Origin of the sequence: Mycobacterium sp. IEC1808, from assembly GCF_002101935.1 — a bacterium.
Taxonomy (GTDB): Bacteria; Actinomycetota; Actinomycetes; order Mycobacteriales; family Mycobacteriaceae; genus Mycobacterium.
Genome location: NZ_LQPV01000011.1, coordinates 55,404 through 111,947, shown reverse-complemented (window position 1 = coordinate 111,947; position 56,544 = coordinate 55,404). Strand labels below are relative to the sequence as shown.

At 67.7% G+C, this 56,544-nt stretch carries 54 protein-coding genes, 1 pseudogene and 1 riboswitch (2 of these 56 running past the window's edge); of the genes and pseudogenes, 28 read left to right on the top strand and 27 right to left on the bottom strand.

Going from position 1 to position 56,544, the window contains the following annotated elements:
* The 9 genes in view from AWB92_RS07210 to AWB92_RS07170 are tightly spaced (at most 41 nt apart) and all read right to left on the bottom strand, a layout consistent with a single transcriptional unit that may run on beyond the window.
* Positions 1-181 carry the beginning of a MaoC family dehydratase N-terminal domain-containing protein gene (locus AWB92_RS07210; protein WP_085184698.1) on the bottom strand. Its footprint begins 1,016 nt before the window's first position, so 181 of the gene's 1,197 nt are visible here — the first part of the coding sequence; the start codon lies at positions 179-181; its stop codon lies off the left edge, out of view.
* An 11-nt stretch (positions 182-192) separates the two neighbouring features.
* Entirely contained in the window at positions 193-1,176 is a 984-nt protein-coding gene (locus AWB92_RS07205) for an MDR family oxidoreductase (protein WP_085184697.1), read from the bottom strand.
* A 7-nt stretch (positions 1,177-1,183) separates the two neighbouring features.
* Positions 1,184-2,614 carry an aldehyde dehydrogenase family protein gene (locus AWB92_RS07200; RefSeq protein ID WP_085184696.1) on the bottom strand — a complete coding sequence of 477 codons (1,431 nt, stop codon included), beginning with the start codon at positions 2,612-2,614 and terminating at the stop codon, positions 1,184-1,186.
* 15 nt (positions 2,615-2,629) lie between these two features.
* Positions 2,630-4,348 (bottom strand): thiamine pyrophosphate-binding protein, encoded by a 1,719-nt coding sequence (locus AWB92_RS07195; RefSeq protein ID WP_085184695.1) that lies wholly within the window; start codon positions 4,346-4,348, stop codon positions 2,630-2,632.
* Between the two features lie 2 nt (positions 4,349-4,350).
* A complete protein-coding gene (locus AWB92_RS07190; protein ID WP_085184694.1) occupies positions 4,351-5,523 on the bottom strand; it encodes a CoA transferase in 1,173 nt (390 codons plus the stop codon).
* Positions 5,516-6,451: an SDR family NAD(P)-dependent oxidoreductase gene (locus AWB92_RS07185; protein ID WP_085184693.1), complete on the bottom strand. Its 936-nt coding sequence runs from the start codon at positions 6,449-6,451 to the stop codon at positions 5,516-5,518. Before AWB92_RS07185 ends, AWB92_RS07190 begins: the two co-directional genes overlap by 8 nt.
* Entirely contained in the window at positions 6,452-8,308 is a 1,857-nt protein-coding gene (locus AWB92_RS07180) for an NAD(P)/FAD-dependent oxidoreductase (RefSeq protein ID WP_085184692.1), read from the bottom strand.
* A complete protein-coding gene (locus AWB92_RS07175; RefSeq protein ID WP_085184691.1) occupies positions 8,305-9,627 on the bottom strand; it encodes an aromatic ring-hydroxylating dioxygenase subunit alpha in 1,323 nt (440 codons plus the stop codon). The genes AWB92_RS07180 and AWB92_RS07175 overlap by 4 nt, the downstream gene beginning before the upstream one ends.
* Before the next feature lie 41 nt (positions 9,628-9,668).
* Positions 9,669-10,517: an SDR family oxidoreductase gene (locus tag AWB92_RS07170; RefSeq protein WP_085184690.1), complete on the bottom strand. Its 849-nt coding sequence runs from the start codon at positions 10,515-10,517 to the stop codon at positions 9,669-9,671.
* 185 nt (positions 10,518-10,702) lie between these two features.
* Between AWB92_RS07170 and AWB92_RS07165 the strand changes: the two genes are divergently transcribed.
* The 9 genes from AWB92_RS07165 to AWB92_RS07125 all read left to right on the top strand — a co-directional run bounded on the left by AWB92_RS07165 (position 10,703) and on the right by AWB92_RS07125 (position 21,918).
* Positions 10,703-12,313: an SMP-30/gluconolactonase/LRE family protein gene (locus AWB92_RS07165; protein WP_085184689.1), complete on the top strand. Its 1,611-nt coding sequence runs from the start codon at positions 10,703-10,705 to the stop codon at positions 12,311-12,313.
* Positions 12,313-13,053 (top strand): GntR family transcriptional regulator, encoded by a 741-nt coding sequence (locus AWB92_RS07160; protein ID WP_085184688.1) that lies wholly within the window; start codon positions 12,313-12,315, stop codon positions 13,051-13,053. Before AWB92_RS07165 ends, AWB92_RS07160 begins: the two co-directional genes overlap by 1 nt.
* 7 nt (positions 13,054-13,060) lie before the next feature.
* Positions 13,061-14,668, top strand: coding sequence for an AMP-binding protein (locus AWB92_RS07155; protein WP_085184687.1), 1,608 nt, complete (start codon positions 13,061-13,063; stop codon positions 14,666-14,668).
* Positions 14,661-15,443: an SDR family oxidoreductase gene (locus AWB92_RS07150; RefSeq protein WP_085184686.1), complete on the top strand. Its 783-nt coding sequence runs from the start codon at positions 14,661-14,663 to the stop codon at positions 15,441-15,443. Before AWB92_RS07155 ends, AWB92_RS07150 begins: the two co-directional genes overlap by 8 nt.
* Complete coding sequence (locus AWB92_RS07145) at positions 15,440-16,567, top strand: LLM class flavin-dependent oxidoreductase (RefSeq protein ID WP_085184685.1); 1,128 nt, start codon at positions 15,440-15,442, stop codon at positions 16,565-16,567. The genes AWB92_RS07150 and AWB92_RS07145 overlap by 4 nt, the downstream gene beginning before the upstream one ends.
* On the top strand, positions 16,564-17,733 hold the full coding sequence (locus AWB92_RS07140) for a sulfotransferase (protein ID WP_085184828.1): 1,170 nt from the start codon (positions 16,564-16,566) through the stop codon (positions 17,731-17,733). Before AWB92_RS07145 ends, AWB92_RS07140 begins: the two co-directional genes overlap by 4 nt.
* 7 nt (positions 17,734-17,740) lie before the next feature.
* Positions 17,741-18,502, top strand: a complete 762-nt coding sequence (locus AWB92_RS07135) for a TIM barrel protein (RefSeq protein WP_085184684.1) — start codon at positions 17,741-17,743, stop codon at positions 18,500-18,502.
* Positions 18,503-18,526: 24 nt separating this feature from the next.
* Positions 18,527-19,735 (top strand): DUF1214 domain-containing protein, encoded by a 1,209-nt coding sequence (locus tag AWB92_RS07130; RefSeq protein WP_085184683.1) that lies wholly within the window; start codon positions 18,527-18,529, stop codon positions 19,733-19,735.
* Between the two features lie 92 nt (positions 19,736-19,827).
* Entirely contained in the window at positions 19,828-21,918 is a 2,091-nt protein-coding gene (locus AWB92_RS07125; RefSeq protein ID WP_142281977.1) for an acyltransferase family protein, read from the top strand.
* Between the two features lie 4 nt (positions 21,919-21,922).
* Here the strand turns inward: AWB92_RS07125 and AWB92_RS07120 are convergent, their stop codons facing one another.
* Positions 21,923-22,582: a class I SAM-dependent methyltransferase gene (locus AWB92_RS07120; protein ID WP_085184681.1), complete on the bottom strand. Its 660-nt coding sequence runs from the start codon at positions 22,580-22,582 to the stop codon at positions 21,923-21,925.
* A 112-nt stretch (positions 22,583-22,694) separates the two neighbouring features.
* Positions 22,695-22,866: riboswitch (M-box (ykoK) riboswitch) on the top strand.
* Between the two features lie 261 nt (positions 22,867-23,127).
* Between AWB92_RS07120 and AWB92_RS29305 the strand changes: the two genes are divergently transcribed.
* Together AWB92_RS29305 and AWB92_RS07115 are read left to right on the top strand one after the other, a co-directional pair.
* The gene (locus AWB92_RS29305; RefSeq protein WP_142281976.1) at positions 23,128-23,337 is read left to right on the top strand and encodes a hypothetical protein; all 210 of its coding nucleotides are present in this window, start codon (positions 23,128-23,130) and stop codon (positions 23,335-23,337) included.
* A 44-nt stretch (positions 23,338-23,381) separates the two neighbouring features.
* Positions 23,382-25,148 carry an NRAMP family divalent metal transporter gene (locus AWB92_RS07115; RefSeq protein ID WP_085184680.1) on the top strand — a complete coding sequence of 589 codons (1,767 nt, stop codon included), beginning with the start codon at positions 23,382-23,384 and terminating at the stop codon, positions 25,146-25,148.
* Between the two features lies 1 nt (position 25,149).
* Here AWB92_RS07115 and AWB92_RS07110 read toward each other — a convergent pair whose 3' ends face one another.
* Positions 25,150-26,088 (bottom strand): NADP-dependent oxidoreductase, encoded by a 939-nt coding sequence (locus AWB92_RS07110; protein WP_085184679.1) that lies wholly within the window; start codon positions 26,086-26,088, stop codon positions 25,150-25,152.
* 120 nt (positions 26,089-26,208) lie between these two features.
* Here AWB92_RS07110 and AWB92_RS07105 point away from each other — a divergent pair, with 120 nt between their 5' ends.
* Positions 26,209-26,817, top strand: coding sequence for a hypothetical protein (locus tag AWB92_RS07105; protein ID WP_085184678.1), 609 nt, complete (start codon positions 26,209-26,211; stop codon positions 26,815-26,817).
* A 193-nt stretch (positions 26,818-27,010) separates the two neighbouring features.
* Here the strand turns inward: AWB92_RS07105 and AWB92_RS07100 are convergent, their stop codons facing one another.
* Positions 27,011-27,766 (bottom strand): L,D-transpeptidase, encoded by a 756-nt coding sequence (locus AWB92_RS07100; RefSeq protein WP_085184677.1) that lies wholly within the window; start codon positions 27,764-27,766, stop codon positions 27,011-27,013.
* A 164-nt stretch (positions 27,767-27,930) separates the two neighbouring features.
* Between AWB92_RS07100 and AWB92_RS07095 the strand changes: the two genes are divergently transcribed.
* On the top strand, positions 27,931-28,590 hold the full coding sequence (locus AWB92_RS07095) for an isochorismatase family cysteine hydrolase (RefSeq protein ID WP_085184676.1): 660 nt from the start codon (positions 27,931-27,933) through the stop codon (positions 28,588-28,590).
* 61 nt (positions 28,591-28,651) lie between these two features.
* Complete coding sequence (locus AWB92_RS07090) at positions 28,652-29,593, top strand: LysR family transcriptional regulator (RefSeq protein ID WP_085184827.1); 942 nt, start codon at positions 28,652-28,654, stop codon at positions 29,591-29,593.
* On the opposite strand, the pseudogene oxc reads toward AWB92_RS07090, so the two are convergent.
* Positions 29,577-31,301 (bottom strand): annotated as a pseudogene (gene oxc / locus AWB92_RS07085) (oxalyl-CoA decarboxylase); the annotation flags it as partial. The gene AWB92_RS07090 and the pseudogene oxc sit on opposite strands and share 17 nt — an antisense overlap.
* Before the next feature lie 209 nt (positions 31,302-31,510).
* Here oxc and AWB92_RS07080 point away from each other — a divergent pair.
* Positions 31,511-33,064 carry a FadD7 family fatty acid--CoA ligase gene (locus AWB92_RS07080; protein WP_142281975.1) on the top strand — a complete coding sequence of 518 codons (1,554 nt, stop codon included), beginning with the start codon at positions 31,511-31,513 and terminating at the stop codon, positions 33,062-33,064.
* A gap of 92 nt (positions 33,065-33,156) precedes the next feature.
* Here AWB92_RS07080 and AWB92_RS07075 read toward each other — a convergent pair whose 3' ends face one another.
* Both AWB92_RS07075 and AWB92_RS07070 read right to left on the bottom strand, forming a co-directional pair.
* Entirely contained in the window at positions 33,157-35,316 is a 2,160-nt protein-coding gene (locus AWB92_RS07075) for an elongation factor G-like protein EF-G2 (protein ID WP_085184673.1), read from the bottom strand.
* Between the two features lie 168 nt (positions 35,317-35,484).
* Positions 35,485-35,910: a TIGR03668 family PPOX class F420-dependent oxidoreductase gene (locus AWB92_RS07070; RefSeq protein WP_085184672.1), complete on the bottom strand. Its 426-nt coding sequence runs from the start codon at positions 35,908-35,910 to the stop codon at positions 35,485-35,487.
* A 105-nt stretch (positions 35,911-36,015) separates the two neighbouring features.
* Here AWB92_RS07070 and AWB92_RS07065 point away from each other — a divergent pair, with 105 nt between their 5' ends.
* The 5 genes from AWB92_RS07065 to AWB92_RS07045 all read left to right on the top strand — a co-directional run bounded on the left by AWB92_RS07065 (position 36,016) and on the right by AWB92_RS07045 (position 41,652).
* Entirely contained in the window at positions 36,016-36,480 is a 465-nt protein-coding gene (locus tag AWB92_RS07065) for a nuclear transport factor 2 family protein (protein ID WP_085184671.1), read from the top strand.
* A gap of 111 nt (positions 36,481-36,591) precedes the next feature.
* Positions 36,592-37,641 carry a S1C family serine protease gene (locus AWB92_RS07060; RefSeq protein WP_085184670.1) on the top strand — a complete coding sequence of 350 codons (1,050 nt, stop codon included), beginning with the start codon at positions 36,592-36,594 and terminating at the stop codon, positions 37,639-37,641.
* A 120-nt stretch (positions 37,642-37,761) separates the two neighbouring features.
* Complete coding sequence (treS, locus tag AWB92_RS07055) at positions 37,762-39,534, top strand: maltose alpha-D-glucosyltransferase (protein WP_085184826.1); 1,773 nt, start codon at positions 37,762-37,764, stop codon at positions 39,532-39,534.
* The gene (locus tag AWB92_RS07050) at positions 39,531-40,874 is read left to right on the top strand and encodes a phosphotransferase (RefSeq protein ID WP_085184669.1); all 1,344 of its coding nucleotides are present in this window, start codon (positions 39,531-39,533) and stop codon (positions 40,872-40,874) included. The genes treS and AWB92_RS07050 overlap by 4 nt, the downstream gene beginning before the upstream one ends.
* A gap of 64 nt (positions 40,875-40,938) precedes the next feature.
* Positions 40,939-41,652, top strand: a complete 714-nt coding sequence (locus tag AWB92_RS07045; protein ID WP_085184668.1) for a YoaK family protein — start codon at positions 40,939-40,941, stop codon at positions 41,650-41,652.
* Between the two features lie 35 nt (positions 41,653-41,687).
* On the opposite strand, the gene ag85C is transcribed toward AWB92_RS07045, so the two are convergent.
* The 6 genes from ag85C to AWB92_RS30005 form a co-directional block, all read right to left on the bottom strand.
* A complete protein-coding gene (ag85C, locus tag AWB92_RS07040) occupies positions 41,688-42,719 on the bottom strand; it encodes a diacylglycerol acyltransferase/mycolyltransferase Ag85C (protein ID WP_085184667.1) in 1,032 nt (343 codons plus the stop codon).
* Positions 42,720-42,929: 210 nt separating this feature from the next.
* Entirely contained in the window at positions 42,930-43,757 is an 828-nt protein-coding gene (locus tag AWB92_RS07035) for an ABC transporter permease (RefSeq protein WP_241523392.1), read from the bottom strand.
* The gene (locus tag AWB92_RS07030; RefSeq protein WP_085184666.1) at positions 43,747-44,568 is read right to left on the bottom strand and encodes an ATP-binding cassette domain-containing protein; all 822 of its coding nucleotides are present in this window, start codon (positions 44,566-44,568) and stop codon (positions 43,747-43,749) included. The genes AWB92_RS07035 and AWB92_RS07030 overlap by 11 nt, the downstream gene beginning before the upstream one ends.
* Positions 44,565-45,020, bottom strand: a complete 456-nt coding sequence (locus tag AWB92_RS07025) for a MarR family transcriptional regulator (RefSeq protein ID WP_085184665.1) — start codon at positions 45,018-45,020, stop codon at positions 44,565-44,567. The genes AWB92_RS07030 and AWB92_RS07025 overlap by 4 nt, the downstream gene beginning before the upstream one ends.
* A gap of 56 nt (positions 45,021-45,076) precedes the next feature.
* Positions 45,077-45,574 (bottom strand): metallophosphoesterase, encoded by a 498-nt coding sequence (locus tag AWB92_RS07020; RefSeq protein WP_085184664.1) that lies wholly within the window; start codon positions 45,572-45,574, stop codon positions 45,077-45,079.
* Positions 45,575-45,594: 20 nt separating this feature from the next.
* Positions 45,595-45,765, bottom strand: a complete 171-nt coding sequence (locus tag AWB92_RS30005) for a hypothetical protein (RefSeq protein WP_173817371.1) — start codon at positions 45,763-45,765, stop codon at positions 45,595-45,597.
* Positions 45,766-45,859: 94 nt separating this feature from the next.
* Between AWB92_RS30005 and AWB92_RS07010 the strand changes: the two genes are divergently transcribed.
* Complete coding sequence (locus AWB92_RS07010) at positions 45,860-46,315, top strand: MaoC family dehydratase (RefSeq protein WP_068127921.1); 456 nt, start codon at positions 45,860-45,862, stop codon at positions 46,313-46,315.
* A gap of 66 nt (positions 46,316-46,381) precedes the next feature.
* Here AWB92_RS07010 and AWB92_RS07005 read toward each other — a convergent pair whose 3' ends face one another.
* Together AWB92_RS07005 and AWB92_RS07000 are read right to left on the bottom strand one after the other, a co-directional pair.
* Entirely contained in the window at positions 46,382-47,677 is a 1,296-nt protein-coding gene (locus tag AWB92_RS07005; protein ID WP_085184824.1) for an acyl-CoA dehydrogenase family protein, read from the bottom strand.
* A gap of 81 nt (positions 47,678-47,758) precedes the next feature.
* Positions 47,759-48,457, bottom strand: a complete 699-nt coding sequence (locus tag AWB92_RS07000; RefSeq protein ID WP_085184662.1) for a GAF and ANTAR domain-containing protein — start codon at positions 48,455-48,457, stop codon at positions 47,759-47,761.
* A gap of 132 nt (positions 48,458-48,589) precedes the next feature.
* Here AWB92_RS07000 and AWB92_RS06995 point away from each other — a divergent pair, with 132 nt between their 5' ends.
* Positions 48,590-49,486: a manganese catalase family protein gene (locus AWB92_RS06995; protein WP_068113126.1), complete on the top strand. Its 897-nt coding sequence runs from the start codon at positions 48,590-48,592 to the stop codon at positions 49,484-49,486.
* A 59-nt stretch (positions 49,487-49,545) separates the two neighbouring features.
* On the opposite strand, the gene AWB92_RS06990 is transcribed toward AWB92_RS06995, so the two are convergent.
* Together AWB92_RS06990 and AWB92_RS06985 are read right to left on the bottom strand one after the other, a co-directional pair.
* The gene (locus AWB92_RS06990) at positions 49,546-50,124 is read right to left on the bottom strand and encodes a hemerythrin domain-containing protein (protein WP_085184661.1); all 579 of its coding nucleotides are present in this window, start codon (positions 50,122-50,124) and stop codon (positions 49,546-49,548) included.
* 47 nt (positions 50,125-50,171) lie between these two features.
* The gene (locus AWB92_RS06985; protein ID WP_085184660.1) at positions 50,172-51,266 is read right to left on the bottom strand and encodes a F420-dependent hydroxymycolic acid dehydrogenase; all 1,095 of its coding nucleotides are present in this window, start codon (positions 51,264-51,266) and stop codon (positions 50,172-50,174) included.
* Positions 51,267-51,317: 51 nt separating this feature from the next.
* Between AWB92_RS06985 and AWB92_RS06980 the strand changes: the two genes are divergently transcribed.
* Positions 51,318-51,923 (top strand): GNAT family N-acetyltransferase, encoded by a 606-nt coding sequence (locus AWB92_RS06980; protein WP_085184823.1) that lies wholly within the window; start codon positions 51,318-51,320, stop codon positions 51,921-51,923.
* A gap of 8 nt (positions 51,924-51,931) precedes the next feature.
* Here AWB92_RS06980 and AWB92_RS06975 read toward each other — a convergent pair whose 3' ends face one another.
* The gene (locus tag AWB92_RS06975) at positions 51,932-52,294 is read right to left on the bottom strand and encodes a DUF732 domain-containing protein (RefSeq protein ID WP_085184659.1); all 363 of its coding nucleotides are present in this window, start codon (positions 52,292-52,294) and stop codon (positions 51,932-51,934) included.
* 120 nt (positions 52,295-52,414) lie between these two features.
* Between AWB92_RS06975 and AWB92_RS06970 the strand changes: the two genes are divergently transcribed.
* Complete coding sequence (locus AWB92_RS06970; protein WP_085184658.1) at positions 52,415-52,771, top strand: hypothetical protein; 357 nt, start codon at positions 52,415-52,417, stop codon at positions 52,769-52,771.
* 37 nt (positions 52,772-52,808) lie between these two features.
* Here the strand turns inward: AWB92_RS06970 and AWB92_RS06965 are convergent, their stop codons facing one another.
* Positions 52,809-53,483, bottom strand: a complete 675-nt coding sequence (locus AWB92_RS06965; protein WP_085184657.1) for a TetR family transcriptional regulator — start codon at positions 53,481-53,483, stop codon at positions 52,809-52,811.
* Positions 53,484-53,553: 70 nt separating this feature from the next.
* Between AWB92_RS06965 and AWB92_RS06960 the strand changes: the two genes are divergently transcribed.
* The 4 genes in view from AWB92_RS06960 to AWB92_RS06945 are tightly spaced (at most 54 nt apart) and all read left to right on the top strand, a layout consistent with a single transcriptional unit that may run on beyond the window.
* The gene (locus tag AWB92_RS06960) at positions 53,554-54,648 is read left to right on the top strand and encodes a ferredoxin reductase (RefSeq protein WP_085184656.1); all 1,095 of its coding nucleotides are present in this window, start codon (positions 53,554-53,556) and stop codon (positions 54,646-54,648) included.
* 25 nt (positions 54,649-54,673) lie between these two features.
* A complete protein-coding gene (locus AWB92_RS06955; protein WP_085184655.1) occupies positions 54,674-55,780 on the top strand; it encodes an acyl-CoA desaturase in 1,107 nt (368 codons plus the stop codon).
* 54 nt (positions 55,781-55,834) lie between these two features.
* Positions 55,835-56,359 carry an SRPBCC family protein gene (locus tag AWB92_RS06950; protein WP_173817370.1) on the top strand — a complete coding sequence of 175 codons (525 nt, stop codon included), beginning with the start codon at positions 55,835-55,837 and terminating at the stop codon, positions 56,357-56,359.
* Positions 56,359-56,544 carry the beginning of an LLM class flavin-dependent oxidoreductase gene (locus AWB92_RS06945; protein WP_085184653.1) on the top strand. It continues 858 nt past the right edge of the window, so only the first 186 of its 1,044 coding nucleotides appear in the window; its start codon is at positions 56,359-56,361; the stop codon falls past the right edge of the window. Before AWB92_RS06950 ends, AWB92_RS06945 begins: the two co-directional genes overlap by 1 nt.

Below are 56,544 nucleotides of genomic sequence, written 5' to 3'. Positions count from 1 at the left end.
GCGCGAACTGCTCGTCCCAGTGCAGCGGATTGGGGTAGTCCATCGCCATCACCCAGCGCCGAATGTCCGAGGAGCTGCACGGATCCCACAACTGACCGCCGCCGATCGGCTTGCCGACCCGGTGATCGACGTCGGACAGGTCGAGGTGGGCGCCCGCGGGCTTGGTCGTCTTCTTCGTCATCGGCGCTCCCGTCAGCGGTTGACGTCGACGACGATCCGGCCGCGCACCTTGCCGTCCATGAGTTCGCCGGCCGAGGCGATGGCTTCGCCCAGCCCGATCTCCCGGGCGATCGCGTCGAGCGCGCCGGCGTCCAGGTCGCGTGCCAGGCGTTCCCAGGCGGTCAGCCGCCGCTGCTTGGGCGCCATCACGCTGTCGATGCCGAGCAGCGACACACCGCGCAGGATGAACGGCGCGACGGTCGCCGGAAAGTCCATGCCGCCGGCCAGGCCGCACGCGGTGACCGCGCCGCCGTACCGGGTCTGCGCGCAGGCGTTGGCCAGGGTGTGGCTGCCGACGGTGTCGACGACGCCCGCCCAACGCTCCTTCTGCAGCGGCTTGCCGGCCTCACTCAACTCGGCGCGGTCCAACACCGTCACGGCGCCGAGTTGCTGGAGGAACGGCTCTTCCGACGACTTGCCTGTCGCCGCGGCCACTTTGAACCCGGCCGCGGTCAACAGCGCGATCGCGACGGTGCCCACGCCGCCGGTCGCGCCGGTCACCAGGACCTCGCCCTGATCGGGGGAGACTCCACGTTGCAGGAGTGCTTCGACGCAAAGGCTGGCGGTGTAGCCGGCGGTGCCGATCGCCATCGCCTGGCGGGTGGTGAAGGCGGCGGGCAGGGGCACCAGCCAATCACTGTTGAGGCGGGCTCGCTGAGCCAGCCCGCCCCAATGCGTCTCGCCGACGCCCCAACCGTTGAGCACCACGCGGTCGCCCTTGGTCCAGTCGGCGTGGCTGCTCTCGGTCACCACGCCGGCGAGGTCGATACCGGGCACCATCGGAAACTTGCGCACCACGGGCGATTTGCCCGTGATGGCCAGGCCGTCCTTGTAGTTCAGCGTGGAGTACTCGACGTCGACGCTGACGTCACCGTCGGGCAGCTGGGCCTCGTCCAGCTCGGTGACCCCGACGGTCTGTCCCGCGTCACCCTTGTCGATCAAGACTGCTGAAAACATCTGTGCTTTATCCCTTCTGGGGCGCGTAGCCCAGGGTGCTCTTGACCTCCAGATACTCGTGGAACCCGAACTCGCTCCACTCGCGACCGTTGCCGCTGTGCTTGTAGCCGCCGAACGCCGAGTTCATGTCGAAGGCGTGGTTGATCGTCACCCAGCCGGCACGGATCTTGCGGGCCACCTCCCGGGCCTTGTCGAGGTCGGCCCCGGAAACGTAGCCAGCCAGGCCGTAGTCGGTGTCGTTGGCGATCTGCACGGCCTGGTCGAGGTCGTCGTAGCCGAGGATGCACAGCACCGGGCCGAAGATCTCCTCGCGCGCGATCGTCATGTCGTTGGTGACGTTGGCGAAGACGGTCGGCCTGACGTAGTAACCCTTGTCCAGCCCCGCCGGCCGGCCCGGGCCGCCGGCCACGACGGTCGCGCCCTCGTCGATGCCCTTCTGGATCAGGCCCTGGACCTTTTCGAATTGCGCCTGTGAGGCCACCGGTCCGATCGCCCTCTTGTCCTCGGGATTACCGACTTTCACCTGCTCGGCGACCTCGCGTGCGATGTCGATGGCCTCGGCCATCCGCGAATTCGGGACCAGCATGCGCGACGGGGCGTTACAGCTCTGCCCGGTATTCGGCATCATGTTGGCCACGCCGGCGCGGACGCTGTCGGCGAATCCCGCGTCGTCGAGGACGATGTTGGGGCTCTTGCCGCCGAGTTCCTGGGTCACCCGCTTCACCGTCGTCGCGGCGTTCCTGGCCACCTCGACACCGGCACGCGTGGAGCCGGTGAACGACACCATGTCGATATCGGGATGGCTGGCGAGCGCGACGCCGACGCCCGGGCCGTCGCCGTTGACCAGGTTGTAGACCCCGGCCGGGACGCCCGCCGCATCGAGGATCTCGGTGAAGATGTAGGCGGAGAAGGGCGCCACCTCGGACGGCTTCAGGATCATCGTGCACCCGGTCGCCAACGACGGGTAGACCTTGACCGCGATCTGGTTGAGCGGCCAGTTCCACGGCGTGATCAGCCCGCACACGCCGATCGGCTCCTTGGCGATCAGCGTTGCCCCGTGCTGTTCGGAGAACTGGAAGTTCTTCAGCACGTCGATCGCCGTCACCAGGTGACCGAGCCCGAGCTGCACCTGCGGGCCGGCGGCCAGCGACGGCGGCGCGCCCATTTCCTCGGTGACGGCGTCGGCCAGATCGCCCGCCCGTTTGCCGTATTCGGCGAGGATCGCCTCCAGCAGTTCGAGGCGCTGTTCCCGGGTGCTCTGCGACCAGCCGTCGAAAGCGCGCCGGGCGGCGTTGACCGCCACGTCGACGTCGGCGGCCGAGCCGAGCGAGATCTTTCCCGCGACCTGTTCGGTGGCCGGGTTCTCGACGTCGAAGGTGTTGGGCCGCACCGGGTCGACCCAGCGGCCGTCGATGTAGAACTTCAAGTACTCGCGCATGACTCTCCTTACTACCTACTGGGTGCCTTCTGCGTACCAGGTGCGGAATTCGTCGTACTTGGGCATCTCCTCGGAATTGGCCTTCGGATCGATGCAGACGTGGACCACGGCCGCCTTGCCGCTAGCGTAGGCCCGCTCGATCGCCGGGCCGATCTCGTCCTCCTTTTCGACGTACTCGCCGTGGCAGCCGAAGCCCTCGGCGACCTTGTCCAGACGGACGTCTTTGCTCCAGTGCACGCCGGGCTGGGGTGACGGCTGGGGAAAGGTGCGCTTGTAGACGCCAACCTCGAGGCCCCATTGGTGGTCGACGCCCACCACGCACACCAGCGGAAGCTGTTGCCGCGCGGCGGTTTCCAACTCGGCGATGTGGAACAGGAACGCCGAATCGCTGGTCAGCAGCATCACCGGGCGCTTGCCGCCCTCCGCGACAGACGCCCCGATCGCGTACGGCAGGCCGGTGCCCAGGTGGCCGAAGTTCTGGTTCCAGATGACGTCGCGCGGCTTGGCCTGCGAGTAGGTCCACTGAAAGATGACGGTCGCGCCGCCGTCGCGGACCAGGATGCCGTCCTTCGGGAACGCTCGGGTGGCCTCCACGACGAACCGCGCCGGGTGGATCGGCGTGCGGCCGGTGGGCGCGTTCTCCGCAAGCTGCGCCAGCTCCGCCGCGTCCTCGGAGATCCAGCGGTCGAGATCGGCCTTGGAAGCGGCCGACGCGTTTCTCGGCTCGTCGCGGAGCGCGTTCACCAGCTGGGGCACCACACCGCGAAGGTCGCCGACCAGGGGGATGTCGATGGGCCGGTTGACGCCTATGGCCACCGGATCCTGTTCGACCAGAATCCATTTGCGTTTCGCGTCGTTGGGTGCCCAGTGGCGGGTCCGGCCGTAGTGGCTCGGTTCGCCGAGCTCCGTGCCGAGCGCGACGCACAGATCGGACTTCACCACCGCCTCGACGGCCGCCGGCGAGAACCCGTAGGCGAAGGTGCGGTCCTGTAGGCCGTCGATGAACGACGTGCCGCCCGAGGTCTGGATCACAGGGCAGGCCATTAGGTCGGCCAGGTCCCGGACCGCAGCACCGGTCCGCGAGGTGTGGACCCCGTGTCCGACCAGCAGGATCGGGCTTTCGGCCGCCCGGATCAGCTTCGCCGCCTCGGCGACCTCGCGCTCGCCCGCGGTCTGGTTGACGAGCCGATACCTGTTGGGTGGCAGCGGATCCGGCACGTCGAGCTCTTCGAGGATGACGTGCGACGGGTACTCGATGTAGGCGGGCCCGGGTGTTCCCGACATGGCCCGGCGGATCGCCTCGTGAACGATCTCGTCGGTCTGATCGGCGTACTCGATCGACGCGCTGTACTTGACCGACGGCGCAAAGAGCGGTTCCTGCCGGACGAACTGGATGCGGCCGCGCCGGACCCGGCGCTCGGTGATGCGGGCGCGCTGGCCGCCGATGAAGATCACCGGCGAGTTCTCGACCTTCGCGCACTGGATCGCCCCGGCGATGTTGGCCATGCCGGGTCCGAGCGTGCCGATGCACAGGCCGGGCTTGCCCGTCATCCGCGACGCCGCCTCGGCCATGAAGCCCGCGCTCAGCTCGTGATGCGGTGCGACGACGGACCATCCGCGGGCGTCGGCCTCCGTGAACATGTGCACGAAGTTCGGATCCGGGATGCCGAACAGCGTGTTCACGCCCTCGACCTCGAACAGGTCGAGGATGCGCTTGTAGACGGGCACAGCCATGGTCAGAATTCCTTTCCATCGCGGACTGCGGCGCCGATTTCGGCGAGCACTTCGGCGGTGTCGGCCCCGAGTTCGGGCGCCGGCCCGGCGACCCGACCCGGTGTCCGGGAGAACCAGGTGGGCACGCCGGGAAACCGCACCGGCCCGTGCGGGGTGTCGACGGTCTGGAACATGCCGACGGCGTTGAGGTGCGGATCGTCGAACAACGCGCTCGGCGTGTTCAGCGGCGCGGCCGGTATCTCGAGCTCGCCGAACAGCGTGAGCCAGTCCCCGGTCGAGCGCTGTTTCATCGTCTCGGCCACCAGCCCGTACACGGTGTCGATGTGGCGCGCGCGCTCTTCCAACGTCGAATACAGCTCGCTGGCCCACGGCGGGCGCACGGCGTCGACGAACGCGTTCCAGTGCTTGTCGTTGTAAATGAGCGCGGCGATGTAGCCGTCGCTGGTGCGGTAGGGACGCCGGTTGGGCGCCACCGTGCGCGGATAGACGGCCGGGCCCAGGGGCGGGTCGAACAGGGCGCCGTTGGCGTGTTCGACGAGCATGAACGAGGCCATGGTTTCGAACATGGCGACCTCGACCTCCTGCCCCTCGCCGGTGCGCTCGCGGTGGAACAGCGCCATGGTCGTCGCGTACAGCGCGGTCAGCCCGGCGACCTTGTCGGCCATGATGGTGCCGACGTAATCGGCCTCGCCGGTGAGCTGCTGTTGCACCGCGGGCAGGCCGCATTCGGCCTGGATGGTGTCGTCGTAGGCGGGCCGGTCCCGTTCGGGTCCGCGCCGCCCGTACCCGTAGCAGTTGGTGTAGACGATCGCGGGGTTGATCGCGGCGACGTCGTCGTAGGCGAAGCCGAGCTTGGCGATCGCCTTGGCGCGCATCGAGTGGATGAACACGTCCGCGGTCTCGACCAGCGCGCGCAGCGCCCGCGTGCCCTCGTCGGTGCGCAGGTCCAGCACGATGCTGCGCTTGCCGCGGTTCACGTTGACGAACACCCCGCTCATGCCCGGCGCCGGACCGACCGAGATGTAGCGGGTGTTATCGCCCTGGGGCGGTTCGACTTTGATCACGTCGGCGCCCATGTCGGCCATGATCTGGGTGCAGTACGGTCCCATCACCATCGCGGTGAGGTCGATCACCCGAACGCCGGCCAGCGGTCCCGCGCCCGCCCGGCTAGCCATGCAGCACGCCTCGATCGCTGGAACGGCGCGCGAGGTCGAAGGTGTACCGGATGTGCTGGCCGTGACCGTCGGGCACTACCGGAAAGATCAGCGGCGCCTCGACGTTTCGGATCGCGTCGAGGTGCGCGCCGACGTCCTCGACCGTCCACGCCGGCCGGTGCACGCCGGGACTCTCGGCGATCACCGCCCGCGCGACCCGACCCGCGAGCGCGATGAACATCTCCCCGGTCACCGAACAGGTTTCGTGGGCGAGCCAGGCCACCGCGGGCGCGACGAGCTCCGGGCCCATCGGCGGGTAGGCCGAGGTGTCGATGCCATCGGCCATCCTCGTCACCGCGGCCGGGACGATCACGTTGCACCGCACGCCCTCGGCCGCGCCCTCGAGGGCGGCGACGTTCGCCAGCCCGAGCACGCCGGCCTTCGCGGCCGCGTAGTTGGCCACGCCGTGGTTTCCGTACAGGCCACCGATCGAGGACGTCAGCACGATGCGCCCGTAGCCGGCCTCGCACATCACCGGAAATGCCGGCCGCACAACGTGGAACGCGCCCCGCAGGTGCACGTCGAGCACGGCGTCGAAATCCTCGTAGCTCATCTCCTTCAGCGAGCCGCGCCGGACGTTGCCGGCGTTGTGGATCAGGATGTCGAGGCGGCCGTAGCGTTCCAGCGCCGCGTCGATGATCGCCTTGCCGCCTTCCGCGGTGGCCACCGAATCGGTGCTCGCGACGGCTTGCCCTCCGGCGGCGAGGATCTCACGCACAACGTCGTCGGCCGGACCGGCGTCGGTCCCATCCCCGGCGAGGCCGCCCCCGGGGTCGTTGACGACGACCTTCGCGCCGCGGGACGCCAGCAGCACGGCGTAGGAGCGGCCCAGCCCGCGGCCACCCCCGGTGACCACCGCCACCCTGCCGTCAAATCTCAAATCGGCCATCTACGTTCCGAGCACCAGACCGTCGAGGTCGCCTTTGGCACGCCATTGTTTGAGCAGGTCGTCGAACGCGTAGAAGCCGGGCGAGTAGGGCTCCCCGAGAAACGAGCGGATGCCCTCGCCGCCCCCGCCGCCCTCATTGTTGTAATAGCCGGGCGTGCAGGTCATTTCGAACGCCGAGTTGTCGATCGCGAGTTCCCGGATCGTGGCGACCCACTTGTCCTGACCCTCCTGACTCGGTTCGACGGTGGTCACGCCGCGTCTGATGGCTTCGGAGATGATGTAGGCGATGTGTTCGGCCTGCTGCTCGAACATCGCCGTGGTGTTGGCCGAAACGCCCCCCTGGAGGAAGCCGGTGTGGAACTGGTTCGGGAAGCCGCGAGTGGTCATGCCGTGCAAGGTCTTGTAGCCGTCGCGCCAGTGATCGAAGAGCGACGCCCCGTCGCGGCCTTCGATCGCATCCATCGCGTAGCGGCGGCTGATCTCGGTGGAGATCTCGAAGCCGCTGGCGAAGATCACGCAATCGATCTCGTACTCAACGCCGTTGGCGACGATGCCGTTCTCCGTGAGCCGTTCCACGCCCTTGGACTCCGACACGTCGATCAACGTGACGTTGGGATTGTTGAAGGTCGGCAGGTACTCGTCGCTCGAGCACGGTCGCTTGCACAGGAACCGGTAGTAGGGCTTGAGCGCTTCGGCGGTATCGGGGTCATCGACGATGTCGGCAATCCGGCGGCGCAGCCGCTCCATGATCTTGTAGTCCTCTTCCTCGCGGATCGCCATGATCTGTTCGATTCCCAGCGACGCGGGGTCGTCACTGGCGGCGATGCGCGCAGTCATGTTGCGTCCCAGCTCGGTCCAGAAGTCGCACACCAGATCGGCCGCATCGAACACCACGCCCTCGAACGGCGACCAGCGATGGAAATTGCGCTTGCGCTCCGCCTGCCATCCGGGCTGCAGCGATTCCACCCAGTGCGGACTCGTGGGCTCGTTTCCGCGCTCGTCCACCGATGAGGGTGTCCGCTGGAATACGTACAAATGCTTGGCATCCCGACCCAGGTGGGGAACCAACTGAACACCCGTCGCCCCGGTGCCGACGAGGGCGACCCGCTTGTCGGCAAGCTTGTGCAGTCCGCCGTTGGCGTCGCCGCCGGTGTAGTCGTAGTCCCAGCGCGCCGAGTGGAAGGCGTGGCCTCCGGCGTCCAAGTAGTCCTTGAGGCCGGGGATCCCGGGCAACTTGGGCCGGTTGTAGGAGCCCTGTGTCATCACCACGAATCGGGCGCGGATGTCGTCGCCACGATTCGTCCGCAGCCGCCAGCGTTTGATCGCGTCATCCCAGCGCAGCGTGCGCACCTGGGTAGAGAAGATCGCCCCGTCGTACAGTCCGAAATGCTTGGCGATGCGGCGACAGTGTTCATAGATCTCCGCACCGTCGGCGAACTTCTTGCTCGGCATGAAGTCGAGTTCTTCGAGCATCGGGATGTAGCAATACGCGTCGTTGTCACACTGGATTCCGGGGAAACGGTTCCAATACCAGACGCCGCCGAAGTCGCCGCCCATCTCGATGACGTGAACATCGTCGACGCCGGACTTCTTCAGGTAGGCGCCCGCCAGCAGCCCGGCGATGCCCCCTCCGAGAACCGCTACCTCGACGTCTTCGGTGATCGGCGTGCGCGGAGTCACCGGCGTGTGCGGATCGACCTCCGAGAACTCGGCGAAATCGCCCTTGAGTTCCAGATATTGCTTAGATCCTTCGGGGCGCAACCGCTTGTCGCGCTCGTGCAGATACTTCTCGCGCAGCGCGTCGATGTCGATGTCTTGTGGGGTGTCGGTCGGCCCACAGGTGTCGAAATTCGTCATTGAATCTCTTTCGGCTCACCGGTGCCCATGTACTTCGACAGTTGGTAGTGCAGGTTGACGGTGCTGCGCTCACGGTAGGGATTGGGCTTGGTGCCCGGGAAGCCCAGCGATTTCATGCCCTGCTGCACGGCGGCCATGTTGGAGAAGTCCTGGGGCAACACCGAGCGCCACCGCGGGTCACCGACCGGGGTGTACTCCCACTCCGTTTGCGGCTCTTCGCCTTTCGGAAACAGTTCGAACACCGACACCTCGAAGATGCACTTGTCGGGGTTGTAGCTCGGGTCCGGCCGGGCGCCGTAGCACAGCGCAACCGTCAGGCCCTGACCGATCTGGAAGTTCGGGAAGATCTGCCACGCGGTGCCGGCCTGCCCGAGGATGTCGGGTGGGATCGTCGGCCAGATCACGCCGCGGGCCGCGTCGTCGCGGCGCGCCGACGCCAGCCAGTGCTCGAGGACCTTGTCCGCCGGGGTGCCCTCGGGCAGCTCGGCGACGAGTCGTTTGGCGGCGTTCACCAGCGTCTCGGTGGTGGAGGTGTTGGTTTCCTCCATCGTGTAGATCTGCATCTCCGCGGTCGACACGCGGGGATCGGCGCCGGTGCCGAGGCGGATCTTGGACTTGGTCGCGGCGAGGTCGTCCGGCGCGTCGTAGCCGATGTTGCTGTGCTTGCCCTGCGCCTTGGCCCACCCCTTGAATTCGCCGAACTTGTTGAACTCCGGATGGGTCGTGTAGACGTGGTAGGTCTCGTTGAACGCCTCCAGCGCGACCTTCCAGTTGCAGTCGAAGTAAAGCCATTTGCGCCATTTGCAGCGCATGTTCTCCAAACCGAACGGGTCGAGGATCTTGGCGGCGGGGAACAGGTAGTCGGCCAGCGGCTCGCAGTCGGGGTCCATGTTGATCCACAACCAGCCGCCCCACGTGTCGACATTGACCGGCCGAAGGTGGGTGTTCTCCGGGGTCAGCGCCTCCTGCCAGTCCTGTTGCTCGCGGATGTGAGTGCACGCCCCGTCCAAACCGTATGTCCAGCCGTGGAATCCGCACACGAACGACTTGCGGGCGCGGCCGCAGGCGTTCTTCGCGCCCTGCGGCGTGTCGATCAGCCTTCGGCCGCGGTGCATGCACACGTTGTGGTGCGCGCGAAATTCGTTGCGGCCGGTGCGCACCACGATGATCGAGTCGTCGAGAATGTCGTAGGTCAGGTAGCTGCCCACCTCGGGCAGCTCTTCGACGCGGCCGACCTGCTGCCACACCTTGCGCCACAGCTTGTCGCGCTCGGCGCGGGCGTAGTCCGCGCTGATGTAGGCCTCGACGCCGATCGTCATGGGTTTCGAAAGTTCTTCGGTCGCTTGGACTTCCGTGTCAGTCACGACATCCTCCTAATGGCCGCGCGGAAGGATTCGTCCTTGAGGAACAGCGAGGTGTTGTCGGCGCCCAGGTGGCTCCACTTGAGGTCGAGGCCGCCGTCGACGAGCAGCGTCTGGCCGGTGATGTAGCTCGACAGGTCCGAGAGCAGGAACAGGATGGCGCCGGCCTGCTCCTCCGGCCGGCCGCGGCGGCCCATCGCGATCGCCTGCCGATCCCGGTCCGGGTCCTCGTCGACGTAGGTGCGCGAGGCCGCCGTCTCGGTGACGCCGGGCGCCACGGCATTCACCCGGATCCCGGACATCGCCAGCTCGAGCGCCATCGTCCGGGTCATCGCCGCGATCGCGGCCTTGGCGGTCCCGTAGGCGATGTGGAACGGCGCTGTGTTCATGCCGCTGATCGACGAGATCGACACGATCGACCCGGGCCGCTGTTGCGCGACGAGTTCGGCCGCCACGGCCTGGCTCATGAAGAACGCCGTTTCGAGGTTGTCAGTGAAGATCTTGCGCCAGTCTTCACGCGTCACCCGCGTCGACGGCATCCACGTCGACGGCTCGGCGCCGCCGGCGACGTTAACCAGTCCGTAGAGGCTGCCGTCGGCGCGCCGCGTCTGGTCGATCACCGTGGCGATGCCCTCGTCCGTCGACGCGTCGGCCGCGACGGGCACCACCGCCAAGCCCTGTTGCGCCAGCGGGGCGACGTGCTCGTCCAGGTTTTCCTTCGACCGGCTCACCGCGATAACCGTTGCCCCGGCGCGGGCGGTCATGGCCGTGACGGTGGTGCCGATGCCACCGCCGCCGGCGCCGGAAACCACGACGACGCGCCCGTCTAGCCCGAGAAGATCGTCCATGACCTGCTATCTACTGCGCCGCTTTGTCCGGACAAGATACCGCGTTCTGTCCCTCGGAGAACACTATTCCCATCGATGAAGCGTGCTGTCAAGGCCAAGACGGGATGCTTTGACGGCTATTGTCTGGACTAGAACAACTTGATAGCGTCCAGCTCAAACGGCTGACGGAAGGACCTCGGCAGGATATGGCCATCGCGACGCAGCCATCCCGTTACGCGGTACCGCAGTCGATCGGCGTCGCGGAGGGCTGGCGACTCGAGCGGGTCACCGCTCCCAGCCGCCTGTTCGGCGCCAACGGCCTGCGCACCGGCCCGGACGGGCGGGTGTACATCGCTCAGGTGACCGGCAGCCAGATCAGCGCGCTGGATCCACGCACCGGGGAACTGGGGGTCATCAGCGCCAAGGGCGGCGAGATCGTGGCCCCCGACGACGTCGCGTTCGACTCGCGCGGCAACCTGTACGCGACCGAGGTAATGGACGGGCGGGTCAGCGTGCGCGACACCGCCGGCCGGACCCGGGTGCTGCGCGACGACGTTCCGTCGGCCAACGGGATCACCTTTCACGGCGACCGGTTGTTCATCGGCGAATGCCGCGAGGGTGGGCGGCTGCTGGAGCTGGACCTGAACGGCGGGCCGCCGCGGGTGCTGCTGGACGGCGTGCCCTCACCCAACGCGATGGAGGTCGGCCCGGACGGAATGCTGTATTTCCCGGTGATGGGCGCCAACGAGATCTGGCGCGTGCATCCCGACGGCGGCGAACCACAGTGCGTCGCGGGCGATCTCGGCGTGCCCGACTCGGTCAAGTTCGACCCGCAGGGCTACATCGTCTCGACCCAGGTGGCCAGCGGCCAGGTGCTGCGCATCGACCCGCGCAGCGGCGAGCAACGGCTGCTGGCCCAGCTGAGTCCGGGGCTGGACAACTGCACCCTGGTCGGCGATCGGGTGCTGGCGTCCAACTTCACCGGCGAGATCACCGAGATATCGTCGGACGGTTCGACGCGAACCGTGCTGCCCGGCGGGCTGAACTGGCCGCTGGATCTGACCGTGGGCCACGACGGGCGGCTCTACGTCGCCGACGGCACGTACTTCTATGTCGCACTGCCCGACGGGTCGTTGCGAACCGTCGGGATGTTGTTCAGCCCCGGCTATCCCGGCTTCCTGCGGGGCGTCGCGTCGAGCGGATCGGGCGAGTTCGCCGTCACCACCTCGGGCGGCCAGGTCGGCCGTTACCGTCCGGCGGCGAGCGAAACCGAGGTGCTGGCAGACGGTTTCGACCAGCTCTACGGCGTCGCGCTCGGGCCGGGCGGGCCGGTCGTCGCCGAATTGGGCACCGGGCGGGTGCTGTCGGTTCGCTCGGCTGGCGTCGACGCACTGGCCACCGGCCTGCGCGACCCGGTCGGCGTCGCGATGGGCGGCGACGGGGCATGCCTTGTCGCGGAGGCCGGCGCGGGACGGGTGATCCGACTGAACGGCTCGGCCATCGACACGGTCGTCGCCGATCTGCAACGCCCGCAGGGCATTTGCGTGCGTGACGACGTGCTCTACATCGTCGACGCCGGCGCCAAGGAGTTGGTCGCGTTCGACATGAAAACCAAGGATCGGTGGACCATCGCGTCGGGATTGCCGGTCGGACCCCCGGCGGGGGTGGTGCCCAAGCCGCTGAAAGGCATGCCGCCGTTTTCCGGCCCGCAGGGCCCCTTCGCCGGCATCGCCGCCGCGGCCGACGGGACGCTCTACGTCTCGGCCGACGGGGACGGCAGCGTGCTGGCGGTGCGCCGATCGCCGGACGGCCGCTGATGTCCCAGGCGATCTCGAGCGAGCACCGTTATCTGCAGATCGCGCGAACGCTGCGCAAAGAGATCGTCGATGGCGTGTACCCGGTGGGTTCGCAGCTGCCGACGGAGCACCAGCTGTGCGAGCGATTCGCGGTCAGCCGCTACACCGTGCGGGAAGCGCTGCGCCGACTCCGCGAGGACAACCTGGTCGCATCGCGGCCCCGCGCGGGTACCCGGGTGGTCCCCCGGCCGGCGACCAGTTCCTATGCGCAGGACACGATGTCGATCGACGACCTGCTCGCGTTCGCGTCCGGCGCGCAGCTGACCATCGAGTCCAACGAGATGGTGGAGATCGACGACGAACTCGCCGCGCGGACCGGGCTGCCGGCCGGCACGCAGTGGCTGTCCGTGCGCGGCTACCGGCGGGCCGACGGCGCGTCGGTGCCCCTGTGCCGAACGGAGTACTACATCAACCGCGATTTCGCCGCGGTCGGCCGGCTGCTGCAACGCCACACCGGCCCGATCTTTCCGCTGATCGAGGACCTGTTCGGGGTGAGCATCGCCGAGCTGCGCCAGGAGATCGCCGCGGTGCTGCTGCCGCCCGAGCTGGCCGACGGCCTCGGGGCCGCGGCGGGCACGGCGGCGCTGCAGATGCGGCGCACCTACAAGACCTCCGACGGCGAGGTCGCCCAGGTAACGGTCAACACTCACCTGTCGTCGAGCTTCCGGTACGCGATGACCATGCGCCGCGTGAATGATTAGGACGGACGTGACAGCCCAGGCCCACCGAGACGCGCCATTCGCGGCGGAGGCATACCGGCGTGGGCTGTGGGTCAGCACCACGCTGGCGGACTCGCTGCGCGCGGCCGCGGAGACCACGCCACGGCGAACGGCGTTGGTGGACGGGGACACTCGGCTGGATTGCGCCGCGCTCGACAGCCAGGCGACCCGGTTGGCCAACGCCCTGCTGGCGCGCGTGCCGACCGGCAGCGTGGTGTCGTTCATGTTGCCGAACTGGCACGAGGCCGCCGTCGTCTACCTGGCCGCGACGCTGGCCGGGATGGTGGTGAACCCGATCCTGCCGTCGCTGCGCGACCACGATTTGCGCTTCATCCTCGAAGACGTCGAATCCGCGATGATCTTCGTCCCGCACCGCTTCGGCGGCCACGACTACGCCGCGATGCTCGAACGCGTCACCGCCGCGATGCGCCCCGCCCCCGAGGTCGTGGTGCTGCGTGGCGAACCCGGTGCGCACACGCCATATCCGGCGCTGCTGGAGGGCCCGCCGGATCCCGCGCGGCTGCCGCGGCTGGATCCCGACGCCGCGCGGATGGTCCTGTACACGTCGGGCACCACTGGGCGCCCGAAAGGCGTGCTGCACAGCCACAATTCGCTACACGCGCTGATCAGTCAGATCCGTGACCAGTGGAACGTCGAGCCGGGCGATGCGTTCCTGGTCCCGTCGCCCATCGCGCACATCGGCGGGTCGATCTACGCGTTCGAATGCCCGCTGCTGCTGGGCACGACCGCGGTGCTGATGGACCGGTGGGATCCGGCGGCGGCCGTGGCGCTGATGGACCGCGAACGGTGCACCCACATGGCCGGTGCGACACCGTTTCTGCAGCAGCTGTTGTCCGCCGCCGAGCGCGCCGGCACCCGCCTGCCCGACTTGAAGGTGTTCATCTGCGGCGGCGCGTCGGTGTCGCCGTCGCTGATCCGGCGCGCCGCCGACTATTTCGACAGAGCGGTCGTCACTCGGGTGTACGGCTGCACCGAGGTGCCCGTCGCCACCGTCGGCGCACCCCGGCCGGACGAAGCCGACCGAGCCGCCGACACCGACGGGCGGCCCGGCATCACCGAGATCAAGCTCGCCGCCCACGACTGGGCATCCGACGGTGACGGTGAGATCTGTGTCCGCGGCCCGCAGATGCTGATCGGGTACCGGCATTCGCACGACGATGCCGAGTCATTCGATGCCGCAGGGTTTTTCCACACCGGGGACCTCGGGCGCTGGGTCGATGACGAATACCTCCTCGTGACCGGGCGGGCAAAGGACGTCATCATTCGCAACGGCGAGAACATCTCGGCCAAGGAAGTCGAGGACCTGCTCGCCGAGCACCCCGGCATCGCCGAAATCGCGGTCATCGGGCTGCCCGACGAGCGAACCGGAGAACGGGCGTGCGCGGTGATCGTGCCCTCGGCGGAGCGGGGCGACTCGGAGCCGGGCGTCGCCGACCTGCTCGCCCTGCTGCAAAGCAAGGGTGTCGCGAAGTTCAAGGCGCCTGAGCAGGTGGTCATTTGGGATGCGCTGCCCAAGAACGACGCGGGCAAGATCCTCAAACATCGGATCAGGGCCGCTTTAACACAGGATGGGTGAGATGCAGGTCGCTATCGTCACGGGCGCAACCAGCGGCATCGGTTTGGGATGCGCAAAGAGACTCGCCGAGATGGGAATGGCGGTTCTCGGCACGGGCCGCGACGAGGACCGACTGGCCGAGCTGCAGAACTCCATCGCCGACCCGGCTCGGGTCGCGACCGTGGCCGTCGACCTGACCCAGGACGACGCGCCGCGGCGCATCGTCGACGCCGCCGTCGACCGTTGGAGCCATATCGACTTCCTGATCAACAACGCCGGGGTCGGCAACCCCAAACCGGTACACGAAACCGACGACGAAACACTGGACTACTTCCTGGGTTTGATGTTGCGGGCGCCGTTTCGGCTCGCGCGCGAGGTGCTGCCGCACATGGCACCCGGGTCGGCGATCATCAACATCACGTCGACCTTCGCCGTCGTCGGCGGGCTGCGCGGCGGCGCCTACTCCGCCGCAAAGGGCGGCCTGACCGCCCTGACCACCCACATCGCCTGCCAGTACGGCCCCGCCGGCATCCGCTGCAACGCCGTCGCGCCCGGCGTCACGGTGACACCGATGGTCGAGAAGCGCTTGCAGGACGAGCGATTCCGCAAGATCAACACCGAGCTGACACCGCATCAGCGGCTGGGCACCGTCGACGACATCGCCAGCACCGTTGCGTTCCTGTGCTCGCCCGGTGGGAGTTTCATCAACGGGCAGACGATCGTCGTCGACGGCGGCTGGAGCTCGACCAGGTACATGTCGGACTTCGCCCTGAACTCGGAGTGGGTAGCGAGGTGAAGGTTTCGCCCGCCGCGTTCGTGCGCACCACCCTCCCGCTGAACCTGTCAGGCCTGGCGGAGCTGGATACCGGTCGGTACCACTCGATCTGGCTGCCGGATCACATGGTGAGCTTTTGGCCCGACGCGCTGTGGAAGCCCGAGTTCACCGACCTCGCAACGTCGTCGCCGTCGCCGCATCGCCACCTCGACGGCATGGCGGTCGCCGCGGCGGCGGCCGTGCTGACCGAACGGGTGCCGCTGGCCACCAGCGTCGTGGACACCGTGCGCCGGCACCCCGCGATGCTGGCCCAAAGCGCGCTGACGATCGACCATCTCTCCCGGGGGCGATTCATTCTGGGCCTGGGCAGCGGCGAGAGCGAAAACATCGTGCCCTACGGGTTCGACTTCGCCCGGCCCGTCGGCCGCTTCGAGGAAGCGTTGCGGGTCATCCGGCTGCTGTGGGACAGCGACGGTCCGGTGGACTTCGAGGGGCGGTTCTACCGACTGCATCGCGCCCGCCTGGACACCGAGCCCTACGACGGGCGCTTCCCGCCGATCTGGGTCGGCGCCAGCGGGCCACGAATGCTCGACATCGTCGGGCGCTACGCCGACGGCTGGTGGCCGGCCGGGGCCTGGACCCCCGAGCACTACGCCGAAATGCTCGGCGCGGTAAGGCAATCGGCGGAACGGGCCGGCCGCGACCCGATGGCGATCACGCCGTGCTACGTGCAGGTTTGCCTGATCGGCGAGGACGACGACGCGATCGAAAGGATCTTGCGCGCTCCGCTGGTGGCCGCGTTCCTGCTGCAGGTCTCTGCGGAAGTGCTGCGCCGCTTCGGCTTCGACCATCCGATGGGCGACGACTGGGGCGGGTTTCATGACATCGACCCGACGACGCTGACGCGGGAACGGATCCTCGACTTCCTCGGCCACGTCAAGCCGGAGGCGATCCGGGCGATCGTGCCGCATGGCACACCCCGGCAGGTCGCTCGAATCATCAAGTCGTATGTGGACGCCGGCCTCCGGGTTCCCAAGATCCTGGATTACGGCGCGATGGCCGGACTGGAGTTCAGCGCCGCGTCGGCGGCCAACGTGCGCAAGACGGAGGACGAATTGTTGACTCTGTGTGGCGGGCAACCGTGACGGCGGGACTCGACGCGGACGCGATGCTTGCCCGCGCGCAGGCCGAGGCGGGGCGGGACGACTACGGCGATCCGACACTGCCGCAGCGGTTCCGCCTGGCCGTCGACCACTTGAACGATATCGGCATGGACGCCAACGGCATTGAACAGGCCGAAGGGGTGTGCCATTGGCTGCTGACGTCGCGCCTGGAATTCATCGAGGACCGCAACCGCTATCCGATCGGTGCCGAGGTGATCGATCACCCGATGTTCGTCACGGGGGAGCCGCGCTCGGGAACCACGCTCGTGCACGCCCTGATGGCGGTGGACCCGCACGCGCGCGCGCTGCGGTTCTGGGAGGTGATGTACCCGTCGCCGCCGCCCGGCACCACCCGCCCCGACGACCCCCGCCGCGCCCGGGCCGACGCCGATTGGCGCGAGATCAACGCGAAGATGCCCAAGTGGCTGCTCAGCCACCCCTACAACGACATGCTCGGCGACGGTCTGCCCGAAGACGAGCGCACGTGGGCCTTCGACTTCCGGGTGATGACCCCGACGGCGTGGTGGCGGGTGCCGATGCAGACCCTCGTCGGCGGCCTGCCGACGGACCCGGCCGCGCAGTACCGCCTGCACAAGGCGATGCTGCAGCAGTTTCAATACAACCGGCCCCGGAAGTACTGGGTGCTGAAGGGATTTCACGGCTTTCGGCTCAAGGAGCTCTTCGATACCTATCCCGACGCGAACCTGCTGTGGCTGCATCGCGACCCGGTCCAGGTGGCGGCGTCGCGCACCATGATGATGGCCGACATCCTCGACGGTATCGTCGGCCCGATCGATCTCGCGGTCGAGGCGAAAAAGCACCTCGAAATGACGCGGGCCAGCATCGCCAACACCATGACCAACCCGCTGGTCGACGACCCGCGAATCCTGCACATCCCCTACGCCGATTTCATCGCCGACCCGATCGCGACCGTCGGGCGCTACTACGCCTTCTGCGGGCGAGCCCTAACCGGCGAGGCCGAGGCGTCGATGCGCGATTACCTGGCCTACAACCGCGGCGACCGCTACGGGAAGTTCCGCTACTCCACCCGGTTGCTGACCGACATCGGCGAGAACCTCGACGACCTGCACGCCGAGTTCGCGCCCTTCCGGGAGCGGTTCGGGGTCAGCATCGAAAAGCGGGACTGAGGCACCCGTGCGCGCGCTATCGGTCCACAACGTGACGTTCCTCGGGGCGGATACCGATGAGCTGCACCAGAATTGGACGGTCCTTGGCCTGCGACACCTCAGCATCCTCGACACCCAACTCCTCGACCCCGCCTTCGTCCGCCTGATCCGCGCCGAAGAGTACGCGGTCGAAGCGGTCTACCACCTGTTCCGCGCCGGGCCGGACCTGTCCCGGCTGATCGATGCCGCCGCAACGACGGGTGCGCGGTGCATCTACCTGCTCACCGGCGGCCGAGACGGGCTCACCTGGGAGCAGGCGGCCGAGCGGTTTTGCGGCGCGATCGAGCCGTGCGTGCAACAGGCCGGGCAGGCCGGCGTCGGCCTGGCCATCGAAAACGCGTCGAGCCTCTACGCCGACATCCATCTCGCGCACAGCCTGCGTGACACGATCACCCTCGCCGAGCTGGCGGGGCTCGGCATCTGCATCGACCTGTTTCACTGCTGGGCCGAAGCCGATCTCGCGGGCCTGCTGCGGCGGGCGCTGCCCCGCACGCAACTGATCCAGCTGAGCGATTACGTGCTGGGCGATCGGGCCCTACCGGCCCGCGCGGTACCCGGCGACGGCGCGATTCCGGTCGAATCGTTCGTGGCCCAGGCGCTGGCCGGGGGCTATCGGTTCGGTTTCGACCTGGAGTTGCTCGGACCCCGCATCGACGCGGAGGGCAGGTTGGCGGCGGCCGTGCGGGCGTGCGCGACGGTGCACGCGATGCTCGACAGGCTCGACGGCTGAGCAGCCGAGAAAGGAAGGGGTGCGGTGGCTTTCGGCGACGGGGCGGACGACGCGGCGCTCGACCGCGCGTGGGACGAATTCTGCGAGCGATTGAAGGTTGCCGGCAAGCAGGCGTTCAAAGACTTCAACGCGACCTCCGGCGTCCAGCGCGCCGACGCGTTTCGCTTCCTCACCCAGAACCTGGGGCAGGCGTTCGATCTGGCCCTGGAAACCCGCGACACCCGCTATCCGGTGCTGCACGCCTTCTGCAACCCGACCCGGAAACTGGGCGGGGACTGCGCCGATTTCACCTACCAGCAGGCCTGGATCGACGGCGAATCGACCTACCGGATCACCGGAACCCGCGGCACCGCACCCTTTTTCAACATCACCGTGCAGGGGGCGCGCCCCGACGGCCCGCACGTCCTGCACGAGCCGTTCGGGGACGTGCCGGAGGTCAACCTGCTCGGCCACCAGCTCCGAGTCGAGCCGGACGGCACCTTCGTGCTGTATATCGGCGGCCCCGAGCGCGGCCCGAATTGGCTGCCGACCACCGCGCAGTCGCGCAAGCTGTTCATCCGCCAGGGCTTCGACCGCTGGGACGAGCGACCCGCGCGGATGCGGATCGAGCGCGTCGACATGACCTCGCCGAAGCCGCTGCCCAGCCCTGACACCATGGTCGCGGCCATGCGCTGGGCGGGTGATTTCGTCACCGGGCTGATGAGCGACTGGCCCGAGTTCCCGTTCACCCACGGCGGCGTCGACGGTGAACATCCGAACCGGTTCCCTCGCCCGGACGCGTCCGACGCTGACGCCAAGCGCGGCCGGGCCGCCGTCAACATGTATTGGGAACTGGGCCCCGACGACGCCCTCATCGTCGAGTTCGACGCCCACGAGGGATTGTGGATGATCACGAACATGGGGGCCTACTTCACCAGCATGGACTTCCTCTACCGACCGGTCAGCTACACCCCGAGCCGCGCATCGGTCGACGACGACGGCAAAGTCAGACTGATTCTGGCCCACCGGGACCCGGGCCTGCACAACTGGATCGACACCCAGGGATTCGAGCGTGGGAACCTCACCTACCGGCACATGCTCGCGGGTCAGCCCGTGACGCTGACGACCCGGCTCGTCAAACACGCCGACCTCACGCGGGCGTTACCGCCGGAAACCGCGCGTGTCACCAGCGCCGAACGCACCGCGTTGATGTGGGAGCGCTTCAACGGGATCCGTAATCGATTTCCCCTCTGATGCGCCCACGCACGCGCGTGTCTTTCCGGCTATCCGGGCTCCCGCGCAACTAGGCTGGCTGCGATCACGAGGAGGGGCAGCGACGTATCGGCATGGGCCAGGGCGCGTTAACGGCGGACACTGAACCGGGCGGGAGGAACCCCGCACCGGCGCGTTCTGCTGGTCGGCCGCGATGGGTCGCCCCGGTGCGCCGCGCCGGCCGGATCGCGATCTGGGATCAACCCGAACGGCGCAGCGGCATTCCGGCGCTGGACGGGCTTCGCGCAATCGCGGTCACGCTGGTACTCGTCGGGCACGGCGGCATCCCCGGTGTCACGGGCGGGTTCATCGGCGTCGACATATTCTTCGTCCTCAGCGGATTCCTGATCACCTCGCTGCTGCTCGACGAGCTCCAGCGCACCGGCCGAATTGAGCTGACCGGCTTCTGGATTCGGCGGGCACGACGGCTGCTGCCTGCCCTGGTGCTGATGGTGCTCACCGTGGGCGCGGCCCGCGAGCTCCTGCCGAGCCAGTCGCTCACCGGATTACGCGACGATGCGATCGCCGCGTTCCTCTGGGTCGCGAACTGGCGGTTCGTGGCCCAAAACACCGACTACTTCACCCAGGGCGCCCCGCCGTCGCCGCTGCAGCACACCTGGTCGCTCGGGGTGGAGGAGCAGTACTACTTCATCTGGCCGGTCCTGCTCATCGCGGTGACCCTGCTGCTGGCCGCGCGGGCCCGGCGCTACTTCCGGCGGGCCACCGTCGGCGGGGTGCGGTTCGCCACCTTCCTGATCGCCACCACCGGCGCGCTGGCCTCCGCGGCCGTCGCCATCGTCCTGGCCTCCGATTCGACGAGGGACCGAATCTATTTCGGCACCGACACCCGTGCGGAGGCGTTGCTCACCGGCGCCGCCGCGGCGGCACTGCTGGTGCGCGATTGGCCGTCGATGAACCGCGGCTGGTGCCTGATCCGCAGCCGGTGGGGCCGGCGGGTCGCCCGCTTCCTGCCGCTGCTCGGCGTGGCCGGGCTGGCGGCGGCGACCCACTTCGCGTCGGGCCGTGCCGGTGATTTTCGCCACGGTCTGCTGATCGGGGTCGCGGTCGCGTCCGTCCTCGTGGTCGCCCCGGTGGCGATGGAGCAGCGCGGCGCCATCGCCCGCATCCTGGCCCTGCGTCCCCTGGTGTGGCTGGGCACCATCTCCTACGGCGTGTACCTGTGGCATTGGCCAATCTTTTTGGCCCTCAACGGTGAACGCACCGGATGGTCCGGCCTGCCGCTGTTCGGCGCCCGGTGCGCCGCCACGGTGGTGGTTGCCGCGGCGTCCTGGTGGCTGATCGAACAACCGATCCGCCGGTGGCGGCCGGCGCGGGTGCCGCTGCTACCGCTCGCGGCGGCGACCGTGGCCAGCGCCGCCGCGGTGACGCTGTTGGTGGTCCCGGTGGGCACCGGGCCCGGCCTGCGCGAGGGCCTGCCCCCGGGGGTCTCGGCGGTGGCAGCGGTCTCGCCGTCCCCGCCGGGCGGTGGCCGCCCCGCGCCCCGCGATCCCCACCGGCCCTTCACCGTTTCGGTGTTCGGCGACTCGATCGGGTGGACCTGGATGCACTACCTGCCGCCGACGCCCGGCTTCGCGTTCCTCGACCACACCGTCATCGGCTGCAGCCTGGTGCGCGGCACGCCCTATCGGTACATCGGCCAAACCCTTGAGCAGCGGCCCGAATGTGACGGCTGGCCCATCAGGTGGTCGGCGCAGCTCGGCCAGGATCAGCCCGACGTCGCGCTCTTGATCATCGGCCGCTGGGAGACGGTGGATCGGGTCAACGAGGGGCAATGGACGCATATCGGCGATCCGACCTTCGACGCCTACCTCAACGGCGAGTTACAGCGAGCGCTGAACATCTTGAGCGCCAACGGTGTTCGTGTGGTGGTGGCGACCGTGCCGTATAGCCGGGGCGGTGAGAAGCCGGACGGGCGGCTGTATCCGGAGGACCAGCCCGACCGGGTCAACCTCTGGAATGCCATGCTGCGCAAGACGGTCGCCCAGCACACCGGCGTCCAAATCCTCGACCTCAACAAAAAGCTGTGCCCGGACGGCGTTTACACGACCAAGGTCGACGGCATCAAGGTGCGCAGCGACGGCGTCCACCTCACCCCCGAAGGGGTGAAATGGCTGACGCCCTGGCTCGAGGAATCCCTGCGCTAGGCGCCTAATCGCCGGTGCGGCAGCTGATTTCCATGCTGTCGCTTTCCCGGACGAGGAAGTTGAAGCTGACGTAGCCGTTGTCCGGGTCCCGCACCCGGTCGAGGTAGGGCTGGGTGTCCGCGGCGCTGGCGTTGTCGGCGACGATCAGCGCGCCGGTCGTCAGGCGCGGTTCGAGTAGCTCGATCACCGGGAGGTAGAGGTCCTTCCACCCGTCGAGCAGGACGAAATCGACCGAACCGTCGAGCTTGTCCAGCGTGGTCAGCGCGTCTCCCTCCAGAATGGTGATCACGTCGTCCAGGCCGGTCTCGGCGAACGTCTGCTTGGCGGCGGCGATCTTGCTGGCGCTGAGCTCGGTGGTCACCACCCGGCCGGTGCCGTTGTCGCGTACCGCCGCGGCCAGGTGAACCGCGGAAATTCCGAAGGACATGCCGAACTCGACGACCGTGGCCGGCCGGGTCGCCCGCACCAGCGCGTAGAGCAGGCGACCGGATTCCGGTGTCACCGGGATGTAAAACTCGCTCATCGCGTCGGCGCGCTCCTGCGCGCTCATCGGCCGGTCGAAATCGCCGACCCTTTCCCGCAACCGCGACATTTGATTTTTCGTTTCGGTGTACATCCGGTCGAGCACCGTCGCGACCTTGGGCGCCTGCAAAGTATTAGCCATGGTTTCGAGCGTAGTCGCGACCGTCGATGGGCCCGTTGGGTTAACAGAAACCAACGTGATGGTTGCGTAAAGTAATTTGACGCCCCTTGGGTCGCGGTGCAATATGGACAGGCAAGCACCTCGGTAGGTGAGGCGTCTGCACGGATACAGGCCACTGACCCCGAACGTCGAGAGACGCCCCGGGTCAGGACAGCTCTTCCCGGACCCAAGGGTTGAGCCCAAGTGGCTTCCGGAACCTCCGGATACGCCGTGCAGTGCCGAAGCTCCGACGAGAGGGGTGCGACCGGTGGTTTTCCGCCGGTCATTTCGCCTCTCCCGTTCAGGTGAATGTGACGACACCCGCGTGTGTCCCGGCCGTGAGGAGGTGAGGGCGAGATGAGTCCCGGCGACAGTCCGTATCCCAATTCCGTCTTGTCCCGATCCTGTTCCGGCATTCTTTTCGCCGCCTGATTTGTTCGGGCGCCCTATACCGCTGCGCAGCAAGCGCATTGCGGGCGCCCACGGCCATGCCAGGAGCCGATCGGACCTCCCGACAGGAGACGATCATGGCTTTTGTTGTTGCACACCGACTTGCCGGTCCGCAGCGGGGACGTGGCCGGTCGATGCTGCGAATCGGCCGACTCTTGGTCGGCAAGCTGCACGCGCGCAGCACGCTGACTCCGCAGGAGCGGGCCAACCTCTATGTCTCGCGGATGCCGATCGCGGTCATCTCGGCCTCGCTGGGCGGGCATCCGCCGGACAGCAACCGGCGGTGATTCGCTAGCCCGAGCCCGAACCTATTCCAGATAGCGAGGATTCGATGACGTCGATCTCGACCGAGCCCCGCGGCGACCTGAGTGCGTCCGAGGCGCCAGGCCAAGCCGTGCTGGATTCGGCGCACGCCGGCGACATCGTCGGCGCGTTCGGCCGCATCCACCGGGACGCCGCACACCCGGGTACCGGTGGCCGCTGGCGGCGGCTGCGGACGCTGATGGTCATCACCGGTCCCGGACTGATCGTGATGGTCGGGGACAACGATGCCGGCGGCGTCGCGACGTACGCGCAGGCGGGGCAGAACTACGGGATGGGGCTGCTGTGGACGCTGGCAATGCTGATCCCCGTGCTGTACGTGAACCAGGAGATGGTGCTGCGGCTGGGCGCGGTCACCCGGGTCGGCCACGCGCGGCTGATCTTCGAGCGGTTCGGCAAGTTCTGGGGCGCCTTCAGCGTCGGTGATCTGCTGATCCTGAACGCGTTGACGATCGTCACCGAATTCATCGGAGTATCACTGGCACTCGGGTTCTTGGGCTGCCCCAAGGCGATCGCGATCCCGGCCGCCGCGGTGTTGCTGTTCGCCGTGGTGGCCGGGGGGTCGTTCCGCCGCTGGGAGGGCCTGATGTTCCTGCTGATCGCGGTGAACGTGCTCATCATTCCGATGGTGTTGATGGCGCATCCCACGCTGAAAGGAACGGCGGGCGGGCTGGTGCCGCAGTTCCCGGGCGGGCTTAACTCCACCGTGCTGCTGCTCGTCGTCGCGATCGTGGGCACCACGGTCGCGCCGTGGCAGCTGTTCTTTCAGCAGTCCAATGTGGTGGACAAGCGCATCACGACCCGCTGGATCGCTTATGCCCGAGCCGATCTGATCATCGGGATCGTCGTCGTCATGGTCGGCGCGACGGCGTTGATGGCGGTGACCGCGTTCGGGTTGGCCGGCACCGCCGATGTCGGCGGCTTCACCGACGCGGGTGCGGTGGCCGCCGGCCTGGCCCGGCACCTCGGCGGGACGGTGGGCGCGCTGTTCGCGATCATCCTGCTGGACGCGTCCTTGATCGGCGCCAATGCGATCGGGCTGGCCACCACGTATGCCGTGGGTGACGCGTTGGGCAAGCGGCACTCGCTGCATTGGAAGGTCCGCGAGGCTCCGCTGTTTTACGGCGGGTACGCCGTGTTGCTGGCGGTGTCCGCCGCGGTCGCGTTCAGCCCGGACCACGTCCTGGGCCTGGTGACCCAGGGCGTGCAGGCCCTCGCGGGCGTTCTGCTGCCGTCGGCGACGGTGTTCCTGGTCCTGCTCTGCAACGACCGGGCGGTGCTCGGGCCGTGGGTAAACACGGTGCGGCAGAACATCATCGCGTGGGCCGTCGTGTGGTGTCTGGTGGTCTTGTCGCTTGCGCTGACGGCGACGACCTTCTTCCCGGGCCTGTCCACGGGCACCATCGAGGCCGGTCTCGCGGTCGGTGCGACGCTCGGGATCGTGGGCGGGGGCGTCGCGATCGTCACCGGCCGGCGGCACTCCGACCGGCGGGACGCGGAAGCCGTCGCGGGGACGCTCGGCGGTGGCCTGGATCCCGAAGAGGTGGACGAGCTCGACGACGCGCCGCTCCTTACGCGCGCCGAGCGGCGGGCCGTGCGCCGGCAGGACCGGGCGCACTGGCAGACCCCGGACCTCGCCATGCTGGACCGGCCGGTCATGCCGCCGATTCGGCGGGCCGGGCTGTTGACCCTGCGGGGCTATCTGGTCGTGGCCGTCGTGTTCGTGATCATCAAGATCGTGCAGGCCGGCATAATCGGGCCGGCCACGTCGCTGTGAACTAACCGTTCGGCAGCAGTACGATTTTGCCGCGGGTGTGCCGCTTTTCGAGTTCCTCGAAGGCGTCGGCGACGCGGTCCAGCGGGTAGCTGCCGGCGACCTCGAAATCGATGGTGCCGGTAGCGATCAGGTTGGCCATCTCGGCGAGCACTTCCGGCGTCGACGCGTCCACACTGCCCTCGGTCTTGGCGCCGACCTCGCCGGCCTTCTGGAACGAAATGATGGTCTCGATCCGATCGGGCGCGACGCCGAGATCCACGGCGAGCTGGACGTAGTCGGGGCCGAACAGATCGATGAACGCGTCGATCCCGCCGGGCGCCGCCGCTCGCAGCCGGTCGGCCAGGCCGTCGCCGTACTCGATCGGGGTGACGCCATGGGCGCGCAGCCAGTCGGCGTTGCCCGGCCCGGCGATACCGAGCACCACCGCCTTGCGCAGGACCAACAGCTGCACGACCAGGCTGCCGACCCCTCCCGCCGCCGCCGAAACGGCGACCGTCTCGCCCGGTTTGGGGTCGACGGCGCGAACGGCGGCGTAGGCCGTCACACCGGCCACGTACAGCGAACCCGCGACCTCCCAACTCAATTCGGGAGGCTTGCGAATCAGCTGATCAACCGGAACGGCGGTATGCGTGGCGTGGCTGGAGCGGCGGAAGCTGAACCCCAGGACTTCGTCGCCGACGGAAAACGCCGTCACTCCGGGTCCCACGGCGGTCACCACCCCAGCAAGGTCGCTGCCCTCGCCGGACGGAAAGGTGGCGGGGAACATGTCATGCATCGCACCGCTTCGGATGGCGGCCTCACCGGGATTGATCCCGGCGGCGCGAACCTCGACCACCACCTCGTCCGGGCCGGGCGACGGCATGTCCACGTCCGCCACGTAGAGGACGTCGCGGTCCCCATAACGGTCGAACCGTACGGCTCGCGCCGTTCCTGCCGTCATCTTTCCCCCTCACGCCGCGAACAGGCCTCGCCCCCGCCAGCATAGGCCTGGCCTGCTCTTGTTCCGGCCCCCATTTCGCAGTAGCGTCAGGCGCCGCGGACTGGACAGGGAGGGAACCCGATGGAGCTAGCTCGGATCACCGCCGCCGGCTGGGCGGTCGCCGGGGTAGTCGGCGCCGCAACCACCGGCTGCGGTGACTACCACCACAGTTCGCCCTCCACATCGATACCGGGCACTGGCGCGACCAGTTCGAGCGCGGTGACGAGCCCGTCGCCCGGACAGCAGACCGATTACAGCAACTTGCTGATCAAGGCCAGCGACATCGGCGGCGACTTCACCACTCCCCAGCCGCCGGTGCTCAACCCGAACAACGCCGCGGGCGTCGCGCAACTCTTCGCCAATGCCGACAACAGCCGCCGGATCGGTGACACGATCCTGATCGTCGCCGATCCGAAGGTGGCGGCGGCGGGAGTCGAGAACACGAAGGCCAACTACGCGGGCAAGGTCAGCGGAACGTGGCAGCCGATCGATATCGGCTCCAACGGCGCGATGATCTCCGGCACCGCTCCGGGCAATTCCCAGGCCATCACGGTGCTGCTCTTCAACGAGGGCAAGGCACTCGTCAACCTCGAATTCGACAGCGCGCCCAACGATCCCATCGACCCGGGCGTCGCGACCGATGTCGGCCGCAAGCAGGACGCGGCGGTCAAGAGCGGGTTGCCCAGCTAGCCTACGCCAGCAAGCGCAGGTCCGACACGGAGTTGTCGATCAGGGCCGCCCAGAGGTGCGAAATGTCTTTGTCCCCACCGATCTTGGCCCCCTGCGCAGCCGTTTCTCCGGCTTCCGGTAGGCGTCGAGCAAGGGAAGCACGAAATGCTGGCGCTGCCTGTCCGGCGAGGCCCTTGCCAGGGTCCGCGACGGGTCAGGCCACGACCTGGACGGGATCGCCGACGCTCACCTGGTTGAAATACCACGCCGCATTGTCCGGGCTCAGATTGATGCATCCGTGACTGACGTTGGCGTGGCCCTGCGAGTCAACCGACCACGGGGCCGAGTGCACGTACACGCCGCTGTTGGTGATCCGCACCGCGTACGAAGCGATGATGTCGTATCCCTCGGGCGAACTCAGCGGGATGCCGATGGTCCGCGAGTCCATCCGCACGGTGCGATCCTTCTCCAGGGCGGTGAAGCTGCCGATCGGCGTCGGACGGGAGGGCTTGCCCATCGACGCCGGCATCGTGCGAAGCACCTCTCCGTTTCGGCTGACGGTGAATGTGTGCTCGGAGATGCTGGCGACACCGAGGAGCGCATCACCGGTTTCAAAGCCCGTCGTCAGGGCCTGCACACCCACCGAGACGCGGGTGTGGGCGGGCCAGTAGTGATTCGGAACCCACTGCACGACGTTATTTTCGACCCACTCGAAATGCCCCGGCATGCCGCTGGGCGATGTGACACGAATCGACCGTTCGGCCGCGGCGCGATCGGCGACGGGCGCGGTGAACTTCACCACGACCGGGTGCGCCACGCCCACCACCGCGCCGTCGGCCGGCGCAACCGACGCGACTACGGGCACGGGATCGGGCACCGGGACAGCGGCCACGCTGCGAGCGCCGTTCCCCAACACGCCAATGGCCGTGCACGCCACCATAACGAATAGATAACGAACCGCTCGACGCATGGCGCCCACCCTTTGCGATTGTGCAGTCAACACCACGATATTCTACTGGCTGTCTACCCATTACGGTTTTCAGCAAACAATTCCAGCTTCGCCCACTCGTCACAACAGCGATCGGATCACCGGTTGGGTTCGATCCCGTCACGGGGGGCCGGTGAGGAGCGGGCATGGCAGCAAAGGATCGCTATACGCGTCCGTTGGCGCCTTCGGCGGCGCTGGTACTGATCGATGTACAGCGCGATTTTCTGGACATGCCGGACGGAGATGCGCCGATGCCGGTCGCGGGTACCTATGCGGCGATCCCGGCAATGGCAAAGCTGGCGACCGCCTTCCGCGAAAGCGGGCTGCCAATCGTGCATGCGATCCGCCTCTACCGGCCGGATGGGTCGAACGTCGACCTGGTGCGGCGGCAATCGATCGAGGAGGGCGCGAGAATCGCGGCACCGGGCAGCTACGGCTCGCAGATCGCCGCCGAACTGTTGCCCAATGTCGTTGAGCTGGACCACGAATTGCTGCTGTCCGGCGGTTTCCAACAGATCGGAGCCGCCGAGCACGCGATGTACAAGCCGAGGTGGGGCGCGTTCTACGGCACCGCCCTCGAGCGTCATCTGCGCGAAAGTAACAGCGACACATTGGTTTTCGCGGGATGCAACTTCCCAAACTGTCCTCGCACGTCGATCTACGAGGCGTCCGAACGCGACTTCCGGATCGTCCTGGTGTCCGATGCGATCTCGGGCCTCTACGAAAGGGGTGCAGACGAATGCCGCGCCATCGGGGTGGATGTCGTGGGGTTGTCAGAGACACTCGCTTGGCTGGCGCGCGGGTGACGCGTTAGCCTCAGCGGAGGTCGGCGCCCGAACACCGAGCGCGTCATACCGAGGAGTGCGGGTGCTTTTCCGTCAACTGGAGTACTTCGTTGCGGTCGCCCAGGAGCGCCACTTCGCCAGGGCGGCCGAGAAGTGCTACGTGTCGCAGCCCGCGCTGTCCGCCGCGATCGGCAAGCTCGAACGCGAGCTCAATGTCACGCTGATCAACCGTGGCCACAGCTTCGAGGGCCTCACGCCCGAGGGTGAGCGATTGGTCGTGTGGGCCAAACGGATTCTCGCCGAACACGACGCGTTCAAGGCCGAGGTGCACGCCGTCCGGTCCGGCATCTCGGGAACGCTTCGGCTGGGCACGGTGCCCACCGCCTCGACGACGGCGTCCCTGGTTCTCTCGGCGTTCTGTTCGGCGCATCCGCTGGCGAAGGTGCAGATCCTGTCCCGGCTGGCCGCCACCGAGCTGTACCGGCGCCTGCGCGCGTTCGACTTGGACGCCGCAATAGTGCACTCCGCCACCGACGACGCCCACGACGTGAACCTGGTGCCGCTCTACGAGGAGCACTACGTGCTGCTCTCCACGGCCAGCATGCTGCCCGCCGCGGCGTCGACGCTGACGTGGCCCGAGGCGGCGCAGCTGCCGCTGGCGCTGCTCACCGCCGACATGCGGGATCGCCAGATCATCGACGAAGCTTTCGCCGGCCAGGGGATCACCGTTACCCCGCAGGTCGAAACCGATTCCGTCGCTTCGCTATTGGCGCAGGTGGCCACCGGGAACTGGGCCTGCATCGTGCCGCATACCTGGCTCTGGACGTCCCAGCTGGGTACGGAAGCCCGAGACATCCGCGCGGTCGAGATGGTCGAGCCGGCGCTCAAGGCCGAGATCGCGCTGGCCACCAATGCTTCCGGGCCGGGCTCACCGGTCGCGCGTGCGCTCACCGCGTCCGCGCAACAGTTGCAGCTGGGCGAGTTCTTCGACGCGCAACTGTTGGGCATCACGCGCCGGCGCTGACCACCGCCGGCGATGTGGCCGCGCTGCTCGGGTTCAGGCTTGCCAGATGCCCGCTTTCCACGCCGGCCGTCGGGTCGAGTTCGCAGTCGATGACCGACGGCCCCTTGCCGGCGATCGCCTCGGCCAGCGCCGCGCGAAGCTCGGCGGGGGTGGTGACGTGATATCCCTTGCCGCCGAACGCCTCTGCGATCAGCTCGTGACGCGCCCGCCCGTTCAGCACGGTCGGCGCGGGATCCGGCCCCGTTGCGGCCGAGCCGGCCGGCGCCTCGTCGCCGCGGTAGACGCCGCCATTGTTGAGGATGACGACGGTCACCGGCAGCCGGTAGCGGCAGATCGTCTCGACCTCCATCCCGGAAAACCCGAACGCGCTGTCGCCCTCGATCGCGACGACGGGGTCGCCGGTCTCCACCGCCGCGGCGATGGCGTATCCCATGCCGATGCCCATCACCCCCCACGTGCCGGTGTCGAGCCGGTGCCGCGGCGCCTCCATGTCGATGACGTTGCGGGCCAGGTCCAGCGCGTTGGCGCCCTCGTTGACCACATAGACCCCCGGGTTTTCCTGCAGCACAGAGCGAATGGCGCCCAGCGCGTTGTAAAACCGCATGGGATGCGGGTCTTCGGCGAGTCGTTGAACCATCTTGGCCTCGTTGCGGGCTTTGCGCTCGGCCAGCTCGTCGACCCACTCGGTGGGCGCGACGACGGGGTCCGCGGCCACCGCGTCGCAGAGGGCCGACATCACCGAGCCGATGTCACCGGTCAGCGGCGCCTCGATCGGCCGGTTGCTGTCGAATTCCGAAGCCGCGATGTCGATCTGGACGAACTTGGCGTCGCGGGACCATTGCGGCGACTCCCCGTGGCCGAGCAGCCAGTTCAGCCGGGCGCCGACCAGCAAGACGGCGTCGGCGCGCGCGATCGCCAGCGAACGCGCGGCCGCCGCCGACTGCGGGTGCGAGTCGGGCAGCAGCCCTTTGGCCATCGACATCGGCAGGAACGGAATCCCGGTGTCCTCCACGAAGTTCCGGATCGTGTCGTCGGCCCGTGCGTATGCTGCGCCCTTGCCGAGGACGATCAGCGGTCGGCGCGCCCGCCGCAACACCTGCAGCGCGCGATCGACCGACTCCGGTGCCGGCAGCTGCCGCGGAGCCGGGTCGACAACCCGCCACACGGTCGCCGCCGCCGCGGACGCCTCCAGGGTCTGACCCAGGACGTCGGCGGGGATGTCGAGGTAGACGCCGCCCGGCCGACCGGAGACCGCCGTGCGAATCGCGCGCGCCACGCCGCGGCCGATGTCCTCGATCCGGCCGATCCGATAGGCGGCCTTGGCGAAAGGCCTTGCGGCCTCGAGCTGGTCGAGGTCCTGGTAGTCACCGCGCTGCAGGTCCACCATCGCGCGATTGCTGGAACCCGAGATCTGGATCATCGGGAAACAGTTCGTGGTGGCGTTGGCCAGCGCGGGTAGGGCGTTGAGAAATCCCGGACCCGACGTCGTCAAGCACACGCCCGGGCGGCGGGTGAGGAACCCCGCGGCGGCGGCGGCGTTGCCGGCCGAGGCCTCCTGTCGGAAGCCGATGTAGCGGATGCCCGATGCCTGGGCGGTGCGGGCGAGGTCGGTGATCGGGATGCCGACGATCCCATAGATGGTGTCGACGTCGTTCGCCTTGAGAGCGTCGACGACGAGGTGAAAGCCGTCGGTCAAACGTGTCATGGTGGCGACCTCCTCGTGAGCTACCTACGGTCAGTCATCACTGTCGTCCCGGTGCGCGCAAGTGTCCAAGACTAAGCCGCTATGCAGCGATTCACGCCGTCTATCGATAGTCGGCGGTTATCGATAGTGAGCGGATCGGTATTGGACGGACACACCGGTCGCGCGGCATGGTTCGAGCAGGAGCTTTCCCATCTACCGAAAGGGGCATGGCGATGAAGACAGGCACTCACAGCGTCGCCGATCTGGTCGAGGTGGCGGCGAGCCGGCGACCCGACGCGCCGGCGCTCGTCGTCACCGCCGGGCGCACCCCGGTCAGCTACCGCGACCTGGTTCGCCTGGTCGACGACCTGGCCGGACAACTGAATCGGGGCGGGCTGTCCGCGGAGGATCGGGTCGCGCTCCGTGCCGGCAGCAACGCCGAGTTCGTCGTCGGGTTGTTGGCGGCGTCGCGCGCCGGGCTGGTCGTGGTTCCGCTGGACCCGGCCCTGCCCGCCGGGGAGCAGCGCACCCGAAGCGAGGCGGTCGGGGCGCGGGCGGTGCTGGTCGACGGCGTCGGCCCCGGCGACGAGGGGGAGCCGGGGCTGCGGCGGTGGCCGATCGCGGTGACCGTCGAGGCCGGCGCGGCGGCGGTGCATCTCGACGCCGCGACGCCGCCGGGGCAAGACGTTTCGACGCCGCAGGGGCTCTCCGAGGACGACGCGATGATCATGTTCACCGGCGGAACCACGGGCGTGCCGAAGATGGTGCCCTGGACGCAGGAGAACATCGCCGCATCGGTGCAGGCGATCATCGCCGGCTACGAGCTGGGCCCGCAGGATGCGACGGTCGCGGTGATGCCGCTCTACCACGGTCACGGGCTGATCGCCGCGTTGCTGTCGACGCTGGCGTCCGGGGGCACGGTGCTGCTGCCGGCGCGGGGGCGGTTCTCCGCGCACACGTTCTGGGACGACATCGACGCCGTCCGGGCCACCTGGTACACCGCCGTCCCGACGATTCACCAGATCCTGTTGGAGCGCAACAAGACCGAACAGGCGAGCAACAAGCCGGCCGCACTGCGCTTCATCCGCAGCTGCAGCGCCCCGCTCACCGCGGAGGCGGCCCAGGCGCTGCAGGAGACGTTTTTGGCGCCGGTGGTGTGCGCCTTCGGCATGACCGAGGCCACCCACCAGGTGGCCACGACCGGCGCCGGGCAGAGCGAAAACCCCGCCGCCACACCGGGTCTCGTGGGCCGGTCCACCGGGCCCGAAATCCGGATCGCCGCACCGGACGGTCGGCCGCTGCCGGCGGGGTCCGTCGGGGAGGTCTGGCTGCGCGGCACCACCGTGGTGCGCGGCTACCTGGGCGACCCGGCGATCACCGCCGCGAACTTCACCGACGGATGGCTGCGCACCGGCGACCTGGGATCATTGTCGGCCGCGGGCGATTTGACCATCCGGGGCCGGATCAAGGAGCTCATAAACCGCGGCGGCGAGAAGATTTCGCCGGAGCGCGTCGAGGGCGTCCTGGCCACCCATCCCAACGTCCTCGAGGTGGCCGTCTTCGGCGTGCCGGACAAGATGTACGGGGAGACGGTGGCCGCGGTGATCGTGCCCCGGCAATCGCCCGCGCCGACATCCGCCGAGCTGGTGGAGTTCTGCCGCGAGCGGCTGGCGGCCTTCGAGATTCCCGCCACCTTCGCCGAAGCCGCCGCCCTGCCGCACACCGCGAAGGGCTCGCTGGACCGCCGCGCCGTGGCCGACCAATTCGGCCGCGGGGATCAGTCCTGAGGCGCGCGCCGAGATTGCCGTGAAGGTCGCGATTTTGACGCCAGCACAACCAGGGCCGCAATCTCGGCCAAACTACCTGCGCCGACGACGGCTCACACCGTGGTCTTCACCCGGGCTGCCGCGGACTCGGGCATGGGTTCGTAGCGGGCGAAAGAACGGGTGAACGACGCGGCCCCGTGCGCCAGCGAACGCAGGTCGATCGCATACCGTGTCAGCTCGACCTGAGGCACCTCGGCCCTGACCAGCGTGCGTTCGTTCCCCGCGGCCTCGGTGCCGAGCACGCGCCCGCGGCGCCCCGACAGGTCGCCCATCACCGCGCCGACGAAATCGTCGGGCACCAGCACCGAGATCTCGTCGATCGGCTCGAGCAGGGTCACCTTGGTCGCCGCCGCCGCCTCGCGCAACGCCAGCGCGCCGGCCGCCTGAAACGCGAAGTCCGACGAGTCGACGCTGTGCGCCTTTCCGTCGAACAAGGTGACGCGGATGTCGACCACGGGGTAACCCGCGTGGACGCCCTTTTCCATCTGCGCGCGCACCCCCTTCTCCACGCTCGGGATGAAGTTGCGGGGCACCGCGCCGCCGACCACCTTGTCGACGAACTCGAACCCGGAGCCCTCGGGCAGCGGTTCGACCTCGATGTCGCACACCGCGTACTGGCCGTGCCCGCCGGACTGCTTGATGTGGCGGCCGTGTCCTTTTGCCTTGCCGCTGAAGGTTTCTCGCAGCGGGACGCGCAGGTCGACCGTGTCCACGGTGACGCCGTAGCGGTTGGCCAGTGCGTCCAGCACGACGCCGGCGTGGGCCTCGCCCATGCACCACAGCACGATCTGGTGCGTTTCCTGGTTCTGTTCGATCCGCAGCGTCGGGTCTTCGGCGGCGAGGCGCCCCAGCCCGACGGACAGTTTGTCCTCGTCGGTCTTGGCGTGCGCCTGAATGGCCACCGGCAGCAGCGGTTCGGGCATCGTCCACGGCCGCAGGACCAGCGGCTCTGACTTGTCCGAGAGGGTGTCGCCGGTCTCGGCGCGGCTCAGCTTGCCGATGGCGCAGATGTCGCCGGCCACCACGGCGGCCGCGGGGCGCTGCTGCTTGCCGAGCGGGAACGACAGGACCCCGATGCGTTCGTCCTCGTCGTGATCGGGGTGCGAATGCCCGTTCCCGTTGGCGGCGCCGAAGAACGACGCAAAATGGCCCGACACATGAACCGTCGTGTCGGGCCTGATGGTCCCGGAAAACACCCGGACCAGGCTCACCCGGCCGACGTAGGGGTCCGACGTCGTCTTCACCACCTCCGCGAGCAGGGGCGCGTCGACATCACAGGCCAGCGTTGCGTGCGTCGCGCCGTTCGGCGTGAAGACCTCCGGGAGCGGGTGTTCCATCGGGGACGGGAAGCCGCGGGTGGCGACCTCCAGTAGTTCGAGGGTGCCGACGCCGGTGCCGCTGCAGACCGGGATCACGGGGAAGAACGAGCCCCGGGCGACGGCCTTCTCCAGGTCCTCGATGAGCACCGACTCGTCGATCGATTCGCCGCCGAGATAGCGGTCCATCAGGGTCTCGTCCTCGGACTCCTCGATGATGCCCTCGATCAGGCTGCCGCGCGCCTCCTCGATCCGGTCGGCGTCCGCGGGGTCGGGCGGCTGCGTGGTGCGTTTGCCGCCCGAATACAGGTAGCGCGTCTGCGACAGCAGGCCGATCAGGCCCTCGCAGGACGGTGAGCCGATCGGCAGATACAGCGGTAGTACCTTGTCGCCGAACGCGTTTTGCGCCGCGGCCAGCGCCTCGGAATAGTTTGCCCGGGCGTGGTCGAGCTTGGTGATCACCACGGCGCGTGGCATGCCGACCTGGCTGCACTCCTGCCAGAGCGACTTGGTCGGCTCGTCGACGCCCTCGTTCGCGGCGATCACGAACAGCGCGCAGTCCGCGGCGCGCAACCCGGCGCGCAGCTCGCCGACGAAGTCGGCATACCCGGGCGTGTCGACCAGGTTGATCTTGATGCCGCCGTGCGACAGGGAGGCCACGGCGACGCCGACGGAGCGCTGTTGGCGGATCTCGGCGTCGTCGTAGTCGCAGATGGTGCTGCCCTCGGTGACCGATCCCGGCCGGGTCAGCACGCCGGCGGCGACCAGGAGCGCCTCGACCAGGGTGGTCTTGCCGCCGCCAGAGGGCCCGACCAGGACCACGTTGCGAACATCGCCCGGACCGTTCGCCGTGGGAGCGGCCGCCACGCCCAGGGAAGTGTTCGCCTTGTCCGCCATGACTTTCCTCCAGTTCCGCAGCGCTGAGGCGTCCTGCAGCGCGGTGTGGTGCAGACCACAGGACGCCTGTAGGCAACTTTTCCCCCAACTGCCGCCCAACACAAGGCCACCGGCCAGCCACAATTGGGGGCGGTGCGTTCCCCCGAATCAATGCCGACGGCCGTCGGGTCAGGCGTGCCAGCCCGACCAGCGCCGCACCGTGACCGCGATGACCGGGCCGTCCAACGAAACCGATTGGTACTGGGGATATTTGGCGCGCAGGAGCCGCAAGCCGGTGTCCATCGCCGCGCCGTCGCTGTGGATGGAGGCGAGACCGTCGGCGCGGACCCACCACAACCGCGCCCAGTCGTCGGCGTAGTGGTCGACGAGCAGGCTGACCTGTGGGTTGCTTTCGATGTTGGCCAGGCGCCGCAGCCGTCGCGTCGACTTGGGTTTCGCGTCGACGGCCGTGTAGATGACGTCGTGCCCGCCGGGCGCGGCCTCGTCGACGGCGAAGACCACCGGCACCAGGTGCGGGGCGCCGTCGGGCGCGGCGGTGGCCAGGCGGGCTATCGGTGACTGTGTGAATCGGGCCTTCGGGTCGAATTCACCCACCGCCTCAGATTAGGGCCGAGGGCGGGCCCGGTCGCGCTAGGCCGAATTGCGCGCCTCCTCCTCCGACCGTTCCGGTCGGCATCGTCGCCGCGCTAGGTTAACCGCATGCTGGCCGAGACCCAGATCACCAACCTCCTGTACCGCTATGCCGAATGCATCGACGCCGGTGACCTTGCGGGCGCGGCCACGCTGTTCGAACACGCCCGCATCAGGATCGGCGGCTCGGACGCCGAACCGGACACCGTCGACTCGGCCCGGCTGTTGGGGATCTGGAAATCGCTGATCCTGCTTCATCCGGACGGGACGCCGCGAACCAAGCACGTCACGACCAATCCGATCATCGAGATCGATGAGGGCGCCGGCACCGCGAGTTGCCGCAGCTACTACACGGTGCTGCAGCAGACCGACGACCTACCGCTGCAGACCATCGTCACCGGCCGCTATCACGACCGATTCGAACGCGTCGACGGCCGGTGGCGGTTTTGCTATCGCGATCTCACGCTCATCGACATGGTCGGCGACGTCAGCAGGCACCTGGCCCACCCCATCGCGCCGGCCCAAGGGGCCTGAGCGCTGTTGTGAATAGCTATCTGCATTACGGTTATACAGATCGAGTCGTGTTACCCAGACCGGGAGGCTGGGCCAAATTCTGGTTCTTACTGCGTCGCAGGAGGTGACGGTATGAGCAAATGGCACCACCGCTCCGTCTGGTGGTCATGGCTGGTCAGCGTGCTGGCCGTGGTGGGGCTGGGCCTGGCCATGGCCGCGGCGCCGGCGTCCGCGACGCCGACCCACGACCGGCCCCTCGCGCCGCTCGACCCGTCGGGCATCGTCGGCAGGGTCGGGCCCCAGGTCGTCGACATCAGCACCAAGTTCGGCTACAACAACGCCGTCGGAGCCGGGACCGGCATCGTCATCGATCCGGGCGGCGTCATTCTCACCAACAACCACGTGATCTCGGGGGCCACCGACATCAACGCGTTCGCCGTCGGCAACGGCCAGACCTACGCCGTCGACGTCATCGGCTACGACCGGACCGCGGACGTCGCGGTCCTGCAGCTCCGTGGCGGTGGCGGCCTGCCCGCCGCCAACATCGGCGGCGGGGTCGCGATCGGCGAGCCCGTCGTCGCGCTGGGCAACGCGGGCGGTCAGGGCGGCACGCCGAGCGCGGTGGCCGGTAAGGTCGTCGGGCTCAACCAGAGCGTGTCCGCGACCGACACCCTCACCGGCGCGGAGGAGAACCTGGGCGGGTTGATCCAGGCCGACGCGGCGATCAGGCCCGGTGACTCGGGCGGTCCGATGGTCAACGAAGCCGGCCAGGTGATCGGGATGAACACCGCGGCCACCGACAGCTACAAGATGTCCGGCGGTCAGGGTTTCGCCATCCCGATCGGCACCGCGATGGCGGTCGCCGGACAGATCCGGTCCGGCGCCGCGTCGAACACCGTGCACATCGGCCCGACGGCCTTCCTGGGCCTGGGCGTGACGGACAACGGTGGCAACGGCGCCCGGGTTGAACGCGTCGTGGGCAGCGGTCCCGCGGCGGCGGCCGGAATCTCGGCCGGCGACGTCATCACGGGGTTCGACAACATACCGATCACCGGGGCCACCTCGATGACGGATGTGCTCGTTCCGCATCATCCCGGCGACACCGTCACCCTGCACTGGCGCGCCAAGGGGGACGGCGAACGCAGCGGACCGGTGACGCTGGCGGACGGGCCTCCTGCCTGATGCCGCGCGGATAATGACCGCCTCCCGCTGGATTCGCTTGCGGCACATCGGGATTGGTCGTCCGCTTGCGGTCGTGATTCCCGAGTTGCCGTGTCGGGTACACGTGGCATCGTGGAATTGATGAACGACGCAAGAGACGCAGTCGAGCACGATCCCGCGGGGGGCAGTCACGTCGAGGGCGGCGTGGTCGAGCATCCGAACGCCGAAGATTTCGACAACGCTGCCGCGCTGCCCGCCGATCCGACCTGGTTCAAGCACGCGGTCTTCTACGAGGTGCTGGTCCGGGCGTTCTTCGACGCCAACGCCGACGGGTCGGGTGACCTGCGGGGGCTGATGGAACGCCTGGACTACCTGCAGTGGCTCGGCATCGACTGCATCTGGCTGCCCCCTTTTTACGATTCCCCGCTGCGTGACGGCGGCTACGACATCCGGGACTTCTACAAGGTGCTGCCCGAGTTCGGGACGGTCGACGACTTCGTGGCGCTGCTGGATGCCGCCCACGAGCGGGGCATCCGGGTGATCACCGACCTTGTGATGAATCACACCTCGGAATCCCACCCCTGGTTTCAGGAGTCCCGGCACGACCCCGACGGGCCATACGGCGATTACTACGTGTGGAGCGACACCAGCGACAAGTACACCGACGCCCGCATCATCTTCGTCGACACCGAGGAATCGAACTGGACCTTCGACCCGGTCCGCCGCCAGTTCTACTGGCACCGGTTCTTCTCCCACCAGCCCGACCTGAACTACGAGAACCCGGCCGTTCAGGAGGCGATGATCGACGTCATCCGCTTCTGGCTGGGGCTGGGGATCGACGGGTTCCGCCTGGACGCGGTGCCCTACCTGTTCGAACGCGAGGGCACCAACTGCGAGAACCTCCCCGAGACGCACGCGTTCCTCAAGCGGGTTCGCAAGGTCGTCGACGACGAGTTCCCCGGCCGCGTGCTGCTGGCCGAGGCCAACCAGTGGCCGGGTGACGTCGTCGAGTACTTCGGGGATGCCAGCACCGGCGGCGACGAGTGCCACATGGCGTTCCACTTCCCGCTGATGCCGCGGATCTTCATGGCGGTCCGGCGCGAATCGCGGTTCCCGATCTCCGAGATCCTGGCGCAGACGCCGGCGATCCCCGACATGGCCCAATGGGGGATCTTCCTGCGCAACCACGACGAGCTGACGCTGGAGATGGTCACCGACGAAGAGCGCGACTACATGTACGCGGAGTACGCCAAGGACCCGCGGATGAAGGCCAACGTCGGGATCCGCCGGCGCCTCGCACCGCTGCTGGACAACGACCGCAACCAGATCGAGCTGTTCACCGCGCTGCTGATGTCGCTGCCCGGCTCGCCGGTCCTCTACTACGGTGACGAGATCGGCATGGGCGACGTGATCTGGTTGGGGGATCGCGACGGGGTGCGCACGCCGATGCAGTGGACACCGGACCGCAACGCCGGCTTCTCGAAGGCCAACCCGGGGCGGCTGTACCTGCCGCCCAGCCAGGACTCGGTGTACGGGTACCAGGCGGTCAACGTGGAGGCGCAACGCGACACCTCGACGTCGCTGCTCAACTTCACCCGGGTGATGCTCGCGGTGCGAGGGCGGCACAAGGCTTTTGCGATCGGAAGATTCGAGGAACTGGGCGGGTCGAACCCGTCGGTGCTGGCGTTCGTGCGTCACGCGGCGGACGACGGGGACACCGTGCTGTGCGTGAACAACCTGTCCCGGTTCCCCCAGCCGATCGAATTGAACCTCCAGCAATGGAGCGGCTGCACACCAGTGGAGCTGACGGGGCATGTGGAGTTTCCGCGCATCGGTCACCTGCCCTACCTGCTGACACTGCCGGGACACGGGTTCTACTGGTTCCAGCTGACCGGATGTGAGGAGAACGCATGACGACTCAGCCAGTCAAGCTGCCCTGGTCTGAGTGGCTTCCGCAGCAACGGTGGTACGCCGGACGCAACCGCGAGCTGTCGAGCGCCGAGCCCGGCGTCGTCGTGCCGCTGCGCGAGGACCTCGACCTGGTCCTCGTCGACGTCCGGTACACCGACGGCTCCTCGGAGCGTTACCAGGTGATCGTTCGTTGGGACTCCGCGCCGGTGTCCGAGTACAGCACCGTCGCCACCATCGGGGCCGCCGACGACCGCACCGGTTTCGACGCGCTGTACGACACCGACGCGCCGCGGTTTCTGCTCTCGCTCATCGACGCGGCCGCCGTGCGCGGCTCGTCCGGTGACCAGGTGGCGTTCACCAAAGAGCCCGACGTCGAGCTGCCGCTGGAGGCGCTGCCGCACGTCTCCGACGCCGAGCAGAGCAATACCAGCGTGATCTTCGATCGAGACGCCATGTTCAAGGTCTTTCGGCGGGTCAGCAGCGGCATCAATCCCGACATCGAGCTCAACCGGGTGCTCGCCCGCGCCGGCAACCCGCACGTGGCGCGGTTGCTCGGCACCTACGAGATGGTCCCGCCGGACGGTGATCCGTGGCCCCTGGGCATGGTGACCGAATTCGCGTCGAACGCCGCCGAGGGCTGGGCCATGGCCACCGCCAGCGTGCGCGACCTGTTCGCGGAGGGCGACCTGTACGCCTACGAGGTCGGCGGTGACTTCGCCGCCGAATCCAACCGGCTGGGTGAAGCCGTGGCGTCCGTGCACGCCACCCTGGCGGAGTGCCTCGGCACGGCCGACGCCATGTTCCCGGTCGACACCGTGCTGGCGCGGCTGTCGTCAACCGTCGCAAAGGTGCCCGAACTCGAGGAATACGCGGCGACGATCGAGGAGCGATTCCAAAAGCTCGCGGGCGAGACGATCACCATCCAGCGGGTGCACGGCGACCTGCACCTGGGGCAGGTGCTGCGCACACCGGAGAGCTGGCTGCTGATCGACTTCGAAGGCGAACCGGGACAGCCGCTCGACGAGCGGCGCGCGCCGGATTCGCCGTTGCGCGACGTGGCCGGGGTGTTGCGGTCGTTCGAGTACGCCGCCTACGGGCCGCTGATCGACCAGGGTGCGGACAAGCAACTCGCCGCGCGCGCCCGCGAATGGGTCGAGCGCAACTGCGCCGCGTTCTGCGACGGCTACGCGGCGGTGTCCGGCACCGACCCGCGCGATTCGGCGCAGCTGCTGGCCGCCTACGAGCTCGACAAGGCGGTGTACGAAGCCGGTTACGAGGCGCGACACCGCCCGGGCTGGCTGCCGATCCCGCTGCGATCCATCGCCCGGCTGACCGCGGCATAGTGCAAACATAGGTATTACCTATGTGCCGCCTGCGATTTGGGTGTGCGTCTGACAGCATGTTCGTGTGGCGAGTGAAACTTTCAACAGCGAGGCGAGGCTGTCGTGGGTGCTGGCCGTCCTGGCCGGTCTGCTGGGGGCGATTTCGTTTACCCATTCCCAGGGGTACTTCGTGGTGTTCATGACCGGCAACGCCCAACGGGCGGTGCTGGCCTATTTCACGAAACAACCGTGGCTTGCCGTGAGTGCTGCGGTACTCATGGTGTCCTTCGTGGGCGGCGTGGTGATCGCCTCGGTGTGCCGGCGACACTTCTGGGTTAACCATCCGCACGGCCCGACCGTACTGACCACGTTCGCTCTGGCGGCCGCCACCGTCCTTGACGTTGTCGACGAAGGCTGGGAGGAGAACTTCCTCGACTTCGCGCCAATTGTGGTGTTGGCCTTCGCAAACGGCACTCTGAACACGTCGTTCGTCAAAAACGGCGAGGTGTCAATCCCGTTAAGCTATGTGACCGGCACGATGGTGAAGATGGGGCAGGGCATCGAGCGTCATATCGCCGGTGGAAAAGCGGCCGACTGGCTCGGCTACTTTCTGCTGTTGGCCAGCTTCATGATTGGCGCCGCGGCGGGGGGCTTCATCGGCGTGGTCGTCAACGGGACCTGGATGCTGGTGATCGCCACGGCCGCTTGCGCATTGACCACCCTGTACACCTACTTCCACCAGGACCGCCGGGCTTTGTTGGAAGCAGAGTCAGAAAAACAGCATCGGCAGCAGCGCTGACCGGTGCGCTACTGCCGATGCCGGCTTTGGGGGTGTCAGGCGGCTGGTTGTGCCGGTTGTGCCGGTTGCGCAGTCGTGTTGACGGCGTTGAGCACCTGGATGATGTCCGGCTTCATGGCAACCAACTGCTGGTTCCAGTAGGGCCACGAGTGCGTCCCGTTGGCCGGGAAGTTGAACACCCCGTTGCGTCCGCCCGCGGCCACGTAGTTGTTCTGGAAGGTTTCGTTGGTGCGCAGCGTGAGGCCTTCCAGGAACTTCGCCGGCATGTTGTCGCCGCCGAGGTCGCTGGGTGTGCCGTTACCGCAGTACACCCAGACCCGCGTGTTGTTGGCGACCAGCCGCGGAATCTGGACCATCGGGTCGTTGCGCTTCCACGCCGGGTCGCTGGACGGACCCCACATGCTGTTGGCGTTGTAGCCACCGGAGTCGTTCATCGCCAGACCGATCAGGGTGGGCCACCAGCCCTCGGACGGGTTGAGGAAGCCGGATAGCGAAGCGGCATAGGGGAATTGCTGCGGGTAGTAGGCGGCCATGATCAGGGCCGAACCGCCCGACATCGACAGACCCACCGCGGCGTTGCCGAACGGCGACACCTGCTTGTTGGCCTGCAGCCACCCGGGCATCTCCTGGGTCAGGAACGTCTCCCACTTGTAGGTGTAGTTCTGGCCGTTGCCGGACGAGGGCTGGTACCAGTTGCTGTAGAAGCTGGACTGCCCGCCGACGGGCATGATCACCGACAACCCGGACTGGTAGAACTCCTCGAAGGCCGGGGTGTTGATGTCCCAGCCGTTGTAATCGTCCTGTGCCCGAAGGCCGTCGAGCAAGTACACCGCGTGCTGTCCACCGGGCTGGAACTGCACCTTGATGTTGCGGCCCATCGACGGCGATGGCACCTGCAGGTATTCCACCGGAAGTCCCGGCTTGGAGAACGCCCCCGCGGTAGCCGAGCCGCCGACGGCGCCGACCAGACCCGACAACAGGGCAGCCCCCACGGCCGCGATGGCCAGCCGGCGCGGCATCCTCGCCGCTGCGCCACGCACCTTCCGCACCTCTTCGATGAACGACATAGCTCCCTACCCATCCCAACTTTCATGGTTTGTTCGATGCCGCGCGATTACGGTCGAATCTGTTCGCATGCGCAGTGAAACACAGGGGGAGGGCGTAATTCGTCTGTCGCGGCCGCGATGGGAGATCGCGGTTGGCTAACGATTGGGAGTCGGCCGGGAATCGTTACATTCGGGTCACGAATGGCGTACGAATCCGTGCCGGTGGCGCCCCTACGCGACGAGCCGGCGCAAAAGCGTTGAAGCCGTGGCGATTCCGATCAGCGCCGCCACCACCAGCACGATGAAGTCGGCCGGGTTGTACGGGGTGCCGATCAACAGCGCACGCAGCGCGTCCACCTCGTAGCTGAGCGGATTGACCTTGCTCAGCGCGTGCAACCAAGCGGGCATCACGTCGACGGGGTAGAGCGCGTTGGACGCGAAGAACAACGGCATCGTGATGGCCTGGCCGATTCCCATCAGGCGGTCGCGGGACAGGACCAGGCCGGCCAGCGTCATCGACAGGCAGGCGAAGAACGCCGCGCCGAGCATCACCACGGCCATCGCCGCGAGGATCCGCAACGGATTGATGGTCAGGCCGATGTTCATCAGGTACGCCAGCGCCATCACCCCGACCACCTGGGCGACCGACCGCACTCCGGCCGCGAACGCCTTGCCGGTGATCAGCGCCGACGCGGGGGCTGGCGTCACCATCAGCTTGGCCAGCACGCCGGCGTCGCGGTCCCAAATGATCTGTATGCCATAGAAGATCGAGATGAACAGCGCCGACTGCGCGATGATCCCGGGCGCCAGGAACGCGAGGTAGGACACCGACCCGGTGTGGATGACGTGCAACTTGGAAAACGTCGTGCCGAAGATCAGCAGCCACAGCGCGGGCTGCACCATCCGGGTGACGAGTTCGGTCCGGTCGTGCTGCAGCTTCTGCAGTTCCACGATCGCGAACGCCCCGACCCGCGCCACCGTTGCCTGGACCCGTTGCCACCCGCGCGGGGCGCGAACCAGGATGGCCGCCGGGGCTTTGGGTGCGATGTCAACTGGCACGGCTGGCAACCTTTCTGCTGGAACGGATCTCACGGAAGGAGCCGGCCGATTCCGTCTGGCCGGACAGGTCCTCCGCCGCGTAGTGGCGGAACACGTCCTCGAGCGTGGCGCCGGGCGACACGGTGGCCTTCAGCTTCGCGGGCGTGCCCACGGCGCGCAGCCGGCCGCGGTGCATCAGTGCGACCCGATCGCACAGCGCGTCGGCCTCCTCCATGTAGTGGGTGGTGAGCAGCACCGTCATGCCGAACTGGGCCTGCATGCTCCGCACCTGCTGCCAGACACCGTCGCGGGCGATCGGGTCCAGCCCCACCGTCGGCTCGTCGAGTACCAGCAGCGACGGGCGGTTGACCAGCGCCTGCGCCACCTCCAGGCGGCGCACCATGCCGCCGGAATACGCCCCGGCCCGCCGGTCGGCCACGTCGAGCAGTTCCATGGCGGCCAGCGCCTGTTCCACTCGTTCGGCCCGGCAGGCGCGCGGCACCCCGTAGAGCCGCGCGAACCACTGCACGTTCTGCCGCCCGGTCAACGCGGGCTCGACCGAAAGCTGTTGGGGCACATAGCCGATGTTGCTGCGAATGTCGATGGTCTGGCGGCGGGCGTCCATGCCGAAGATGCGCAATTCGCCGCGCTGCACCGGCGTCAACGTGGTGAGCATGCGGACCAGCGTCGTCTTTCCGGCGCCGTTGGGTCCCAGCAGGCCCATCGTCTCGCCCGGGCGCACCTGCAACGTCACGTCATCGACGGCGGTGAACTGGCCGTACCGGTAGGTCAGGTTCCGGCCGTCGATGGCCATCGGCAGTCGTTCGCTCATGATCGCCGTTCCTGCAGTAGTCGGGTCATGGTGTCAAGAACCTCCAATCCCTTTGTCAGGGACTCGATTTGATCGTCATCAAGCTCGCCGAGTACCTCGGCGACCAGTGCGCGGCGCGCGGCCCGAGACGCGTCGACGAGCTGCTGGGTGGGTTCGGCGAGCCGCAGCTGGCCGACGCGGCGGTCCGATTCGCCCACGGTCCGGATCAGCAGTCCGTTGCCGGCCAGCTTGGAGACCAAGGTCGACGCGGTGTTGGGCACCAGGCCGAGCTCCGCCGCGGCGGCGCTGACCGAGATCCCCGGTCGCCGTCCGACCAGCCACAGCAGCTCCGCCTGGGACTCGGACAGCCTCGCGGAGTCGAGCCCCCGGCCGGCCGACCGGCGAAGTTGCCGGCGAAACCTGCCGACGACGCCGAACAGCTCGGCGACCACATCGGACTTCACTGCCCCCATATACCTCTGTTTACGAGCTAAATATGGGTACAAGCTGTGTGGGGGCTAGCTCCCAGCTACTTTTCGAGCGAATGCAGGACCACGTCGGTCAACGTCCCGTTGTCGACGCCGGCGGTCATGTAGCTGCAGAACGGTTGACGGCGGCGATCCGTGGGTGAACCCGGATTGAGCAGGCGCAGTCCGGTGTGCGTCGTGGTATCCCACGGGATGTGACTATGGCCGAACACCAGCACGTCGCGGTCGGGGTAGAGCCGTGACATCCGCGCATCCCTGCCGCTCGCGGCACCGGTCTCGTGGACCACGGTCAAGCGCAGCCCGTCCAACGTGGCGTCGGCACGCTCGGGCAGCCGGGCCCGCAACGCCGGCCCGTCGTTGTTGCCCCAGCACCCGACCAGCCGCGCGGCCCGGGCCTCCAGGGCGTCGAGCAAGTCGGTCGATACCCAGTCGCCGGCGTGCACCACCACATCGGCCGCGGCGACCTCGTCCCATACCCGCGCCGGCAGGTCGCGGGCGCGCCGCGGGACGTGGGTGTCGGCAATCAGCAGCAGCCTCACGCCGCCATCTTGCGCTACCGCTAGCCGTCCTGGCTGCGCGCCTCGGCGCCCGTCTCGCCCGCGTCGAAAGTGTCGTCGGAACCGGCCGCGCCCACGTACGACCCGTCGTCGCCTTCGGCGGCCCGTGATCGAGCCTCGTGCACTTCGGGCTCGACGTCTTCCTCGGCCCTGTGGCCCTTGTTTTCCGGCATGGGATCCAGGTTTCCCGCGCAGCGGCGCGCGAAACGGCGATGATCGGCTCCGATAGGGTGCATGCGGGCATCGACAGCATCCCGAGGAGGACCAATGCGCACCTTCGAATCAGTAGCGGACCTCGCCGCGGCGGCGGGCGAGACGATCGGGCAGAGCGACTGGGTGACCATTACCCAGGAAGACGTCAACCTGTTCGCCGACGCGACCGGCGATCACCAGTGGATCCACGTCGACCCGGAACGGGCGGCGGCCGGTCCGTTCGGCAAGACCATCGCCCACGGTTTCATGACCCTTTCGCTGCTGCCGCGGCTGCAGCACGAGATGTACACCGTGAAAGGGATCAAGCTCGCAATCAACTACGGCCTCAACAAGGTTCGCTTCCCCGCCCCGGTGCCGGTCGGCTCGCGCGTTCGCGCGCAGAGCTCGCTGGTCAGCGTCGACGACCTGGGTGACGGCGCCGTGCAGGCGACGGTGTCGACGACCATCGAGATCGAGGGCGCGCCCAAGCCGGCGTGCGTGGCCGAAAGCATCGTCCGCTACATCTCCTGAACGCGCGAGCAGACGCAGAATCGCACCAGAATCGCTGGGAGACTGCGATTTTGCGTCTGCTCGCGGTCAGAACTCGGCGATCGAGTGTTCCAGGCGCTCGGCCAGCCTGGCCTCGGCCTCGGCCCGCCGGGTCGGTATGTGCGCAGACGGGAAAGGCGTTGTCACGGGCTGGTATTCGCGCAACGTCCGACGGGCGACCGTCATCTTGTGCAGCTCGGTGGCGCCGTCGGCGATACCCAGCGACTCGGCCGCAACCAGCATCTTGACGAACGGCATCTCGTCGGAGACGCCGAGCGCGCCGTGCAGGTGCATCGCCCGCTGCGCGATGTCGTGCAACACCTGCGGCATGGCGACCTTCACCGCCGCGATGTCGCGACGCACCTTCTGGTAGTCGTGGTGCTTGTCGATCAACCACGCGGTGCGCAGCACCAAAAGCCGGAACTGCTCGATCTGGATCCAGCTGTCGGCGATCTTCTCCTGCGTCATCTGGAAGTCGGACAGGTGGCCGTGCCGGGTCTTGCGTGACACCGCCCGCTCGCACATCATGTCGAATGCCTTGCGCGCCAAGGCGATCGTGCGCATCGCGTGGTGGATGCGGCCACCGCCGAGTCGCGTTTGCGCGATCATGAACGCCTGGCCCTCGCCGCCCAGCACGTGATCGGCCGGCACCCGCACGTCGTTGTAGCGGACGTAGCCGTGCGAGCCGTGCTTTCCCGACTCGCCGCCGACGCCGACGTTGCGGATGATCTCGATGCCCGGCGTCTCGCCCGGAACGATGAACAGCGACATCTTGTCGTACGTGCGGGCGTCGGGTTTGGTCACCGCCATCACGATGAAGAACGACGCGTGTTTGGCGTTGCTGGAGAACCACTTCTCCCCGTTGATGACCCAATCGTCACCGTCCTGAGTTGCCGTGGTCACGAACATCCCCGGATCCGAACCGCCCTGCGGCTCGGTCATCGAGTAGCACGAGGTGATCTCGCCGTCGAGGAGCGGCTGCAGGTAGCGGGCCTTCTGTTCGTCGGTGCCGAACAGCGCGAGAATCTCGGCGTTGCCCGAATCGGGCGCCTGGCAGCCGAAGACCGAAGGTGCCCACCGGGAGCGTCCGAGGATCTCGTTGAGCAGCGCCAACTTGACCTGACCGAAGCCCTGGCCGCCGAGCTCGGGCCGCAGATGCGCGGCCCACAGGCCCTGGTCCTTGACCTGCTGCTGCAACGGCCTCAGGATCGCCATCATCTCGGCGTTCTTCTTGTCATACGGGTCGAGCGCCACCAGATCGAGCGGTTCCAGCTCGTCGACCATGAACTTTTCGACCCAGTCCAGCTTCGCCTGGTATTCCGTGTCCGTTTCGAAGTCCCACACCGTGGCCCACCGTTCCCCGGCGCAGCGCCGCACCGGACTCGTTGATGAAGCCACACCATCCTAGATGGCGGTGGCGGGGGATCAGTGGTCGCGGCGGGTCTCGATGACGCGCTCGGCGATGTCGACGAGCTTCTCCTGGCTTTCCTGGGAAAGCGCCCGCAGCATCTCGAAGGCGCGCACTTCGTCCACGCCGTAGCGTTCCATGATGATGCCCTTGGCCTGACCGATGCGATCTCGGCTGGACAGCGCCGATTCCATCTGCTCACCGTGGCGCCCGGCCATGATCGCGGCGGCCGCGTGCGCGGCAAACACCGATCCGATGGTCTCGGCTTCGGTGTCCCACACGCCGGCCCGGAAGCTGAACAAGTTCAGCGCGCCCGCCGTGCGGTCCGCGGTGTACAGCTTGAACGACAGGCTGCCGAGCACACCGTGCGCCACAGCCGCCGGCGCATACCGGGGCCACCGGGGCTCGTTGCGCATATCGTCGGCCCGAACCACTGTCTGTTTGAGGGCGGCGTCGGCACACGGCCCTTCGCCGAAGTCGTACTGCAGCTTGTCGAGCTGGGCGACCAGGCCGTCGGTGTCCGCGAGAGACGCGAAGTCCCCGCCCTTTTGCACCAGTAAGACGCCGGCGACATCCGCCGCCGGTATCAACTGCACCGCCGCCGCTGTCACATCGGCGAGTATGTGCTCGAGCGCTCGAGGCGCGGCCATCTCGCGGGACAGCTGCGCCATGCGCTCGGCCAGCTCGTGTTTGTCGCCCAAGTTCAAAACATTCATTGATCGGGTCCTACCTTCGCCCGCAAGTCGCGGCCATGGTGATTACGAGATTTGCTGTCGCCAGCGTTTCGTCACATAGCCCAGGGGTACCCGGCGTCGACCAGGACTATCGCAAATTCCCCAGGAGGCCCAATGTTCGTGCATAACAAAGATCTTCAATTCGAGGTGCGAGTCAGCGAGCCGGATCCCCGGTTTGCCACGCTTTTACAGGAGCAATTCGGCGGCGCCAATGGCGAGCTCAAAGCCGCAATGCAGTACTTCACCCAGGCCTTTGCCCTCCGGGGCAAAAACCCCAAGATGTACGACCTGTTCATGGACATCGCCACGGAGGAACTCAGCCACCTGGAGATGGTCGGCTCGATGATCACGATGCTGCTCGACGGGCTCAACGACAACTTGAAAATCGCCAACGAGAAATGCGATTGGATGCCCGCGGTGGCCAGCGGCGACGGCCGCGACCAGATCATCCACCAGGTGGCGGTCAACCCGCTGTATTTCGCGCTGAACGGTGGCACGCCCGACGTGAGCAACTCGCAGGGCGTGCCCTGGATGGGTTCCTACGTCAACGCCAACGGCGATCCGACGGTGGACCTGCGCAGTAACCTGGCCGCGGAGTCCCGGGCGAAGATCGTCTACGAGTACCTCAAGCAGTTCACCGACGATCCCGGTGTGCAAGACACGTTGACGTTCTTGATGACCCGCGAGGTCACCCACTATCAGCAGTTCACCGCGGCGCTCAACGAGCTGCCGGTGAACTTCCCACCGGGACAGCTGCCGGCAGATCCCCGCTTCCAGAACGTGGCGTTCAACATGTCCAACGGTGGGGGCGAGTCGATCCGCGGGCCGTGGAACCAGGGACAGGGACCGTGGCCCGAGGGCATGGAATGGGAGTACGTGGAAAAGCCCGAACAGCAATGGCTGGGAGGTACCGGCCGGCAAAACAAGGGCGCCGAGCAGAACCCGTCGGGGTCACCGGCCGTGAATGCCGAGAAGCCGTTCACCCACGAACAGCGCACTCCGACAAGCTAATTGAAACCAACGAAGGCCGGGCGCCGATCCATTCGACGCCCGGCCTTCGAATGCGTGGCCTAATGAACCTGCGGATCGGGCGGGTTGTCCTCGCCGCGACCGGTGACCGCATCGCGCACGTGATCGACGACCGCCGCGCCCATGCCGACCGTCTTCAATACGGCCGGGTTGGGCGGAGTGGCCGGATGCGGACGGGTGGGCGCCATTTTCTTTGCGGCCTCTAGCTTTTCGCCGATCTTCTCCAACTCTTCCCGGCTGATCGCCACCTCGACCTGCGGCCAGACCTGCTCTTGCTCATAAGCGATGTGTTCGCGGCCGGCTTTGACGAATTCCTGCAGCGCCTCGTGGTAGTCGGGCTCTCCCGGCTTGCCGTCCTCCAGTCGCTGCAGCAGCATCTTTCCGGCCTGCTCCTGCTCGATCGCCTTGTCCGCGAGCGAGTCACCGATCGCGCGACGCACCGCCGGCCAGAAGAACTGTTCCTCGATCGCTTCGTGCTGCGACTCGGCGATGATGAGGTTGTTCACCATGGTCTCGAGGCCGCTGCTCTGGGCGCCCGTGCCCGAGGGTGCGCCGTCCAGCGTTTCCAACAACCCGAGCACGCTCTGGTGATCCTGACGGAGAAAAGTGATCGCGTCCATGCCTTGCCTGATACCCGGGCCAGGGGCGATGAAACGACTAGCAACGACTAGCGGAGTCTGGGCAAGACGTTGCCGCCGTAGAAGTTGATCGCCGCGACGGGGTCGTCCTGGGGGAAGTGCAGAAAGGGAATTGCCCCGGCGTCGAGAACCCTTTGTACGGCGCCGATGTGGGCCGCAGCATCGGTGCCGACCGCCCAGTTCGCCAGCACCTTGTCGATGGGATTGGCCTCGGCGGCGCGTTGGATCTCGACGGGGTTCGGTTGGTCGACGGCGCCGGCGGTGAAGCGCCACAGCGTCGCGGCGCGGGCGGCCACGTCGTTGTTGCCGACGACCGCGAAAAGTTCGGCGCGCTTACCCAAATTGGCGGCGTCCCGCCCGGACGCCTGGGCACCCGCGCCGAATGCGGCGAGCAACGTCGGGTTCGTCAGGTCGTGGGCCTGCGTGATCCAGCCGTCGCCGTACTGACCGGCCAACTTCGCGCTCTTGGGACCCCCGGCGGCAACGAAGATCGGAGGCGGCGTCGGTGGTGTGTCGTAGAGCTTCAAAGAATTCGTCTGAAAGTAGCGGCCGGCAAAGGAGATTCGCGAGCCGCTCCACAGCTGGCGGATCAGTCCGATCGCCTCGACCAGTCGGTCGTGACGCTCGGCGTAATTGCCGAACGCGTTTGTGGTGGCCTGTTCGTTGAGCCGTTCGCCGGTGCCCAATCCCAGGAACACCCGTCCCGGGTTGAGGATCGCCAGCGAGGCGAACGCCTGGGCCACGGTGGCCGGGTGATAGCGATAGGTCGGGCAGGTCACCCCGCTGCCGAACGAGATTCGGCTGGTGGCGCTGCCGACCAGGGCCAGGGTCAGCCAGGGAAACATCGAGTGGCCCTCGTCGTCCTGCCACGGCTGGATGTGATCGCTGGCCCACGCGTACTGAAAGCCGGCTTGCTCGGCCGCGCGGGCCTGCGCGACCAGTTGGTCGGTGCGGAACTGCTCGTGCGAGAGCACCACCCCTACGCCCTTGCCCGCCGCCGGCGGCGCGGTCGGTTTGCCGCGGTCGGACCCGGGCTTCCCGCAGGCCTGCGGTAGTCCGACAGCGCCGAGCGCGCCCACGCCGGCGGCCATCCGCCCGAGCTTTCGCCGCGAGATGCCGGTCACCGGACCGGCATACCCCTCATGCTGCTCGCCACACCCACTAACGTGGCGTGGGTGGCACCGCAGGCGCGCCCGGCGCGCAAAGCCGACATCCGCGAACTGTCACGCACCCTGGCTCGGGCGTTCTACGACGACCCCGTCACCACCTGGATGCTGCCCGACGACGACGCGCGCCCCGCGCAGCTGATCCGGCTGTTCGGGACGCTGACGCGCCGCCATCATCTGGCCGGAGGCGGTGTGGAGGTCGCCTGCGACGGGCCGGGCGTCGGCGCCGCGTCCCTGTGGGATCCGCCGGGTCGCTGGCGGCAGTCGCGCTGGGAAGAACTGGCGATGCTGCCGAGCTTTATCCGGGTCTTCGGGTCGGATTCGGCGAGGGCGCGCACCGTGCAGGAACTCATGAAGCGGGAACATCCCGAGGAACCGCACTGGTACCTCGCCGTGATCGGGAGCGACCCGGGGGTCCGCGGGCGGGGTTTCGGCCAGGCTCTGATGCGGTCCCGGCTGGACCGCTGCGATGCCGAATACTGCCCGGCCTATCTCGAGTCGAGCAAGCCCGAAAACGTGCCGTACTACGAGCGTTTCGGGTTCACCGTCACCCGCGAGATCGAGTTGCCCGACGGCGGCCCGACGCTGTGGGCGATGTGGCGGAACCCGCGGTAGAACGGTGCCTAAGAAATCGGCACGTTTGTCGGCCCGCTGGCCATGTATTGGTATTGCGGGCAGTAGGCGGTGATGGCCGACGCGGTGAATGACGCGCTGTCGGCGCTGGACCAGTTGGTATAACCGGCCACGCCGGCTACGACATCGTTCATCGGTTCGGCCGGGTTGGCGGCGAGCTGGTCGCACACGTAAGCCCTGGCCACGAACATCGCGTTGTCGACGCTGCCGTATTGGATGCCGTTGCCATCGAGGGCCTGGAGGAAGGAGTCGTCTGCGGCGTCGGCCAGGGCCGGCGCGGCAAGCCCGATTCCGCCGATCACCGCCCCAGCCCCCAAAATGGCCGCTGCGACCGGAGTTGCACCAAAGAACATGTGCTGCGACTTTCTCGCTCAATGAAGTTGCCCGGAAGATCGCAGCGTATTCGCCTGCGGGGTCGGTCACATCGGGAATTGCGAAAGTTTAATCGCCGGGGCCAGGGGCAACCGGTCCATATGGCTATCGACAACGGCGACTTTCCCGAGGAGGGCGGTCCCGGCGACACCCTCAACCCGAGCGAAGGGACCGACTCCGACGAGCTGCGCAACGACGACGGCGACATCGTCGTCGATCCGCCCGAGGGCTGGAGCGAAGCCGACCGGTTCGGGATGACGGCCCGTGAGGAGCGGGAGGGCGAATCCCTCGACCAGCGGCTGGCCGAAGAGGAGCCGGACGTATTAACCGGCGCGCCCGCGGCGGTCGACTCGACCGATGACGGTGGCCCCGGGCGCGCCCACCGGTCCCAAATCGACGGCACTCCCGAGGACGGCGAATCGCTGTACGAGGTCGTCGACGAACAGACCGATGTTTAGTGCTCGGTTGTTCACTCCGTTGGCGAAGTGACCGTCGCTAGGGAGCGCTTCGCCAGCCGGCTATGCCGATGGTGATCATCCGCAATTGCTTGACGGCGAGCCGCCGGATGTCTTCCAGTGCCTCGGTGGTCTGAGCGTCCTCGATCGCCTCGGCGATGACGATCATCGCGTTCACGAACAGGGTCGCGAGGACGTTGAGGTCCTCGGTGCTCCACTCGTTGAGCCTGTTGAAGCGGGCCAGGTCGGTGGCCAGTTCGGAGGTGATCAGCCGCAGCTCGGTGCGGATGGCGTAGCGCAGCACGGTGACCCCGCCCGAGCGTTCCCGGTAAATGAACCGCCAGTGCTCGCGGCGATCGGTGATGCTGGCGATGACGGTCTCGACCGAGGACTCGATTACCCGGTTCGGATCCAGCCGACCGGTACGCGCGCCGCGCAGGGTGTCGCGCAGCGTGCGAAACGACTCGTCGATCAGCACCAGCCCGAGAGCCTCCATCGACTCGAAGTGGCGGTAGAAGGCCGCGGGCACGATCCCGACCTCGCGGGTCACCTCGCGCAGGCTCAGGCTGGAAAAGCTGCGGTCCTGCAGCAGCTTGAGGGCCGCGGCGATGATGGCGCGGCGCGTGGCCTCCTTGCGCTCCTCGCGCGACGGGTTTTCGCGTGAGCGCTCCCGTCCCGAGCGATGCGGGCGTGAGCTAGGAGTACGGCTGTTCACTATGTGAACCCTACCACAAACGTGCACTAAACCCTTGACTACCTGCGGGGGCCGGACGCACGGTGTACATATGTTCACTCAGACTTCGACCCGGAACCTCGCGCAAACCCTGCGCAAGCGCGTCCTGGGCTCAGACCTGTTAGACCTCCTCACCGGTCCGCACGGTGTGGACCGCTACACCGAGCTGGTGGCGCCGACCTGGACGCTGGGCGAGGCCCGCGCCAAGGTCGTCGACGTGCGGCGCACTACGCCGCGCAGCGTCACACTCACGCTCGCTCCCAACGAGGCCTTCGCGTCGACCCACACCCTCAAGGCGGGCCAGTACGTCAACCTCGCCGTCGACATCGACGGCCGGCGCCACACCCGCTGCTACTCGCCGGCCAACGCCGAAGGCAGCGCCAACCTCGAGCTGACGATCGGTCACCACGACGGCGGGGTGGTGTCGAGCTATCTGTACGAACGGGCCCGCCGCGGCATGGTGGTCGGCCTGGCCGGGATCGGCGGTGACTTTGTCCTGCCCGAGGCGCGCCCGCGGCGGATCCTGTTCGTCTCCGGCGGCAGTGGCATCACGCCGGTGATGGCGATGCTGCGCACGCTGATCGCCGAGCACCATCGGGGCGAGGTCGCGTTCGTGCACTACGCCCGCACCCCCGCGGAGGCGTGCTACCGCGAGGAACTCGCCGCGCACAACGATCGGCCCGGTGTGCGCGTGCTCCACGGCTACACCCGCTCGGGCGCCGGCGACCTCGCCGGGCGCTTCGGGCCGGAGCACCTGACCGCCGCGATGCCCAACCCCGATGTGGTGTTCGTCTGCGGGCCAACGGCTTTGGTGGAGGCGGTGCGGGAGCACTGTGACAACGTGTACACCGAGAGCTTCGTGCCGCCCGTCCTCGACGCACCGGCGAACCCGTCGGGCGGGCGAATCACATTCGCGGACAGCGGGATCGACGTCGTTGACGACGGTCGCTCGCTTCTGGAGCAGGCCGAATCGGCCGGCCTGACGCCGCAGAACGGCTGCCGGATGGGCATCTGCCACACTTGCACGCGGCGCAAGACCGGCGGAACGGTGCGCAACCTGATCACCGGCGCGGTGTCGACCCAACCCGACGAGGACGTGCAGATCTGCGTGTCCGTGCCCGTCGGTGACGTCGACCTGTCTCTCTAGGTTCCGAGCCTTGAAAGGAAGAGCCATGACACAGAACACGATCACCCTGACACCCGAGCAGGCCGAGGCATTCGGCCGCGAACTCGACGCCATCAAGGAACGCGTGATGGCGGACCTGGGCGAAGCGGACGCCGACTACATTCGCCGCGTCATCAAAACCCAGCGCGCGCTGGAGGTCGGCGGACGCGCGCTGCTGTTCCTGCCGCCGGCGTGGCCGCTGGGCACCGCGATGCTGGGCGTGTCGAAAATCCTCGACAACATGGAAATCGGGCACAACATCATGCACGGCCAGTACGACTGGATGCGCGACCCCACGATCTCGGGCCGCACGTTCGAGTGGGACACGGCCTGCCCCGCCGATCAGTGGCGGCACTCGCACAACTACATGCACCACACCCACACCAACATCGTGGGGATGGACCGCGACATCGGCTACGGCATCCTGCGGATGAGCGAAGACCAGCGTTGGCACCCTTACTACCTGGGCAACCCGGTCTACGCGTTCCTGCTGATGGTGCTGTTCCAGTACGGCGTCGCGCTGCACGAGCTGGAAACCGAACGCATCCGCTCCGGTGAGATCCGGCTGCGCGACAAGCGTGAGGTGCTGCAGGAGATCTGGAAGAAGACCCGGCGCCAGACGCTCAAGGACTACGTCGCCTTCCCGCTGCTCGCCGGGCCGTTCGCACCGTTCGTCTTCGCGGGCAACCTCTCGGCCAACCTGATGCGCAACGTGTGGTCGTACATGATCATCTTCTGCGGCCACTTCCCGGAGGGCACCCAGGAATTCACCGTCGAGGAGACCAAGGACGAATCCCGCGGCATGTGGTACTTCCGCCAGGTCCTGGGATCGGCAAACCTGACCGGGGGCAAGCTGTTTCACCTGCTTTCCGGCAACCTGTCGCACCAGATCGAGCACCACCTGTTCCCGGACATGCCGGCTCGCCGGTACGCCGAGATCGCACCCGAGGTGCAGGAGATCTGCCGGCGCTACGGCATCCCCTACAACCGCGGCCCGCTGGCGCGGCAGTTCGGCACCGTCGTCCGCAAGATCGTCAAGCTGACCCTCCCGGACTCGTGGGTGCGGAAACCCAGTGGCGACCACCCCGCCGATCGGCTTCCGGCCGCCGCATAACGTATGAGTCCCGTTCGGTCCCGAGGCATTGCCTCGGGACCGTTCGGGGGGACAATGAGGTCCGTGGAATGGACCGGCGCACGCTACGCGGATACCCCCACCGTGGAAGCCTCGACGTGGATCGACGCCGACCCGGAGCGGGTGTGGGATCTGGTCTCCGACATCGAGCTGATGCCGACGTTCAGCAGCGAGCTGAAGGCGGTGGAGTGGGCCGACGGCTCGGACCGGCCACGAATCGGCGCCCGCTTCGTCGGACACAACGAGCACGACGCGTTCGGCCAGTGGAGCACCACCTCGCAGATCGTCGCGTGCGATGCGCCACGCGTATTCGCCTGGGCCGTGGGCGAACCCGACCATCCCTCTGCGACCTGGCGATTCCGGTTGACGCCCCGCGACGGCGGCACCCTGCTGAGCTTTTGGATGCAGATGGGACCCGGGCGGTCGGGGCTGTCGGTGGCCATCGACTCGATGCCGGACAAAGAGGAAAAGATCGTCTTCGTGCGCATGCGGGAGTTCGAGGGGGCGATCGGCAAGACGCTCGCCGCGCTCAAGAGGCTCGCCGAGCACGGGGTGCGTTGATGCGCACCGCGACGACGGTCGAATTGTCCCGCGCCGCAGCCGAAGTCGTCGAGTTTGCCGTCGAGGCGGAACGGCTGGGTCTCGACGTGTGCTGGGTGGCCGAGGCCTGGGGCACCGATGCGCCCTCGGCGCTCGGCTACCTCGCCGCGCGGACCGAGAGGATGCTGCTCGGTTCGGGCGTCCTG

Excerpts from the sequence above, each read along its gene's own strand:
- AWB92_RS06990 (WP_085184661.1), bottom strand. The coding sequence starts at position 50,124 with ATGGACGCGATCACTTTTCTCCGTCAGGATCACCAGAGCGTGCTCGGG.
- AWB92_RS07180 (WP_085184692.1), bottom strand. The coding sequence starts at position 8,308 with ATGACGAATTTCGACACCTGTGGGCCGACCGACACCCCACAAGACATC.
- AWB92_RS06955 (WP_085184655.1), top strand. The coding sequence starts at position 54,674 with ATGACACAGAACACGATCACCCTGACACCCGAGCAGGCCGAGGCATTC.
- AWB92_RS07175 (WP_085184691.1), bottom strand. The coding sequence starts at position 9,627 with ATGACGATCGGCGTCGAGGCCTACATCAGCGCGGACTACGCCCGCGCC.
- AWB92_RS06950 (WP_173817370.1), top strand. The coding sequence starts at position 55,835 with ATGAGGTCCGTGGAATGGACCGGCGCACGCTACGCGGATACCCCCACC.
- AWB92_RS06995 (WP_068113126.1), top strand. The coding sequence starts at position 48,590 with ATGTTCGTGCATAACAAAGATCTTCAATTCGAGGTGCGAGTCAGCGAG.
- AWB92_RS07205 (WP_085184697.1), bottom strand. The coding sequence starts at position 1,176 with ATGTTTTCAGCAGTCTTGATCGACAAGGGTGACGCGGGACAGACCGTC.
- AWB92_RS29305 (WP_142281976.1), top strand. The coding sequence starts at position 23,128 with ATGGCTTTTGTTGTTGCACACCGACTTGCCGGTCCGCAGCGGGGACGT.
- AWB92_RS07010 (WP_068127921.1), top strand. The coding sequence starts at position 45,860 with ATGCGCACCTTCGAATCAGTAGCGGACCTCGCCGCGGCGGCGGGCGAG.
- AWB92_RS07110 (WP_085184679.1), bottom strand. The coding sequence starts at position 26,088 with ATGACGGCAGGAACGGCGCGAGCCGTACGGTTCGACCGTTATGGGGAC.
- AWB92_RS07075 (WP_085184673.1), bottom strand. The coding sequence starts at position 35,316 with ATGGCGGACAAGGCGAACACTTCCCTGGGCGTGGCGGCCGCTCCCACG.
- treS (WP_085184826.1), top strand. The coding sequence starts at position 37,762 with ATGAACGACGCAAGAGACGCAGTCGAGCACGATCCCGCGGGGGGCAGT.
- AWB92_RS07030 (WP_085184666.1), bottom strand. The coding sequence starts at position 44,568 with ATGAGCGAACGACTGCCGATGGCCATCGACGGCCGGAACCTGACCTAC.
- AWB92_RS07170 (WP_085184690.1), bottom strand. The coding sequence starts at position 10,517 with ATGGACGATCTTCTCGGGCTAGACGGGCGCGTCGTCGTGGTTTCCGGC.
- AWB92_RS07195 (WP_085184695.1), bottom strand. The coding sequence starts at position 4,348 with ATGGCTGTGCCCGTCTACAAGCGCATCCTCGACCTGTTCGAGGTCGAG.
- AWB92_RS06960 (WP_085184656.1), top strand. The coding sequence starts at position 53,554 with ATGTTCACTCAGACTTCGACCCGGAACCTCGCGCAAACCCTGCGCAAG.
- AWB92_RS07165 (WP_085184689.1), top strand. The coding sequence starts at position 10,703 with ATGGCCATCGCGACGCAGCCATCCCGTTACGCGGTACCGCAGTCGATC.
- AWB92_RS07160 (WP_085184688.1), top strand. The coding sequence starts at position 12,313 with ATGTCCCAGGCGATCTCGAGCGAGCACCGTTATCTGCAGATCGCGCGA.
- AWB92_RS30005 (WP_173817371.1), bottom strand. The coding sequence starts at position 45,765 with ATGCCGGAAAACAAGGGCCACAGGGCCGAGGAAGACGTCGAGCCCGAA.
- AWB92_RS07120 (WP_085184681.1), bottom strand. The coding sequence starts at position 22,582 with ATGGCTAATACTTTGCAGGCGCCCAAGGTCGCGACGGTGCTCGACCGG.
- AWB92_RS07080 (WP_142281975.1), top strand. The coding sequence starts at position 31,511 with ATGAAGACAGGCACTCACAGCGTCGCCGATCTGGTCGAGGTGGCGGCG.
- AWB92_RS07060 (WP_085184670.1), top strand. The coding sequence starts at position 36,592 with ATGAGCAAATGGCACCACCGCTCCGTCTGGTGGTCATGGCTGGTCAGC.
- AWB92_RS06975 (WP_085184659.1), bottom strand. The coding sequence starts at position 52,294 with ATGTTCTTTGGTGCAACTCCGGTCGCAGCGGCCATTTTGGGGGCTGGG.
- AWB92_RS07000 (WP_085184662.1), bottom strand. The coding sequence starts at position 48,457 with ATGAATGTTTTGAACTTGGGCGACAAACACGAGCTGGCCGAGCGCATG.
- AWB92_RS07050 (WP_085184669.1), top strand. The coding sequence starts at position 39,531 with ATGACGACTCAGCCAGTCAAGCTGCCCTGGTCTGAGTGGCTTCCGCAG.
- AWB92_RS07125 (WP_142281977.1), top strand. The coding sequence starts at position 19,828 with ATGGGCCAGGGCGCGTTAACGGCGGACACTGAACCGGGCGGGAGGAAC.
- AWB92_RS07095 (WP_085184676.1), top strand. The coding sequence starts at position 27,931 with ATGGCAGCAAAGGATCGCTATACGCGTCCGTTGGCGCCTTCGGCGGCG.
- ag85C (WP_085184667.1), bottom strand. The coding sequence starts at position 42,719 with ATGTCGTTCATCGAAGAGGTGCGGAAGGTGCGTGGCGCAGCGGCGAGG.
- AWB92_RS07025 (WP_085184665.1), bottom strand. The coding sequence starts at position 45,020 with ATGGGGGCAGTGAAGTCCGATGTGGTCGCCGAGCTGTTCGGCGTCGTC.
- AWB92_RS07105 (WP_085184678.1), top strand. The coding sequence starts at position 26,209 with ATGGAGCTAGCTCGGATCACCGCCGCCGGCTGGGCGGTCGCCGGGGTA.
- AWB92_RS07115 (WP_085184680.1), top strand. The coding sequence starts at position 23,382 with ATGACGTCGATCTCGACCGAGCCCCGCGGCGACCTGAGTGCGTCCGAG.
- AWB92_RS07065 (WP_085184671.1), top strand. The coding sequence starts at position 36,016 with ATGCTGGCCGAGACCCAGATCACCAACCTCCTGTACCGCTATGCCGAA.
- AWB92_RS07100 (WP_085184677.1), bottom strand. The coding sequence starts at position 27,766 with ATGCGTCGAGCGGTTCGTTATCTATTCGTTATGGTGGCGTGCACGGCC.
- AWB92_RS06970 (WP_085184658.1), top strand. The coding sequence starts at position 52,415 with ATGGCTATCGACAACGGCGACTTTCCCGAGGAGGGCGGTCCCGGCGAC.
- AWB92_RS07150 (WP_085184686.1), top strand. The coding sequence starts at position 14,661 with ATGGGTGAGATGCAGGTCGCTATCGTCACGGGCGCAACCAGCGGCATC.
- AWB92_RS07190 (WP_085184694.1), bottom strand. The coding sequence starts at position 5,523 with ATGGCTAGCCGGGCGGGCGCGGGACCGCTGGCCGGCGTTCGGGTGATC.
- AWB92_RS07185 (WP_085184693.1), bottom strand. The coding sequence starts at position 6,451 with ATGGCCGATTTGAGATTTGACGGCAGGGTGGCGGTGGTCACCGGGGGT.
- AWB92_RS07200 (WP_085184696.1), bottom strand. The coding sequence starts at position 2,614 with ATGCGCGAGTACTTGAAGTTCTACATCGACGGCCGCTGGGTCGACCCG.